The sequence below is a fragment of the Gordonia sp. 852002-50395_SCH5434458 genome, assembly GCF_001665905.1.
Classification (GTDB): domain Bacteria; phylum Actinomycetota; class Actinomycetes; order Mycobacteriales; family Mycobacteriaceae; genus Gordonia; species Gordonia jacobaea.
In genome coordinates this window covers 57,672-115,342 of record NZ_LZTC01000023.1, presented here as the reverse complement: position 1 = coordinate 115,342, position 57,671 = coordinate 57,672, and the positions used below count along the sequence as shown (strand labels likewise).

57 protein-coding genes (2 of these 57 cut by a window edge) are annotated in these 57,671 nt (G+C 66.0%); 8 read left to right on the top strand and 49 right to left on the bottom strand.

Annotated elements, in window-relative coordinates:
- From A5785_RS05475 to A5785_RS05465, 3 genes are all read right to left on the bottom strand, one after another.
- Nucleotides 1-345: the 5' end (the start) of a flavin-containing monooxygenase gene (locus A5785_RS05475; RefSeq protein ID WP_064864855.1), read on the bottom strand. 1,146 nt of this gene lie to the left of the window's left edge; the window shows 345 of its 1,491 coding nt (coding positions 1-345); it begins with the start codon at nucleotides 343-345; its stop codon lies off the left edge, out of view.
- A gap of 118 nt (nucleotides 346-463) precedes the next feature.
- Nucleotides 464-1,555, bottom strand: a complete 1,092-nt coding sequence (locus A5785_RS05470; RefSeq protein WP_064862233.1) for a PDR/VanB family oxidoreductase — start codon at nucleotides 1,553-1,555, stop codon at nucleotides 464-466.
- Nucleotides 1,552-2,478, bottom strand: coding sequence for a metal-dependent hydrolase (locus A5785_RS05465; protein WP_064864851.1), 927 nt, complete (start codon nucleotides 2,476-2,478; stop codon nucleotides 1,552-1,554). The genes A5785_RS05470 and A5785_RS05465 overlap by 4 nt, the downstream gene beginning before the upstream one ends.
- A gap of 124 nt (nucleotides 2,479-2,602) precedes the next feature.
- Here A5785_RS05465 and A5785_RS05460 point away from each other — a divergent pair, with 124 nt between their 5' ends.
- Nucleotides 2,603-3,205: a helix-turn-helix domain-containing protein gene (locus A5785_RS05460; RefSeq protein WP_064862231.1), complete on the top strand. Its 603-nt coding sequence runs from the start codon at nucleotides 2,603-2,605 to the stop codon at nucleotides 3,203-3,205.
- Between the two features lie 43 nt (nucleotides 3,206-3,248).
- Here A5785_RS05460 and A5785_RS05455 read toward each other — a convergent pair whose 3' ends face one another.
- From A5785_RS05455 to A5785_RS05435, 5 genes are all read right to left on the bottom strand, one after another.
- Nucleotides 3,249-4,151, bottom strand: a complete 903-nt coding sequence (locus A5785_RS05455; RefSeq protein WP_064864913.1) for a phosphatidate cytidylyltransferase — start codon at nucleotides 4,149-4,151, stop codon at nucleotides 3,249-3,251.
- A 20-nt stretch (nucleotides 4,152-4,171) separates the two neighbouring features.
- Nucleotides 4,172-4,729 (bottom strand): ribosome recycling factor, encoded by a 558-nt coding sequence (frr, locus tag A5785_RS05450; protein ID WP_005204967.1) that lies wholly within the window; start codon nucleotides 4,727-4,729, stop codon nucleotides 4,172-4,174.
- Nucleotides 4,730-4,807: 78 nt separating this feature from the next.
- A complete protein-coding gene (gene pyrH / locus A5785_RS05445) occupies nucleotides 4,808-5,548 on the bottom strand; it encodes a UMP kinase (RefSeq protein WP_064864910.1) in 741 nt (246 codons plus the stop codon).
- Nucleotides 5,549-5,708: 160 nt separating this feature from the next.
- Nucleotides 5,709-6,656, bottom strand: a complete 948-nt coding sequence (locus A5785_RS05440) for a glucosyl-3-phosphoglycerate synthase (RefSeq protein ID WP_064864901.1) — start codon at nucleotides 6,654-6,656, stop codon at nucleotides 5,709-5,711.
- Nucleotides 6,657-6,706: 50 nt separating this feature from the next.
- Entirely contained in the window at nucleotides 6,707-7,765 is a 1,059-nt protein-coding gene (locus A5785_RS05435; protein WP_231894535.1) for an alpha/beta hydrolase, read from the bottom strand.
- Nucleotides 7,766-8,238: 473 nt separating this feature from the next.
- On the opposite strand from A5785_RS05435, the gene A5785_RS05430 reads away from it, so the two are divergent.
- Together A5785_RS05430 and A5785_RS05425 are read left to right on the top strand one after the other, a co-directional pair.
- A complete protein-coding gene (locus tag A5785_RS05430) occupies nucleotides 8,239-9,660 on the top strand; it encodes a condensation domain-containing protein (protein ID WP_064864849.1) in 1,422 nt (473 codons plus the stop codon).
- Nucleotides 9,661-9,674: 14 nt separating this feature from the next.
- Nucleotides 9,675-11,381: a DHA2 family efflux MFS transporter permease subunit gene (locus tag A5785_RS05425; RefSeq protein ID WP_064864846.1), complete on the top strand. Its 1,707-nt coding sequence runs from the start codon at nucleotides 9,675-9,677 to the stop codon at nucleotides 11,379-11,381.
- A 133-nt stretch (nucleotides 11,382-11,514) separates the two neighbouring features.
- On the opposite strand, the gene tsf is transcribed toward A5785_RS05425, so the two are convergent.
- Together tsf and rpsB are read right to left on the bottom strand one after the other, a co-directional pair.
- Nucleotides 11,515-12,339 carry a translation elongation factor Ts gene (tsf, locus tag A5785_RS05420; RefSeq protein ID WP_005204975.1) on the bottom strand — a complete coding sequence of 275 codons (825 nt, stop codon included), beginning with the start codon at nucleotides 12,337-12,339 and terminating at the stop codon, nucleotides 11,515-11,517.
- Nucleotides 12,340-12,437: 98 nt separating this feature from the next.
- Nucleotides 12,438-13,274 carry a 30S ribosomal protein S2 gene (gene rpsB, locus A5785_RS05415; protein ID WP_005204976.1) on the bottom strand — a complete coding sequence of 279 codons (837 nt, stop codon included), beginning with the start codon at nucleotides 13,272-13,274 and terminating at the stop codon, nucleotides 12,438-12,440.
- Nucleotides 13,275-13,599: 325 nt separating this feature from the next.
- Here rpsB and A5785_RS05410 point away from each other — a divergent pair, with 325 nt between their 5' ends.
- A complete protein-coding gene (locus A5785_RS05410) occupies nucleotides 13,600-14,175 on the top strand; it encodes a M23 family metallopeptidase (protein ID WP_064864843.1) in 576 nt (191 codons plus the stop codon).
- 30 nt (nucleotides 14,176-14,205) lie between these two features.
- Here the strand turns inward: A5785_RS05410 and A5785_RS05405 are convergent, their stop codons facing one another.
- The 31 genes from A5785_RS05405 to rsmD form a co-directional block, all read right to left on the bottom strand.
- Nucleotides 14,206-15,153 carry a tyrosine recombinase XerC gene (locus tag A5785_RS05405; protein WP_064864840.1) on the bottom strand — a complete coding sequence of 316 codons (948 nt, stop codon included), beginning with the start codon at nucleotides 15,151-15,153 and terminating at the stop codon, nucleotides 14,206-14,208.
- Between the two features lie 127 nt (nucleotides 15,154-15,280).
- Nucleotides 15,281-16,144, bottom strand: a complete 864-nt coding sequence (locus tag A5785_RS05400) for a siderophore-interacting protein (RefSeq protein ID WP_064864837.1) — start codon at nucleotides 16,142-16,144, stop codon at nucleotides 15,281-15,283.
- A 47-nt stretch (nucleotides 16,145-16,191) separates the two neighbouring features.
- A complete protein-coding gene (gene dprA / locus A5785_RS05395; RefSeq protein ID WP_064864835.1) occupies nucleotides 16,192-17,340 on the bottom strand; it encodes a DNA-processing protein DprA in 1,149 nt (382 codons plus the stop codon).
- Nucleotides 17,337-18,848 (bottom strand): YifB family Mg chelatase-like AAA ATPase, encoded by a 1,512-nt coding sequence (locus A5785_RS05390; protein WP_064864831.1) that lies wholly within the window; start codon nucleotides 18,846-18,848, stop codon nucleotides 17,337-17,339. Before A5785_RS05390 ends, dprA begins: the two co-directional genes overlap by 4 nt.
- A 9-nt stretch (nucleotides 18,849-18,857) precedes the next feature.
- Nucleotides 18,858-19,271, bottom strand: a complete 414-nt coding sequence (locus A5785_RS05385) for a YraN family protein (RefSeq protein WP_064864828.1) — start codon at nucleotides 19,269-19,271, stop codon at nucleotides 18,858-18,860.
- A 101-nt stretch (nucleotides 19,272-19,372) separates the two neighbouring features.
- On the bottom strand, nucleotides 19,373-19,684 hold the full coding sequence (locus A5785_RS05380) for a DUF2469 domain-containing protein (protein ID WP_005176689.1): 312 nt from the start codon (nucleotides 19,682-19,684) through the stop codon (nucleotides 19,373-19,375).
- A 47-nt stretch (nucleotides 19,685-19,731) separates the two neighbouring features.
- On the bottom strand, nucleotides 19,732-20,382 hold the full coding sequence (locus tag A5785_RS05375) for a ribonuclease HII (RefSeq protein ID WP_064864897.1): 651 nt from the start codon (nucleotides 20,380-20,382) through the stop codon (nucleotides 19,732-19,734).
- A 14-nt stretch (nucleotides 20,383-20,396) separates the two neighbouring features.
- Nucleotides 20,397-21,263, bottom strand: a complete 867-nt coding sequence (gene lepB, locus A5785_RS05370) for a signal peptidase I (RefSeq protein ID WP_064864825.1) — start codon at nucleotides 21,261-21,263, stop codon at nucleotides 20,397-20,399.
- 18 nt (nucleotides 21,264-21,281) lie between these two features.
- A complete protein-coding gene (gene rplS / locus A5785_RS05365; protein ID WP_005204995.1) occupies nucleotides 21,282-21,623 on the bottom strand; it encodes a 50S ribosomal protein L19 in 342 nt (113 codons plus the stop codon).
- A gap of 231 nt (nucleotides 21,624-21,854) precedes the next feature.
- Nucleotides 21,855-22,895, bottom strand: a complete 1,041-nt coding sequence (locus A5785_RS05360) for a hypothetical protein (RefSeq protein ID WP_064864894.1) — start codon at nucleotides 22,893-22,895, stop codon at nucleotides 21,855-21,857.
- A complete protein-coding gene (locus tag A5785_RS05355; protein ID WP_064864822.1) occupies nucleotides 22,892-23,266 on the bottom strand; it encodes a hypothetical protein in 375 nt (124 codons plus the stop codon). Before A5785_RS05355 ends, A5785_RS05360 begins: the two co-directional genes overlap by 4 nt.
- A complete protein-coding gene (locus A5785_RS05350; RefSeq protein ID WP_082946534.1) occupies nucleotides 23,263-23,625 on the bottom strand; it encodes a YbaB/EbfC family nucleoid-associated protein in 363 nt (120 codons plus the stop codon). Before A5785_RS05350 ends, A5785_RS05355 begins: the two co-directional genes overlap by 4 nt.
- Nucleotides 23,626-23,787: 162 nt before the next feature.
- Nucleotides 23,788-24,468, bottom strand: coding sequence for a tRNA (guanosine(37)-N1)-methyltransferase TrmD (gene trmD / locus A5785_RS05345; protein ID WP_064864890.1), 681 nt, complete (start codon nucleotides 24,466-24,468; stop codon nucleotides 23,788-23,790).
- Between the two features lie 53 nt (nucleotides 24,469-24,521).
- Complete coding sequence (rimM, locus tag A5785_RS05340) at nucleotides 24,522-25,043, bottom strand: ribosome maturation factor RimM (protein WP_064864815.1); 522 nt, start codon at nucleotides 25,041-25,043, stop codon at nucleotides 24,522-24,524.
- 14 nt (nucleotides 25,044-25,057) lie between these two features.
- The gene (locus A5785_RS05335; protein WP_005176668.1) at nucleotides 25,058-25,300 is read right to left on the bottom strand and encodes an RNA-binding protein; all 243 of its coding nucleotides are present in this window, start codon (nucleotides 25,298-25,300) and stop codon (nucleotides 25,058-25,060) included.
- Entirely contained in the window at nucleotides 25,297-25,761 is a 465-nt protein-coding gene (gene rpsP, locus A5785_RS05330; RefSeq protein WP_005205007.1) for a 30S ribosomal protein S16, read from the bottom strand. The genes A5785_RS05335 and rpsP overlap by 4 nt, the downstream gene beginning before the upstream one ends.
- Nucleotides 25,762-26,195: 434 nt before the next feature.
- The gene (locus A5785_RS05325) at nucleotides 26,196-27,284 is read right to left on the bottom strand and encodes an amidohydrolase family protein (protein ID WP_064864812.1); all 1,089 of its coding nucleotides are present in this window, start codon (nucleotides 27,282-27,284) and stop codon (nucleotides 26,196-26,198) included.
- A gap of 5 nt (nucleotides 27,285-27,289) precedes the next feature.
- The gene (gene ffh, locus A5785_RS05320; protein WP_064864809.1) at nucleotides 27,290-28,846 is read right to left on the bottom strand and encodes a signal recognition particle protein; all 1,557 of its coding nucleotides are present in this window, start codon (nucleotides 28,844-28,846) and stop codon (nucleotides 27,290-27,292) included.
- A gap of 90 nt (nucleotides 28,847-28,936) precedes the next feature.
- Complete coding sequence (locus A5785_RS05315; protein WP_064864806.1) at nucleotides 28,937-31,570, bottom strand: [protein-PII] uridylyltransferase; 2,634 nt, start codon at nucleotides 31,568-31,570, stop codon at nucleotides 28,937-28,939.
- Nucleotides 31,571-31,575: 5 nt separating this feature from the next.
- The gene (locus A5785_RS05310) at nucleotides 31,576-31,914 is read right to left on the bottom strand and encodes a P-II family nitrogen regulator (protein WP_005176661.1); all 339 of its coding nucleotides are present in this window, start codon (nucleotides 31,912-31,914) and stop codon (nucleotides 31,576-31,578) included.
- A gap of 49 nt (nucleotides 31,915-31,963) precedes the next feature.
- A complete protein-coding gene (locus A5785_RS05305) occupies nucleotides 31,964-33,307 on the bottom strand; it encodes an ammonium transporter (protein WP_064864803.1) in 1,344 nt (447 codons plus the stop codon).
- A 175-nt stretch (nucleotides 33,308-33,482) separates the two neighbouring features.
- A complete protein-coding gene (gene ftsY / locus A5785_RS05300) occupies nucleotides 33,483-35,084 on the bottom strand; it encodes a signal recognition particle-docking protein FtsY (RefSeq protein ID WP_064864800.1) in 1,602 nt (533 codons plus the stop codon).
- Between the two features lie 119 nt (nucleotides 35,085-35,203).
- A complete protein-coding gene (smc, locus tag A5785_RS05295) occupies nucleotides 35,204-38,908 on the bottom strand; it encodes a chromosome segregation protein SMC (RefSeq protein WP_064862210.1) in 3,705 nt (1,234 codons plus the stop codon).
- A 65-nt stretch (nucleotides 38,909-38,973) separates the two neighbouring features.
- Nucleotides 38,974-39,234 carry an acylphosphatase gene (locus A5785_RS05290; RefSeq protein ID WP_064862225.1) on the bottom strand — a complete coding sequence of 87 codons (261 nt, stop codon included), beginning with the start codon at nucleotides 39,232-39,234 and terminating at the stop codon, nucleotides 38,974-38,976.
- Nucleotides 39,235-39,268: 34 nt separating this feature from the next.
- Nucleotides 39,269-39,739: an OsmC family protein gene (locus A5785_RS05285; RefSeq protein WP_064862209.1), complete on the bottom strand. Its 471-nt coding sequence runs from the start codon at nucleotides 39,737-39,739 to the stop codon at nucleotides 39,269-39,271.
- Nucleotides 39,740-39,859: 120 nt separating this feature from the next.
- Nucleotides 39,860-40,762, bottom strand: coding sequence for a bifunctional DNA-formamidopyrimidine glycosylase/DNA-(apurinic or apyrimidinic site) lyase (gene mutM, locus A5785_RS05280; RefSeq protein WP_064862208.1), 903 nt, complete (start codon nucleotides 40,760-40,762; stop codon nucleotides 39,860-39,862).
- Nucleotides 40,755-41,474, bottom strand: coding sequence for a ribonuclease III (rnc, locus tag A5785_RS05275; RefSeq protein ID WP_064864887.1), 720 nt, complete (start codon nucleotides 41,472-41,474; stop codon nucleotides 40,755-40,757). The genes mutM and rnc overlap by 8 nt, the downstream gene beginning before the upstream one ends.
- A gap of 62 nt (nucleotides 41,475-41,536) precedes the next feature.
- Nucleotides 41,537-42,151 (bottom strand): YceD family protein, encoded by a 615-nt coding sequence (locus A5785_RS05270; RefSeq protein WP_005205036.1) that lies wholly within the window; start codon nucleotides 42,149-42,151, stop codon nucleotides 41,537-41,539.
- 52 nt (nucleotides 42,152-42,203) lie between these two features.
- Nucleotides 42,204-43,040: a DivIVA domain-containing protein gene (locus A5785_RS05265; RefSeq protein WP_372495407.1), complete on the bottom strand. Its 837-nt coding sequence runs from the start codon at nucleotides 43,038-43,040 to the stop codon at nucleotides 42,204-42,206.
- A gap of 174 nt (nucleotides 43,041-43,214) precedes the next feature.
- Entirely contained in the window at nucleotides 43,215-43,703 is a 489-nt protein-coding gene (gene coaD / locus A5785_RS05260) for a pantetheine-phosphate adenylyltransferase (RefSeq protein WP_005205039.1), read from the bottom strand.
- A complete protein-coding gene (rsmD, locus tag A5785_RS05255) occupies nucleotides 43,700-44,263 on the bottom strand; it encodes a 16S rRNA (guanine(966)-N(2))-methyltransferase RsmD (RefSeq protein ID WP_064864798.1) in 564 nt (187 codons plus the stop codon). The genes coaD and rsmD overlap by 4 nt, the downstream gene beginning before the upstream one ends.
- A 187-nt stretch (nucleotides 44,264-44,450) precedes the next feature.
- Between rsmD and ectA the strand changes: the two genes are divergently transcribed.
- The 4 genes from ectA to A5785_RS05235 all read left to right on the top strand — a co-directional run bounded on the left by ectA (nucleotide 44,451) and on the right by A5785_RS05235 (nucleotide 47,966).
- A complete protein-coding gene (gene ectA / locus A5785_RS05250; protein WP_039855190.1) occupies nucleotides 44,451-44,978 on the top strand; it encodes a diaminobutyrate acetyltransferase in 528 nt (175 codons plus the stop codon).
- Between the two features lie 267 nt (nucleotides 44,979-45,245).
- Nucleotides 45,246-46,517, top strand: coding sequence for a diaminobutyrate--2-oxoglutarate transaminase (gene ectB / locus A5785_RS05245; RefSeq protein WP_005205046.1), 1,272 nt, complete (start codon nucleotides 45,246-45,248; stop codon nucleotides 46,515-46,517).
- Nucleotides 46,514-46,939 (top strand): ectoine synthase, encoded by a 426-nt coding sequence (locus tag A5785_RS05240; RefSeq protein ID WP_005205047.1) that lies wholly within the window; start codon nucleotides 46,514-46,516, stop codon nucleotides 46,937-46,939. Before ectB ends, A5785_RS05240 begins: the two co-directional genes overlap by 4 nt.
- A gap of 139 nt (nucleotides 46,940-47,078) precedes the next feature.
- Nucleotides 47,079-47,966: a Sir2 family NAD-dependent protein deacetylase gene (locus A5785_RS05235; protein ID WP_005205049.1), complete on the top strand. Its 888-nt coding sequence runs from the start codon at nucleotides 47,079-47,081 to the stop codon at nucleotides 47,964-47,966.
- 97 nt (nucleotides 47,967-48,063) lie between these two features.
- Here the strand turns inward: A5785_RS05235 and proB are convergent, their stop codons facing one another.
- The 8 genes from proB to A5785_RS05195 form a co-directional block, all read right to left on the bottom strand.
- Nucleotides 48,064-49,179 carry a glutamate 5-kinase gene (gene proB, locus A5785_RS05230; protein ID WP_005205051.1) on the bottom strand — a complete coding sequence of 372 codons (1,116 nt, stop codon included), beginning with the start codon at nucleotides 49,177-49,179 and terminating at the stop codon, nucleotides 48,064-48,066.
- A complete protein-coding gene (obgE, locus tag A5785_RS05225; RefSeq protein WP_005205052.1) occupies nucleotides 49,172-50,629 on the bottom strand; it encodes a GTPase ObgE in 1,458 nt (485 codons plus the stop codon). The genes proB and obgE overlap by 8 nt, the downstream gene beginning before the upstream one ends.
- A 171-nt stretch (nucleotides 50,630-50,800) precedes the next feature.
- Nucleotides 50,801-51,064, bottom strand: coding sequence for a 50S ribosomal protein L27 (gene rpmA, locus A5785_RS05220; protein WP_005205054.1), 264 nt, complete (start codon nucleotides 51,062-51,064; stop codon nucleotides 50,801-50,803).
- A gap of 63 nt (nucleotides 51,065-51,127) precedes the next feature.
- Complete coding sequence (rplU, locus tag A5785_RS05215; RefSeq protein WP_005176586.1) at nucleotides 51,128-51,439, bottom strand: 50S ribosomal protein L21; 312 nt, start codon at nucleotides 51,437-51,439, stop codon at nucleotides 51,128-51,130.
- A 279-nt stretch (nucleotides 51,440-51,718) separates the two neighbouring features.
- Complete coding sequence (locus A5785_RS05210; protein ID WP_039855195.1) at nucleotides 51,719-55,141, bottom strand: translation initiation factor IF-2 N-terminal domain-containing protein; 3,423 nt, start codon at nucleotides 55,139-55,141, stop codon at nucleotides 51,719-51,721.
- Between the two features lie 452 nt (nucleotides 55,142-55,593).
- A complete protein-coding gene (gene ndk / locus A5785_RS05205; RefSeq protein WP_039855220.1) occupies nucleotides 55,594-56,010 on the bottom strand; it encodes a nucleoside-diphosphate kinase in 417 nt (138 codons plus the stop codon).
- A 113-nt stretch (nucleotides 56,011-56,123) separates the two neighbouring features.
- On the bottom strand, nucleotides 56,124-56,636 hold the full coding sequence (locus A5785_RS05200; RefSeq protein ID WP_064864795.1) for a hypothetical protein: 513 nt from the start codon (nucleotides 56,634-56,636) through the stop codon (nucleotides 56,124-56,126).
- Between the two features lie 370 nt (nucleotides 56,637-57,006).
- A protein-coding gene (locus A5785_RS05195) for an undecaprenyl-diphosphate phosphatase (RefSeq protein WP_005205060.1) crosses the window boundary here: on the bottom strand, nucleotides 57,007-57,671 show its 3' portion. The gene runs 229 nt beyond the window's last position; only the last 665 of its 894 coding nucleotides appear in the window; the start codon falls outside the window, past its right edge; its stop codon occupies nucleotides 57,007-57,009.

The following is a 57,671-nucleotide window of genomic DNA, read 5'->3' as shown; positions in this document are numbered from 1 at the left end:
GTTGACCGTCAGGCGCCAGACCTGCGCGAGGTCGTCCCACGACGCATCGGTGACGTCGTGACCGCACCGGATGTGGGGTGTGACGCCGAAATCCGCAGCGCACCGGGCGATGTACGCCTGGATCTCACGCTGCAACGGATACAGGCGCGTCCAGTCCGGGTTGGGTGCGAACGAAAACGAGTACAGAGCCGACGGGATGTCGCACTGCGCACCGGGATACGTGTTGACCTCCCACGTTCCGCCAACAGCTGCGGCGCGCTCGAACACCACGAGGTCGTCGAATCCGTTCTGCAAGCATCGAATCGCGGCGCCGATGCCGCCGAATCCCGCGCCGATGATCGCCACGTGAAAGTGCCGCCTGGCCGGGTCGTGTCGGGTTGGGGCTTGCTGGACTGAATCGTGCTGGACTGAATCGTGTTTGGCAGGGTGTTGTTGGGCTGAATCGTGCACTGTGTGGTTCCTCCTAGAGGTCGACGACAACGTGGTCGTCTGCTGCGCGCGAGACGCAGATCATCATCGAATCGTCGCGTTCGTCACCGATCAGTACGCGGTCGTGGTGCTCGACGGCGCCGGCGAGCACCCGCACGCGACACGCCCCGCAGAAGCCCTGCTGGCACGAGTAGCGCACGTCGGGTCGCACGCGGCGGATCGCCGCGAGGGCGCTCTCGTCTGCGGCCACATCGACCGAGCCGCCCGAGGCGAAGTCGATCCGGAACGGCCCGCCGTCGACAACCGGTGGCGGACTGAACCTTTCGCTGTGTAGTTCGCGCCCGGGATCGTGCTGCACCACGAGGCGTCGCGTCGCGGCGAGCATGCTCGACGGTCCGCACAGGTAGATCGGCGCGGTGTCGCTGGCACTGCCACTCCCGATGCCCACGCCGAGGAGGTCGGCCATGTCGGGCGGGCCGTCGACGTCGTCGGCGTGAATACGCACCCGGTCGCGATCGAGCGCGAGCAGTTCGTCGAGGAAGGGCATCGTCGCCCGCGACCTGCCGGTGTAGACGAGCTGCCAGTCGAGACCGCGCGCGTGTGCTTCGCGGACCATCGGGAGGATCGGGGTGATGCCGATCCCGCCCGCAACGAAGAGACATCGTGCGGTGGCGGCGAAGTTGAATGCGTTGCGCGGTCCCCGGATCCGCAACTGATCGTCAGCTCGCAGCACATGCATCTCCGCCGAACCGAGCCCGTCGGGTATGCGCCGCACCGCGATTCGATAGGTGGTGGTGTCGGCGGGATCGCCGGTGAGCGAGTAGTGGCGCTGCCGGTCGGACGGGGTGAACACGTCGATGTGTGCGCCGGGACTCCACACGGGCAGGGCTGATCGGTCAGGTCGGGCGAGGGTGACCAGGCGCACCCCGTCGACCGCCTCGACACTCTCGACCACGTCGAGTCGCATGTCGAATCCGACCCGCCGCACCGGATTCGGCCGCGAGAGTCGGTCGGCGAGACGCGCCTGCGCGAACACGCGAGAATAGCCCCGCGCCAACCGGTGGATCTCACGCAGGACCGGCGTCGGATTGTCGACGTCTGTGGTGGGTGGTGGAAGATAGTTCACTGCTCCGCCGCCCGCGCCGCCGGTGAGATCGCCAGGTAGCGAACGGCTTTGTCGATATCGCCCATGCTCGACGGATGGAACCCCGGGCGGAGGTACAGGTAGATCTGCTCGAACAGGAACGAGATTCCGGGAATCATGTGCCGACGTGCCGCAAGCGCGAACGCCACCGGCCACGGGCGGCGTCGAGCGATGGTCGCGTCGTTGCGATAGAGGTACGCCGCAGTCGAAAACCACAGTGCGGCAAGCCCTGTCGAGGCGATCAGTGCGGTGCGCGCACGACGAAAGTAGCCGCCGTCGACGTACTGGAATGCATCGAACGCGACGTTTCGATGCTCGAGTTCTTCCGCACCGTGCCACCGGAGCAAATCGAGCATGGTGGGATCGACGCCGACGTCGTCGAAGGCCTTGTTGTCGAGCAGCCACTCACCCACCACCGCGGTGAAATGCTCTGCTGCCGCGTAGATTCCGAGGCGCTCCGACAGCCACGCCCTGCTCGCGCGGCCGTCGGTGATGCCGTGATCGCCGAAGATCTTCTCGACCGCGAATTCGATGCGTGCCATGACGGGCCCGATCTCGACCCCGTTGGCGATCAGGTACTTTCGGAACCCCTCATGCGACGACGCGTGCGTGGCCTCCTGACCGACGAATCCGACGACCTCCTCCCGTAGTCGAGGGTCGTCGATCAGCACAAGCGCCTGCGCGAACACGTCGGCCATGGCTCGCTCCCCCTCGGGCAGGACGAGGTGCATGACGTTCCAGAAGTGCGTCGCGTACGGCTCGCCGGGGATGTACTCCAGCGGCACTCCGCTCCAGTCGAATCGAACGGGACGAGCGTTGATCGCCAACGCCTCCTCGTCGTACTCGCGTGTGCGCGCCCGGTATGCCTGCTCGTGCGCCTGCTCCTGTGGCTGTGCGTGCGTCACGGACCCTCCTCCTCGTGCCAACTCGGGGCGACGACTACGTGAGTCACGTCACCTCCCTGACGCGAACAGTGAAACACATCTTGCTTCAGTGTTTCAATAGCCGGACGTCGTTTACGCTGACACCATGTCCGTACCCGGTCTGTTCACCGCAGGGGCGGGCGTCGACGCCGCATCCGACCCGATTCTCGACGCCGCGCTCGACGTCTTCGCCGATATCGGGATCCGTCGTGCCACGGTCGACGACATCGCCAAGCGAGCGGGCGTCGGACGTGTCACCGTCTACCGCCGGATCGGCGGGCGCAACGAGGTGCTGACCGCGGTCCTGATCCGCGAGGCAACGCGCCTGTTCGCCGACGTACGCGCCGCAGCCGACGCCGCGGATACCTACGCCGACAGAGTGGTCACCGCATTCGCGACCACGGTGACGACCGTACGAGGCAACCCGGTGTGGAATCGGCTCCTCGAGCTCGAGCCCGCGTCGGTGCTCGAACAGTTGACGCTCAACGGATCGTTCATCCTCGCCGCCGCCGTGGAGGCAACCGCCGACATCCTGCGCACCCCTGACGTCGCGCTCGACGACGACGAGTTGGCGTCACGCGCGGAGATTCTGGTGCGCATCACACATTCCATCCTGCTGACACCCGAGGTGCGCGTGCCGCTGGCGAACTACGACGACGTCGAGAAATTCGCGCGCGACCACCTACTCGCGATCGCCGGCCCGGGCTGAAAGGCCCCCGTGGACCACTGACACGACGTTGCGGCGGAGGCGGTCAGAGCAGTGCGGTGAGCACGCACCACACGATGAATGCCGAGGGAAGCAGCGAGTCGAGGCGATCCATGATCCCGCCGTGTCCCGGCAACAGCGTGCCCATGTCCTTGATGCCGAGGTCGCGTTTGATCTGGGACTCGACCAGATCGCCGAGCGTCGCGCAGACCACGAGAACAGGCCCGAGGATCAGTCCGATCCACCACTGGCTGTCGAGCAGCCCCACCACACAGCCGATCGCACCCGCGGTGCCGACAACCAGCGAACCCCCGAGGCCCTCCCACGACTTCTTCGGACTGATTGCCGGTGCCATCGGATGCTTGCCGAAGAGCACCCCGGCCGCGTAACCGCCGACATCGGAGCAGACCACGACAACCATCAGGGTGGCGACGCGAGCGGCGCCGTGGTCCTGGACGACCATCATCGCGCCGAACGACGCCAGCAGAGGCAGCCAGGCGAGCACCAGCACGCTCACCGAGAGGTTCTTCAGATAGTTCACCGGCGCGTGGTTGATGCCCTGCGCCAACAACATCCACACCATCAGCACCAGGAGCGTGCCCACGAACGCCACCAGGACGCCGGTCGTCCCCCACGGCCAGCTCGACCAGATGATCGCCTGCCCGCCGACGAGCAGCGGCGGCAACGCAACGTCGTAACCGCCGTCACGCAGGCGTTTGGCCACCTCCCACGTCGCGATCGCGAAGGCCACCGCGACGACGACATACCAGAGTTTCGGTGCGAACAGCAGGATCAGAATGATCCCGATGCCCAGGGAGAACCCGACCCCGAGGGCTGCCGGGAGATCACGCCCCGCGCGCGACTTCTTCGGCTCCGCCTCGGTGGTCGTCTTATCCGCCTCGGCTGTACTGCCGTCGTCGTCGTGATTCGTCGCTGAATCGTCGGACATGGGATGTGTCGGCTCCTCGGTCACACCTCGAGCAATTCGGATTCCTTGTGCTTGACCAGCTCGTCAACCTGGTGCACATAGCCTGCGGTCGTCTTGTCGAGCTCCTTCTCGGCGCGCGACACCTCGTCCTCGCCCGCCTCGCCGTCCTTCTGGATGCGCTTGAGCTCGTCGACGGTTTTGCGGCGGATGTTGCGGATCGCGACCTTGGCGTCCTCGCCCTTGCCCTTCGCCTGCTTCACGAGCTCCTTGCGGCGATCCTCGGTCAGCTGCGGAATGGCGACGCGGATCAGGTTTCCGTCGTTGGTCGGGTTCACGCCGAGGTCGGAATTGCGGATCGCGGTCTCGATGTCACGCAGACTCGACGGCTCGTACGGCTTGATGACGACCAGTCGGGCTTCCGGAGTCGTGATCGACGCGACCTGGGTGACGGGGGTCAGAGCGCCGTAGTACTCGATGTGGATCTTGTTGAACATCGAGGGATTCGCGCGACCGGTCCGGATGGACCCCATGTCCTCGCGCGCCACGCCGACAGCCTTCTCCATCTTCTCCTCGGCGTCGAACAATGCGTCGTCAATCATGTCGGTTCCTGGTCCTCGTCGTTGTTGCCGGTTCTCGTCCGTACCGCGCTCGCCGCGTCGGGGGTTGGCCCCGTCGGCCTATGTGCTGACCAGTGTGCCAATACGCTCGCCGGCCACCGCACGCGCGATGTTTCCCTTCTCCAAGAGATTGAACACGAGCATCGGCATCTTGTTGTCCATACAGAGACTGAACGCGGTCGCGTCGGCGACCTTGAGCTCCTTGTCGAGTACCTCGCGGTGGGTGACCTCGCGATACAGCGTCGCGTCGGGGTTGGTCCGCGGGTCGTCGCTGTACACAGCGTCGACAGCCTTCGCCATGAGCACGACCTCTGCCTTGATCTCCAGCGCACGCTGAGCAGCGGTCGTGTCCGTCGAGAAGTACGGCATGCCCATGCCGGCACCGAAGATCACAACGCGACCCTTTTCGAGGTGGCGCTGGGCACGCAGCGGGAGGTAGGGCTCAGCGACCTGGCCCATCGTGATCGCCGTCTGCACGCGGGTGCTGATCCCGCGCTTCTCCAGGAAGTCCTGAAGGGCGAGGCAGTTCATCACCGTGCCCAACATGCCCATGTAGTCGGATCGGGCACGGTCGAGGCCGCGTTGCTGGAGTTCGGCACCTCGGAAGAAGTTGCCTCCACCGATGACGACCGCGACCTGGACGCCCGAATTGACCACCTCGGCGATCTGATCTGCGACGGTGCTCAGCACGTCGGGATCGAGACCGACCTGACCACCCCCGAACATCTCGCCGCCGAGCTTCAGCAGTACGCGGTGGTAGCCCGGTCGTGCGGATTCCTGGGACTCGGGGGTTTCGCTCATCAACATCCTCAACTCGTCGGTTCGCCTCGTCCATCTTATGGGGACGTCGCGGTCTTCGTGATCGCGGTCGCCGATCGACACTCCGGTAGGGCGCGACTCGGCCCCTGCCGACGCGGGCACGACAGGTCAACACAGAGTGACGTGGAGGCGAAGGAGCAGCTCAGCGGCGATGAGCGGCCGCGAACAGGCTCCGTAGCGCAGGCCTGTCGTCGAGGACCGGATACGACCGACGTGGACTGTGCACGCCGTCGCCCTCCATCACGAACGCGACGAGGGGGCTCCCGGAATCCGCGATACCCACTCGCGACAGGAATGCTGCGACGATCTGACGCGACATCGGCCCCAGTTCGTGAAGGGGACGATTGCGATGTATCCGCAGCCCGAGGTTGACCTGACCGATGGCATCGATGCCGTGGCGGGCAAGGGTGTCGAGCACGATTCCGATCTCGACGCCGTAGCCGGGGGCGAAAGGAATGGAGGTCAGCAGTTCCCGTGTCGCGGCGTACTCACCCGCGAGCGGCTGTATCAACCCGCACAGTTGCGGACACAATGCCGCGATCAGCGGCCGTACGGTGAGCTCGGTGACCCGTCCCCCGCCTGACGGATCGACCCCGTCGACGCCCATGAGAGGACGCCGGTAGTAGCCCTTCACCAGCTGCAGGTCGGGCGTGGTGAGTAGTGGTCCGACCAGCTTGGGCACATACGTCGGATCCGGGTCGACGAGGTCGCTGTCGACGAACGCGACGAGGTCGCCGGTCGTCGTCGCCAACGAACGCCACAGCACCTCACCCTTCCCGTCGGCAACCGGGATGCCCTCGAGTGCGGACTCCCGCGTCTCCACCCTTGCTCCGGCCGCACGCGCGACCTCGATCGTCGAATCGGTGGACCCGGAGTCGACCACGACGAGCTCATCGACCAGCGTGCCGACCAACGGCAGGATGGCTTCGACGACGCTGCCGACCGTCCGTTCTTCGTTGAGTGCGGGCAGGACGACGGAGATCGTCCGCCCGGCTTTCGCTTCGACGAGCTCCTCGACCGAGAAACCAGGACGTTCCCACGTGTTGGACTCCAGCCAGGTGGCCGACCCCTCCGACGTCGAAATCGTCATCGACGACGCAGCGTCGGCATCCGACGCCGCGTTGACCGCGTGATGCCCGCTCATCGCGTCAGCGCCGCCTTGAACTGCGGCCATGCCCGGTGCAGCTCGTCCTGCCAGTACGGCCAGGCGTGTGTACCGCCCTCATAGAAATGGAACGTCGCGGGCACGCCCAACTCGCGCATCCGCCGCTCCAGGTTCCGCGAACACTGGTCGGTTGCCGTCTCGATGACCGCACCGACAGCGACCTGCTCGGCGAGCTTCTGCCCGTTGCCGTCGATGCCGGGACCGTTGATCGTGTCGTAGCGACCGGGCACCCCCGAACCGTTGGAGACGTAGACAGACTTGCCCCGGAACTGCTCGACGTGCAGGTAGGGATCGTTGTCGCGCCACGCCGGAGCCGTCGGCGGACCCCACATATTCACCGTGTTGCCCCCACCGCGGCCTTCCACGACCAACCGAACCGCCGCCTGGCCTGCCGGATCGCTGGTCTGGGCACAACCGCTGAACGACCCGAGTGCGCGATACAGCGTCGGCGCGTGCAGCGACAGCTGGAACACCGATGTACCGGCCATGGATATCCCGGCGATGGCATTGCGGCCGTTGCCGTTGAACCGCTTGTCGACGACCGAGGGAAGCTCTTCGGTGAGGAAGGTGGCCCATTTCTGCACACCCAGCTTGGGATCGGTGCGCTGCCAATCGGTGAAGTAGCTCGCCGCACCGCCCATCGGCACGACCACGTTCACATCCTCGTGCGCAAAGAAAGTTCGGATATCGGTCTGGTCGAACCAGCTACTGCCACCGTCGCCGCCCGCGGCGCCGTTGAGTAGGTAGAGCGTGGGAGCTGCCGCGCCGCTACGTGCGGGAATGACTTTCACCGGAACCGAACGTCGCATCGCAGGCGAAGCCACCTCGACGTCGATCTCCGTCGGGGCAACGACGTTCTCCGACACGATGCGGGCTCCGCCCGGCTCGGCCGCCGCCTCCGGCCCCGCGACAACGGCGCCACTGAGCGCACACGCCGCGGACGCGATCGCGACGACACATGTGCGCAGGGCGCGTCTGCTGCGCGCCCTGCCACGACACGCCGCCACGTCGACGTTCAGCCTTGCTGACTTCACTCGAATCTCCCCACATTCACCATCTGACACGTACCGCGACCATCGCCGCCGACCACGCGCACGCTCGCGAGTCAAATCGACCCGACCCGACTTTCACCTCGCCCCGCGCGTGACACCCGCTTCGCAGTCGGAACATCTGTGATCACGAAATAAGCGGCGAAGGACCCCCGATGCGGGCAGTGTGCCGTACGCGATAACCGGTTGTCCACCGGTTGAAGAAAGACCGGGAAGTTGGTCTTTTGACCCAATACCCACGGTCGCGAAAATGGCCTTGTTGGTCTTTTGACCCACTTCAGTTCACTTGACTAACAACGGTTTTCACTGCTCGCGTGAGGCCACCCCGCCAATTGCGGCAATTAGCCAGTTACGGTACCGTCGCTGCAATATTGCATGACGTGTCATTTTCCGTCGTGAGGTGAGGGGAAATCGGGGTCCACACTCATCCACCGCCAGAGTGAATTGAGGTATTACCGATGGTCAAGTTCGGCCTGATCGATGAGTGGCAGCCCCGCGTAGGAACGGTGACCAGCTGGACGCTCTCCCCCGAGGCGATTGCCACAGGAGCACAGGCACCAGTTCATCCGGTACCCGCGTCACATCAGCAGGAGGAATACCTCAACGCCGCACTGCGCAACGAGTCCGCCGGATTCCGATTCTCGCGACTTTGCTTGGAAGCCTTCGACTTTCAGACACCCCTTGATCGAGGCGCACTCGAGCGTGCGGTCACGACGTTCCTGCGCAGACACGACACCTACCTCTCCTGGTTCTCGGCGGAGGATGACGGATCGATCGCCCGGCACGTCGTCGATCCCGAGATCGTCGAGCTGTCGGCGACCGACCACGGCACCGTCGGGACGGCAGAAGAGATCCGAGCTCTCATTTCGGACATCACACCGGGTCCATTTCACTGGAACTGTTTCACATTCGGAACAATCGAATGGGATGGTGGCTTTACCCTCTACGCAGCCGTCGACCATCTCAATACCGACGGTATTTCCCAGGCGCTGACGTGCGTCGAACTGATCACCCTGTATTCCAATGAGGCATTCGGACTCAAGAACCCGGTTCCCGAGATAGGTAGCTATCTCCGTTATTGCGAGCATGAGCGCAGCGTGTCTCGCGACCTGACCGCGCAGTCACCCGAGGTGCGCCGGTGGATCGAGTTGATCCGGAACAATGATGGTGAACTACCACACTTCCCACTGCCGCTGGGCACGGAGGCCGAGGGCTATACACGCAGTGCGCATCTGACGGAGGGCGTCTTCGACGAGTCCGCCGCTCAACGATTCGAGAAGATCTGCAAAGAGAACGGCGCCAACATGACCGCGGGACTCCTCGCGGTGGCCGCCATTGCGTACTGCGAATTCACCGGTGCCGCAGAGTATCTCGCGATGACACCGAAGAGCACCCGTGCCGTCGGTCCCGAGCTGAACTCCGTCGGATGGTTCACCAGCCTCATTCCCGTGCCGATCGCGGTCGCGCCCGGTGCCAACTTCACCGACATCGCAGCCCTGGCAGGACAGAGCTACACGGCGGGCAAGGATCTGACCGACGTGTCGCTGCACCGCGTGGCGCAGTTGGTCTCCGACGACGACGCCGTCGACATCCCCGTGGGATGGACGGTGCCGATGTTCTCCTACATCGACGTCCGCAAGCTTCCCGGAGTCGACCTCTTCGATGCCATCAACGGCTGCCTCTATGGCAATCGCGGCAGTAGCGAAGAGGTCTTCATGTGGGTCAACAGGTTCAACGATCAGACGTCGATGACCTTCCTGTTCCCCGACACCGACGAGGGCCGCGACTCGCTCGCGCTCTACACCGAGAAGGTCAAGAAGATCATGCGGGCAGTGGCCGACCAGGGCGATTACCGGTCCGAACCAGCCGCCGCGAACTGATCGGTCGTAGCCGCGTGGCTGCCAACACCACCCCCGTGGTGTCGTCGAATGCGGCACCCGACACACCGACGCGGGCCGCGTGGCTCGCGCTGGCGGGGTGCCTGCTCGGCGTGTTCATGCAGATGCTGGACACGACGATCGTCAACATCGCGCTCCCCGACCTCACCGTCGACCTCGGCGCGTCGACGTCGGAGCAGTTGTTCGTCCTGAGCGTCTACACGCTGGCCTTCGCGTGCACGCTCCTGACTGCTGCGACGCTGGGTGGTCGCCTCGGTCGACGTCGCATGTTCATCGTCGCGATGGTCGCATTCACGGTCACGTCCGTGCTGTGCGGCCTGGCCCGCAGCCCACTCGAGCTGATCATCTGCCGCGGCGCCCAGGGCATGAGCGCAGCGCTGATGTCGGCACAGACGTTGGCGCTGATCGCTGCGTTGTTCCCCAAGTCGCGCCACGGCGCGGTCTTCGGCATCTACGGCGCGGTCGCGGGACTGGCGGCCATGTTGGGACCGGTCCTCGGCGGACTCCTGGTGACCGGGGATCTGTTCGGTTGGGGATGGCGCGCGATCTTCTTCGTCAATGTTCCGATCGGCATCGTGGCATGCGCGCTCGCGGGCCGTCGACTTCCGCAGATGCGCGACGCCGACCCGCCGCGGCTCGATCTGGTCGGCGTGGCGCTGTCGACCGCGGGCCTGTTCCTGCTGCTCTACCCGTTGGCGGTGGGCCGCGAGCAGAACTGGCCACCGCGTCTGTGGGCCATGATGGGTGCGGCAGTGGTCCTGTTGGCCCTGTTCGTCGTCGTCGAACGACGTCTGCTCCGCAGCGGAGGCGCTCCCCTGCTCCGACTCGATCTCTTCGCGTCTCGACGATTCTCCGTGGGGCTGCTTCTCTCGCTGCTGTTCTTCAGCGTCTTCGCGGGGTTCTTCTTCACGGTGTCGGTCGCGACCCAGTTCGGCCTCGGCTACTCGGCGTTGCGCACCGGCCTGCTCGCACTTCCGTTCGCGATCGGGGCGGCCGCGGGTTCCGTCGGTTCGCCGCTTGTGGTTCGTCGGCTCGGGCCGGCACGCACACTGTGCCTCGGTGTCCTGATCTTGTCGGCGGGACTCGCCTGGCTCGCAGCAGAATTGGAGCCACAGACCGCGTCGTTGTCGGTGGTGGCCGTCATCACGCCGCTGGTCGTCGGCGGTATCGGCACGGGATTCTTCATCGCTCCACTGCAGACGGCAATTCTCTCCGACACGAACGACCAGAACATCGGCTCCGCGTCGGGCTGTGTACCGACGGTGCAGCAAATCGGCGCGTCGATCGGACTGGCCGTGGTCACGATCTTCTTCTTCGGTCAGGTCTCGGCCCAGTCGGTCGAGGCGGTTCCCGCCGCGCGCGCCGGATTGTCGGCAGCGCTCGAGAACACCGACGTCGACCCGATGTTCCGCAGTGCGGTGGCCGACCGTTTCGCCGACTGCGCATCGGCTCAACTGAGCTCGGCGCATCCCGAAACTCCGGCACCGGGTTGCTCGACGTCGGGGTCTGCCCAGCAGGGCGTGGCCGCCACTGTCGCACGGCAGGCGGCGCCGGAACTCAAAGTCGCGGGCAGGCATGTCGCGGCACAGAGCTTCATGGGCGCATTCCGCGCGACCCTCTGGGTGCTCGCGATCCTCGGCTGTGTGATCGCCGTGCTGTCGCTCGCGCTCGGCCGTCGCAGTGGCGACCAGCAGCCGCACTAGCAACCAACAGTCGGTAACAACCCACAGACTGTCGCAACCAACAACAGGCCGGCTCACGACCACCAACGCCCGCATCCGATCTCGGATGCGGGCGTTGGTGGTCGTGCCTGCGCCTGTAGTCGGCGCTAATGCTTTAGGACTGGCCGACCTCGAAGCGGGTGAACGCCTTGACGGTGGCGCCCGCCTCGTCGAGAACGTTCTTGACGGTCTTCTTGGAGTCCTTCACGAACGGCTGGTCGATGAGGACCGAGTCCTTGAAGAATCCGGTCAGACGGCCTTCGACGATCTTCGGGAGAGCCTTCTCCGGCTTGCCTTCTGCCTTGGCGGTCTCCTCGGCGATGCGACGCTCGTTCTCGACGACGTCAGCGGGGACCTCGTCGCGAGTGGCGTAACGCGCCTTGAGAGCGGCAACCTGCTGTGCGGCATTGCGCGCGGCCTCGGCAGCGGCATCGCCGTCGCCGTCGTAGGACACGAGAACGCCGACGGCGGGAGGCAGGTCGGATGCACGCTTGTGCAGATACACGGCGACGGGTCCGTCGTAGTAGACGACGCGGCGCAGTTCGAGCTTCTCGCCGATCTTGGCCGAGAGTGCCTGCACGGCATCGGCGACGGTGCCGTCACCGAGCTTGGCTGCCTTGAGCTCCTCGATGTCGCTGGTCTTTGCGACCAGTGCGGAATCGAGAACCTGGTCGGCGAGCGCCTGGAACTCGGCGTTTTTGGCGACGAAGTCGGTCTCCGAGTTGAGCTCGATCATCGCGCCGCCCTTGGCGGCGACGAGGCCTTCGGCGGTGGAGCGCTCTGCGCGCTTGCCCACGTCCTTGGCGCCCTTGATACGGAGCTCCTCGACAGCCTTGTCGAAGTCGCCGTCGTTGTTCTCGAGGGCCTTCTTGCAGTCCAACATGCCTGAACCGGTGAGCTCACGGAGACGCTTCACATCGGCTGCGGTGTAGTTCGCCATCGTTGGCGAGCCTCCTTCAAGTGGGTTAAACGGTGCGGGTGCCCGCAGAATCCGGAGGGATCCTGCGAGCACCCGCCGGTGGCTATCGGCTACGCGCGTCAGGCGGTAGCGGGCGGCTCCGTCGCGGCGGGAGCCTCGGCAGCAACCTCTGCTGCCGGTGCGGCAGCCTGGGTCAGCAGTTCCTGCTCCCACTCGGCGAGCGGCTCGCCTGCGGCGGCGTCGGGCTTGGCGTCCGAGGATGCCTGGCCAGCGCGAGCCTGAACACCCTCGGCGACGGCCGAAGCCACGACGCGGGTGAGCAGAGCAGCACTGCGGATCGCGTCGTCGTTACCCGGGATCGGGTAGTCGACGAGGTCGGGATCGCAGTTGGTGTCGAGGATCGCGATGACCGGGATGTTGAGCTTGCGTGCCTCACCGACAGCAATGTGCTCCTTGTTGGTGTCCACCACCCAAATGGCAGAAGGCACCTTGGCCATATCCCGGATACCGCCGAGTGTCCGCTCGAGCTTGTTCTTCTCGCGGGTCAGCATCAGGATTTCTTTCTTGGTGCGACCCTCGAAACCGCCGGTCTGCTCCATGGTCTCGAGTTCCTTGAGACGCTGCAGACGCTTGTGGACGGTCTGGAAGTTGGTGAGCATGCCGCCGAGCCAGCGCTGGTTCACGTAGGGCATGCCGACGCGGGTGGCCTCAGCGGCGATCGACTCCTGAGCCTGCTTCTTGGTGCCGACGAACAGGATGGTGCCGCCGTGGGCGACGGTCTCCTTGACGAACTCGTAGGCCTTGTCGATGTAGGTCAGCGTCTGCTGCAGGTCGATGATGTAGATGCCGTTGCGGTCGGTGAAGATGAATCGCTTCATCTTCGGGTTCCAACGGCGGGTCTGATGCCCGAAGTGTGCGCCGCTGTCGAGCAGCTGCTTCATGGTTACGACAGCCATGAGTCTTCTATCCTTTGTGTGCAGTTGACATCGCCATCGGGTGATGACGATCCTGGCGCCTGCGTCGCGCGGACCCGGGTGTCCGGGACCGCCCACGCGAGTTTGTCGGCTCTCACACGCGACCGTGGTCGCCGTGGTGCATTGCCTGATGCAGGCGCGCGAAGTCACCTCATCCGCAGATGAGATGCCCCATCAGCTTACGCCGCCGCAGTTCAGAACCCAAAACGCCCCCTGCACAGCCCACCCTTGAAGAATTCTTTCGCGCCGATGGACCTTTTGGCACCGCGCCTGCGTCAGAGTCGGCATGGACACCCGCAGAGTCGACATGACCACCGACGTCACGCCGACCAACTCACACTCCGGCGACCCAACCGGGCGCCTCCCGATTGTCCGACGACTGGTCGTCGTACTCACCGACATCGCCCTGACCAGCGCACTTCTGCTTGGCGTTCCGTCACTTGCCTCCGCCCGTCCGCCCACCTACACCGCGCCGCTCGCTCCCAAGCCGACGGTGGTCACCGGATTCGACGAGCCTGATCAGCGGTGGCACGCGGGCCACCGTGGCGTCGACCTCGCCGTCGTCGAGGGCACGCAGGTTCTCGCGGCAGGCGACGGGGTGGTCCGGTTCGCGGGCGTGGTCGGCGGCAAGTCGACGGTGTCGATCCAGCATCCCGACGGCCTGATCACCACCTACGAGCCGGTCCGCCCAACGGTTCGGCGCGGAGATCGTGTGAGTCGCGGGGCATCCATTGGGACAGCGCTGGGCGGACACCCCGGATGTCCGGCGACCGCCTGCGTGCACTGGGGCGCACGACGCGGCGCGGGGCGGAGCGCCGACTACGTCGACCCGCTCGGACTACTCGGCGCCGTACGGGTGCGCCTCAAACCGCTCGACGGCTGACGCGCCGCGGCATGTCGGCTTCCTCCCGGATCACGCCCGCGGGTGCGCCTGACGGTGGGCCGCACGCAGACGTTCGACGCTGACGTGCGTGTAGAGCTGCGTCGTCGCCAACGACGCGTGGCCGAGGAGTTCCTGCACCACACGGAGATCGGCCCCGCCCTCGAGCAGATGGGTCGCGGCGGAATGTCGGAGACCGTGGGGTCCCATTGACGGCCCGCCGGCGGCCTCGACGGCCCGGTGCACGACGCTGCGAGCCATGCGCTGATCGAGGCGTCCACCGCGCGCACCGAGCAACAGGGCTTCTCCCGACCGTTGCCCCACCAACGACGGTCGACCGTCGCGGAGCCAGCGGGCCACGGCTTTCGCCGCGGGCGCGCCATAGGGCACCGTTCGCTCTTTGTTGCCCTTCCCGATCACGCGCACCACCCGGCGGTGGGCATCGATGTCCGCGATGTTCAGCCCGCACAACTCGCCGACGCGAATCCCCGTGGCGTACAACAACTCCAGAATCGCGATGTCTCGAAGTGCGATGGGATCGTCGCTCTCGCGGAGCGACACTGGTTCTCTGCCGCCGTCGACGTCGCTGTCCGACGCGGGGCTCTGCCGCCCCGCAGCGGCGATCGCGGCGACGGCCTCGTCGGGCGCGAGGATCGGCGGCAGTATGCGATGCGCCTTGGGAGCCTGCAGCCGTGTGGACGGATCGTCGCCGAGGATCTGTTCTCTGGAGGCCCAGGCGCAGAAGGTCTTTGCCGACGAGACCTGACGCGCGACGGTGGTGCGGGCCGCGCCCCGTCGAGTGTGTTCGGCCAGCCAGGACCTCAGCAATGCCAGATCGATGTCGCCGACAGGGACTCCCCTGGCGCCCGCGAACGCGATCAGGCCTCGCACATCCGACAGGTATGCACGGATGGTGTGCTCACTGCGGCCGCGCTCGTGTCGCAGATGGTCGGCGAAGTCGTCGAGCACGGACATGGTCATCGATCGATGACAACCAACGACGCGCGTGTACGCAACCGCACACGCGCGTCGTTGTCAGATTGTCACTGGGTCAGCGGGTGCCACGCACTCGGGACAGCCGTCCGGCCACCCGACCGGCCGTCGCTCTTCAACCGGTGACGCCCGCGCCCTCCTCCTCGGCACGCAGATCGGACTTCCATTGCCGGAAGCCCTCTTCCGTACGGCCCCGTCGCCAGTAGCCGGAAATCGATGCCTTCGCTGCGCTCACGCCACGCTCCTTGCGCACATAGCCGCGCAGGTTGTGCATGACGGCCTGCGCCTCGCCGTGGATGAAGACGTGCGGTTCGCCGTCGAGCCACTCGGTCTCGCGCACCGCCGCGATCAGCGGGGCGTTGTCGCCCGCGCGGTCGTCGGGCACCTCGCCCGCAGGACCGCCGCGATGGACCCAGGTGATCTGAACGCCGGACGGCACGTCGAGCGGGACTTCGTCGTCGGGGCCTGCGACCTCGATGAACGCTTTCGCGATCGCACCCTCGGGCAACGACTCGATGGCTGCGGCCAGCGCGGGAAGGCCTGCTTCGTCCGCGGCCAGCAGGTGCCATGCGGCATCGTTGTCGGGGCGGTAGCCACTACCCGGACCGAGGAAATGCACGGTGGAACCGGGAGCAACCGTCGCAGCCCAGGGACCGGCAATGCCCTCGTCGCCGTGCACCACGAAGTCGATCGCGATCTCGCGCGCATCCTCATCGACGGCGCGGATGGTGTACGTGCGCAACACGGGCTGCTGTTCCGGCGGTAGCGACCGCGACGCCCTCGGATCGAAGTCGTCGGGGAAGTCGACACCGTCGGGCATGAAGATCAACTTCACGTACATGTCGGTGTCGCGTTCGTCCCGTGGCGGTAGTGCCGCCGCGAAATCGCCGAAGCCGTCACCACCCAGATAAAGCCTCACCATGTGGGGTGTGATCTGCTCTCGCCGGAGCACCGTCATCGAATTCACGCGCTTTGCCATGAAACCTCCTAATGCATTCCAGCTTACGCCACTCGAATTAGGGTTACCTAAATCGCGAGTCTCCATCCCGCTCCGTCGCCGGCGATCAGACCTGCGATCTCCAGCCCCGCGAGCGCAGCTCGCACGATACCGACGTCGAGGCCCGCGGCGAACGAGATCTCGGTGATCGTTGCACTCCCCTCACCCGGAATCGCGTCGTGGACCCGCTTTTCGTCGTCGGTCAGCGTGTCGGTCGGGCGTTCGCGACCACGACCAGGGTCGCCGCCTCCGTCGGGTACCGCCAGTGTGATGACCGACGCCGCGTCGGTCACGAGTACGCCGAGCCCGTCGGCGATCAGGCGATGGCAGCCCACCGACGTCGCCGACGTGACCGGCCCGGGAACGGCGCCGACCGGGCGGTCGATCGTGCGTGCCCATGCCGCCGTGTTCGCAGCGCCCGACCTCTTACCTGCCTCGACGACGACCGTTGCCGACGACAGCGCCGCGACCAACCGGTTTCTCGTGAGGAACCGGTGCCGTGCGGCCGTGGTGCCCGGCGCGTACTCGGAGACCACGGCTCCGCTGCCCGCGATCTCGGCGAGCAGCCGGGCATGTCCCGCCGGATAGTCACGGTCGATCCCGCAGGCAAGGACCGCCACGGTGATGCCTGCCGACGCGAGCGCGGCACGATGCGCGGCGCCGTCGACGCCATAGGCACCACCCGAGACAACAGCCCAGCCCTGCGCGCACAGCTCGCTCGAAAGCTTCCCGGTGACGTGCTCGCCGTACGACGACGCCGCGCGCGATCCGACGAGCGCGATCGAAGCGGCCGCGACGTCGTCGAGGCGCGCTGGGCCGCGCACCCAGAGTGCGATGGGTTCGTCGCCGTGCGCATTCGGCTCGAGTCGCGTCAACGGGAGCAACGACCAGGCGGGCCATTCGGAGTCGTCGGACGTGATCAAGCGAGCATCCACCGCGTGTGCGGTGTCGAGATCCTCGGCGGGAGTGCAACTCTCGGCTCGAGCGCTTGTCGGACCCAGAACCGCCTCGTGACCGCTCGGTACCCGTCGACGACGAATGGCGTCGGCCGCGGCCTCTGCTCCGATGTCGTCGACGAGGCGTCGAATCGAAGAACACGGAGGTTCGGCTACAGCACTCAGATAGGCCCACGCGCGCAGCAACTCATCGTTGTGGTGGGTGTCGGCGTACACGGTCATCGAAATCCCCCTCGGTCTCGGTACAGAAGTGCTTGCGCCACATCGGTTTCGGTCGGTACGTCGCCACCGCGCAAGTCGTTCAACGTCCACGCGACTCGCAAAGCCCGATCGACGCCCCGCGTGGTCACGCGCCCCTCCCGAACACAGACGTCGACGGGTCGAAGAGCTTTCGGTGACAGCCGAAACTGTTGTCGCAGTGCCGAACCGGGCACTTCGGAGTTGGTTCGCCAGCCGTGCTCACGCCAGCGTTCGATTGCCGCGGAACGCGCGGCGGTCACCCTTGCCCGGATGTCGGCGCTCGACTCCTCGGCTGCCATCATCAGCGCGGCGTTTCCCGGCGGCTCCATCTGCACCCGCAGATCGACACGGTCCATCAGCGGTCCGGACAGCTTGCCCAGATAGCGCCGCCGCACGACCGCGCTGCAGACACAGTCGACGTCGTGCACCGGCGCGCACGCGCACGGATTGGCGGCGAGAAGCAGCTGGAAGCGCGCCGGATAGGTGGCAACCCCGTCGCGACGACTGATCCGTACCTCTCCCTCTTCGAGTGGTTGTCGCAGGGAGTCAAGCACTTTGGGCCCCATCTCGGCACACTCATCGAGGAAGAGGATTCCCCGATGTGCGAGCGATACCGCTCCGGGCCGCGCGATGCCGGTACCGCCACCAACCAGGGCGGTGGTCGAGGTACTGTGGTGCGGGGCCACGAACGGTGGCGACGTGATCAACGGCTGGCCCGGACGCAACCGTCCCGCGATCGAGTGAAGTGCGGTGACCTCCAGCGATTCCTCCTCCTCGAGGGGCGGCAGAATGCCCGGAAGTCGTCGGGCCAGCATCGTCTTCCCGATACCCGGTGGGCCGGTCATCATGACGTGATGTGCTCCGGCAGCGGCGATTTCGAGTACGTGGCGCGCCTCGCTCTGACCGATCACATCGGCCATGTCGGCGATCGGATCCGCGGGGAGCGCCTTGATCTCACACACCGTGTCCAGTACGCACTCGCCGCGCAGCCACGAGGCCACCTCCGACAGTGAATGAGCGCCGCCGACCTCGATATCGCGCACGAGGGTCGCCTCACCCACCGACTCGATCGGCACGACTGCACGAGCGAAACCCGCGTTGCGCGCCTCGATCACCGCCGGAAGCACGCCGCGCACCGGACGGAGACGTCCGTCGAGTGCCAGCTCGCCCAGGAAGATCGTCCCGCCCAACCTCGACGTGGGAACAGCGTCCGTCGCGGCAAGTATCGAAACGGCAAGGGCCAGATCGTGTCCCGACCCACTCTTAGGCATCTCCGCGGGAGCCAGGTTGACCGTCACCTTCTTCTCGGGGAACTTGACCCCCGAGTTCGAGATGGCGGCCCGCACCCGGTCGCGCGCCTCTCGCAACGACGAATCGACATTGCCCGACAACGAAAAGCCCGGCAACCCCTGACTCAGAGATGCCTGCACCTCGATCACGCCTGCCTCAAAAGCATTCAGACCAACCGAATGACAACGCCCCAACGACATCGCACGTCCCTACTCGAACACGCCGGTGTGGTGGCGCAACGCAGCGAACTCTGTGCGATCGGGATAGCGCGAATCGAGCTGCACCGAGATGACGTCGAATCGGATGGTCGGCCAGAACATCTCCTGCTCGGTGAGCCAGATCCGAGTCAATCGGCGCAGGCGCGACAACTTGTCGGCGGTCACCGCCTGCGCGGGATCGCCAAACACCCGACTGGCCCTCGTCTTGACCTCGACGACGACCAGCGTCGGGTCGAAGTCAACGTTGTCGTTGGCGATCAGATCAATCTCGCCATACCGGCAACGCCAATTCCGTTCCAGGACAGACCAACCCAGACCGATGACATATCTGGCTGCCAGATCTTCACCCAACTGCCCGATGAAGGCCCGCCGATCCGGACGCCGCTGCGACGACTCGCTTCTCATGCCACAACAGTCGCCGACGGCGACGACGAAACAGCGAGAGAACCGGGATCAGTGCGTAGGTTGTGGAGCGACCGCCACCTGTGGACAGACGGTCATGACCCTCACGGCTCGTCGGGCAGCCGCAGCTCGGGCTTCTCGAGCTCTTCGATATTGACGTCCTTGAAGGTGATCACACGGACTTGCTTGACGAATCGGGCAGGACGGTACATGTCCCAGACCCAGGCGTCGCTCATGCGGAGCTCGAAGTACACTTCGCCATCGGTATTGCGCGGGACCATCTCCACGGCATTGGCAAGGTAGAAGCGCCGCTCGGTCTCCACCACGTAGGTGAACTGGCCGACGATGTCCTTGTACTCCCGATACAGGGACAACTCCATCTCGGTTTCGTACTTCTCGAGATCCTCAGCGCTCATCGTGCAAGCCTATCGCGATCGGGTTCTGACGGGAGGTCTGGTCGGGGTCAGCGACGTCGGGCCGCGACGTTGCGATACGACATCCGGTGCTGGTGGGAGGGGCCATGCGCGTCGAGGCAGGCCATGTGATGCGCGGTGCTGTAGCCCTTGTGGATCGCGAAGTCGTAGCCGGGAACCTCGTCGTCCATCGCGACCATGATCCGGTCGCGTGTGACCTTCGCGAGGATGCTGGCGGCAGCGATGCACGCCGCCGCGCCATCGCCGCCGATCACCGGGAGCGACGGGGCGGTCAGGCCCGGAACCGCGAAGCCGTCGGAAAGGACGTATCCCGGTGTCACGTCGAGTTGTGCCACTGCTCGACGCATGCCCTCGATATTGGCGACGTGGATACCGATCCGGTCGATCTCGTCGGCGTCGATGACGACAACCGACCAGCTCGCGGCATACCGCGTGACAGCACGATAGAGGGTTTCGCGCGTGGCCTCGGAGAGGCGTTTGGAATCGTCGAGATCAGCCAGCGACGTCAGTTGAGTCGGCTTGAGGACGCATGCCGCGACCACCAGAGGGCCTGCGCACGCACCCCGACCTGCTTCGTCGACGCCTGCGACCGGACCCAGACCACCGCGATGCAGCGCGAACTCGAACGTGCGCAGCCCCGCGGCTCGCCGAACAGGTGACCTCGGCGGCCACGAACCCACGACGCTGCGACTGGTCACTGCTGCGGGTTGATCGAGCCGACACCACCGATCCGCGACACGGGGTAGATAATGAAGCGCACCTTGCCGCGGACGTCGGACACCGGAACGGTGCCCTGCAGCTCGTCGGTGACGTGATAACGCGAGTCCGCCGAGTACTCGCGGTTGTCGCCCATGACCCAGAGGTTGCCGTCGGGCACCTTGATGGGGCCGAAGTCGGGACCGTAGCAACTGGTCACCTGGTTGTCGGGCTCACCGGACTGGCCCGACGCCACGTCGCGCGACTGAAGACTCTTGTCGATGTACGGCTCGTTCAACGGCTTGCCGTTGACCTTCACGCCGACACCCTCGGCGTTGCGACATTCGACGGTCTGACCGCCGGTGGCGATCACGCGCTTGACCAGATCGTTCTCGTCGGGCGGCGCGAATCCGAACCACGACAGACCGTTCTGCAGACCGTGGACGACGGGATTATTCGACCGTGGCGACTCCCAGTCGCCATCCCACGACGATGTCGGGGCACGAAAAACGACCACATCGCCGGGCTCCGGATCGCCGAAGCGATACGCGAGCTTGTCGATGACGATGCGGTCGTTGGTGCAGCCCTGACATCCGATGAGCGTCGACTCCATCGACTCCGACGGGATCACATACTGCCGACCGATGAAGGTCTGCAGAATCCACGTCACCAGCAGAACGCACGCGACGATGATGATCGTCTCGCGCAGCCATGAACCACGTTTCCGTTTCGGTTCGTCGTCGTCATCCTTGGTGCGCCAGGGGCGCTCCTCGGAGTCCTCGGACCGGCCATCGACAGGATCTGCCGGGCTCGAATGGGCGTCGTCTGCGTCGGAGTGATTCGCCGCGCTGTGTTCGGATGCCACGTCGTCAGGGTAGACGCGTCAGCGCTTTTCCTTGATCTTGGCTGCCTTGCCGCGCAGATCGCGCAGGTAGTAGAGCTTCGCGCGACGCACGTCGCCGCGAGTCAGGACGTCGATCTTCGCGATGTTGGGGCTGTGCACCGGGAAGGTACGCTCCACGCCAACACCGAACGACACCTTGCGGACGGTGAAGGTCTCGCGGACACCGCCACCCTGGCGACGGATGACGACACCCTTGAAGACCTGGACGCGCTCCTTGGAGCCTTCGATGACCTTGACGTGAACGTCGAGGGTGTCACCGGGGCCGAACGCGGGGATGTCGTCGCGCAGCGACTGCTTGTCGAGGAAGTCGAGGGTGTTCATAATGTCGTTGTTCCTTAATGTGGCTACTGATGAACAGAGGAACCTGGCGACCCCCGCCATTGGCGTCGACGTTCCGACGGTACGGCGTGAAGGGGTTCGAACCGGTTCGTGCTCCGAGTCATGCCCGAGACGTCGGTCGACGGCCTCAGGCAACCCGTCCATTGTGCCAGAGCACCAGGGTGGAAGTGAAATCGCGCGTCCGCGGCACGAGCCGAGACTCCCATCGTCGACTCACGTTCGCGGCGACGGCGGCGATGCCACCGCAACACCCTCTGCCACCAGCACCGATGCGATTCCCTGCGGTATCGTCATGGCCGACGCCACGATGACCGGTGTCAGCCGCGCGCGTGCCATCTCGGCGACGATCGCGTATTCGGGCGGGCCTCCATCGCCCGCGAGCAACTCGCTGGGTGCGATCGCGAAACCCGGACGCTGATACGGCTGCGGGTCGCTGGTGGCAACAACCCTGACCTGGGCGCCGTCCGCGTCGGTTCCGACGCCGATCGCAACACGCATCCACTCGGAGAAGGGCGACGGCAGCGACGTCTGCAGTATCGCCGCACGCTCGATCAGCCATGTCGGGTCGATGTCGGGGGCGCCGGCTTGGCCTCCCACGGCACGGGCACCCTGCAACGCACCACCCGCCGACGCCCCCAGCGCACCGAGAGCCCCGAAGCCTCCCGCGGTCATCATGCCGCTGGTCGCTGCGGGCGGAGTCGATTCGGTTCGCTGTTCCGAATCGGCCACCTGTGCTGCGGAATCGCCCGCATCGCCGGCGCGCCCGGTGTACTCGTCACCCGCGGCGGACAGCGCGTAACGACCTGCACTCGCCGCCGACACCCGAGCCGAGTCGTCGCCGAGTGCGTCGGCCACGGAACCCGCCAACCGGTCGCGGTCGGCGATGGACGCGAGCAGTGTCATTTCCGCACGCGCGTCGACAGTCGCCAGCGCGAGGGTGTCGAGCGACGTGGCGAACGCGGCGAATCTGTCGGCAACGCCGCGTATGCCGGTGACGTCCGACGTCACCTGTGTGAGTGCGTCGATCAGCCCGTCGCGGAAGCGTCCCGACCCGTCGTGGTCGCGTCGCAGGGCGTCGATGACGTCGGCGAGGTCGCGCAGTTCGTCACCGATTCCGCGGAGGCGGCGGCCACAGTCGACGAGCGCGGTCTCGTCGGCGCTGGGCCAGCACCCGGGCGCGAGCGACTCGGCAAGACGTCGAAGCTCCTCCGTCGCACTGGCCGCGGAGTACGCGGTGTTCACGGGCCCGTTCATGGCGCGCACCTGTCTGCTCCGGCGATCTGACCGGATGTGCGGAACTGAGCGTCGAGTTCGCGGTCGACGTCGACCACCTGCGTCGCCCCGCTGACGGCGTTGTCGGCGATGACCGTGAGCACCTGCGACAGCCCCTCGACTCCACGCAAGCACCCCTGTTCCGCACGCAGCGCCCCCGGACGAAACGCCGCGGCGGGCGCGCCCTGACCCATCGCGTCGCCGACGACGAGTCCGACGGCCGTCACTTCGTCGCGCATCGCGTCGACGCGTCGGGCGATCTCGGACAATCGGCGCCCAAGATCAGCGCTCGCCGTGCCGTCGACACGCATCGTCGACGCGTCGTCGTGAGGTGTGCGCAACGGCTCGTTCATCGGGCTACCTCGTCTCCACGCGTCGGCACCTCGTCGTGGCTTCGCCGGACGTCGGAGTAGGTGGGTCCGAGCTCGGACACAGTGCGCAGCAGGCGCTCTCGCTGGTCGTGGAGCTCCGAGTCTGCGCGCGTGGCTAGTTCGACAATGGTCGCGGAGAGCTGATCAGCACGGTAGTGGCGCAATGCGGCTGGGCGAATGTCGACGTCGCGCACGAGTCCCCGCGATCCGACAGTCACGCTCACCAATCGATCGGGAGTCGACGCCTGCGCGGTCAGCCGATCGAGTTCGCCTGCGACTCTTGCCAATTCGACGCGCTGATGGTCGACCTCGTCGAGCATGCGTGTCCATCGATCCCGCACAGCACTCCCCTCCCCACCCCGGCCAACTGCGTCGCTGTCACTGCCCGGTTTGCGGAGAATCATAACCGGACGCCGACAGGCACACGCCGTCTCGACGCACACCTGTGGATATCGCGGACCGCCGAGGAGGCCCCGGAGAGCCCGCCAAGGAGCCGCGAAGAGTCAGTCGTCGAGCAGGTCGGGTCTGCGCTCGTGGGTTCGTTGCAGCGACTGCTCGTGACGCCAGGCGGCGACTTTGGCGTGGTCGCCACTGAGCAAGACCGGCGGAACGTCGAGTCCGCGCCACTGCACGGGGCGCGTGTAGCTCGGACCTTCGAGCAGCCCGTCGGAGAACGAATCCTCCTCGTGCGAGCGCGGATTGCCGAGGACACCGTCGATGAGCCGCACTGTCGCCTCGATCATCGCCATCGCGGCCACTTCGCCACCGATCAGCACGAAATCGCCGAGCGAGACCTCTTCGACGCGGACGCGCCGGGCGGCGTCGTCGAAGACTCGCTGGTCGATTCCCTCGTACCTGCCGCACGCGAACACGAGATGCTTTTCGCGGCTGTAGCGCTGCGCGGTTTCTTGTCGGAATGGAACGCCCGCGGGCGTCGGGACCACGAGGAGGGCGTCGTCCGGGCACACCTCGTCGAGACACGGTCCCCAGACGTCGGGTTTCATCACCATGCCCGGCCCGCCACCGTATGGCGAATCGTCGACGGCGCGGTGCACATCGTGGGTCCAGTCACGCAGATCGTGAACCCCGACCTCGATCGCCCCCTTGTCGATCGCCTTGCCCAGCAACGCAATTCGCAGGGGATCGAGATACTCGGGAAAAATGGAAACGATATCGATGCGCATGGGACCGGTGCGCAAAGGGTCCGCGCGCACCGAATCCGTACGCGGTGATTCGCTCATGACTCGCCGACGTCGAGCAGCCCGTCGGGCGGGTCGATCACGATGCCGTCGAGTCCGACGGTCGGCACGATCTCGCGCACGAACGGCACCAGAACCTCGCGCCCATCGGCTGTCTTCACGGCCAGCAGATCGTTGGCGGGCAGATGCAGCACCGAGCCGACAACGCCAACCCGTTCACCCTCGACGGTGGTGACCTCGACGCCCTCGAGTTCGTGGTCGTAGAACTCGTCCGGGTCGTCGCCGGAGTCGACGTCGGCGCTGTCGATGAGGAAGAGTGTGCCGCGCAATGCGTCGGCAGCGGTGCGGTCGGACACCTCGGCCAACGACAGCAACAGCCGCCCGGCATGCTGCCGGGCGGCTGTCACCGTGTAATTCTTTTCGTCTCCCCCACGACCGGGTCGGCCACGGACGACCGAGCCGACCGCGAAGCGATCCTCCGGAACGTCGGTACGCACGTCGACAACGACTTCACCACGAATACCGTGTGACTTCGCGACACGTCCGACGACGAGATCCATCGTGGAGCGTCTACTCAGCGATCGGTGTCGACGATGTCGACGCGCACACCACGGCCACCGATTCCGGAGACCAGGGTGCGCAACGCGGTTGCCGTGCGACCGTTACGACCGATGACTTTTCCGAGATCCTCGGGGTTGACGTGCACCTCGACGAGGCGGCCTCGCCGACCGGTGATCAGCTCGACGCGCACGTCGTCGGGGTTGGCAACGATTCCGCGGACGAGATGTTCGACCGCGTCGGCGACGACAGCGCTCACGCCTGGTCCTTGGCGTCGCCGGCAGCAGCCTCAGCGGGAGCCTCGTCTGCGGCAGGCGCATCGTCGGCCTTCTTGGCGGCCTTCTTCTTGGGGGTGGTCGCCTCGGCGACGGGCTCGCTGTCGGCGGCGGCGAGTGCCGCGTTGAACAGGTCGAGCTTGGAGGTCTTGGGCTCGGCGACCTTCAGCGTGCCCTCGGCGCCCGGAAGACCCTTGTACTTCTGCCAATCACCGGTGATCTTGAGGATCGCGGCGACGGGCTCGGTCGGCTGTGCACCGACACCCAGCCAGTACTGCGCGCGCTCGGAATCGACCTCGATGAGGCTCGGCTCTTCCTTCGGGTGGTACTTGCCGATGGTCTCGATCACCCGGCCGTTGCGGCGGGTCCGAGAATCTGCGACGACGATGCGGTACTGCGGGTTGCGGATCTTGCCGAGCCGCGTGAGCTTGATCTTGACAGACATGTGTTGTTTCTCCAGTGGTCACTGCGCAATTCAGCGGCCAGCCGGAAGTGGCGGACCCGGTTTTGCGATCTATTCAGGTGTGACCGTCGGGCGGTGCGTAACCGGTCCGACGAACCGAGGATCCATTGTGCCAGACGGCACCGGGGAGGAGAAATCGCCGCGAGTGCGGCGCTGTCAACGCGTATGGAGCATGCGGATGCCCACCCCGCGACAAGGCAACCGCATGCTCCATACGACAGAAACGGACCCGCAGGCCACACAACCGCGCTCGGCCCCCCAGCGCGAGCGTTGCGCGTGGCCCTACCGAAGTCGGGACCGCCGACGCGCCTCAATGCAACGTGAGTGCCACCCTACTAGGCGGTAATAAGGGAAACCACGGCATGAAAGGTGGCGTACCTCACACCAGATTCGTCGCCGGCCCAGCGTCGTGACCGTCAGACGACGTGACCGCCCGCGCACACAACGGCGCGGGGGCGCCGGAGCGTCGAGAGATCCGCCCGAGGATCGTCATCGAGGACGAGGAAGTCGGCGCGGTCACCGTGCTCGAGAGTTCCCGCTCCGAGCCAGCCTCGGGGTTCGGTGGTCGCCGATGCGAGAGCGCCTGCGGCACCGAGGCCGATACCCGCGAGCCGCTCGATCTCGTCGACGATGCGCCCGTGTCCGATGAATCCACCGGCATCGGTACCCGCGTATATCGCAACGCCCGCCTCGCGCGCCGCGGCGAAGGTCTCGGGCGCATCGGCATGTAACTTGCGCATGTGCGCGGCATATGTCGGATATTTGTCTGCGCCCGCTGCGATCTCGGGGAAGTTGTCGACCTGAATCATGGTGGGCACCAAGGCAATCGAGTTCTCGACCAGCAGGTCGATCTGATCGGCGTGTAGGCCGGTGCCGTGCTCGATGCAGTCGACGCCCGCCGCGATGAGGTCGTCGAGCCCGTCGCTGCCGAACACATGCGCCGTGATGCGAGCACCCGCGTCATGCGCCGCAGCAACGGCGCCGTCGAGTTGGGATCGGGTCCACAGCGGGGCGAGGTCGCCTACTTCGCGGTCGATCCAGTCACCGACGAGCTTGACCCAGCCGTCGCCTGCAGCAGCCTGTCTGGCCACCTCAAGGGGTAGGTCGTCGGGGTCGTCGAGTTCGATGCCGTATCCGCGCAGGTACCGCTTCGTGCGCGCGATGTGCTTGCCGGACCGGACGAACAGGGGCCCGGCGTCGGCGTCGAGGGGGTGGGTGTCGAGTGGTGAACCGACCTCGCGGATCAGTAGTGCACCGGCTTCGGCGTCGGCGCGCGCGAACGCGCGGGCCTGCTCGATGGTCACGCCGAGTCCTGGCGCGATCCCCACATGATTGTGGGCATCGACGAGTCCCGGAACGATCCAGCCGTCGGTGGCGACGGTCGTGGCGTCGGGCACCGGCTCGCGTGAGATGGTGTCGCCAACCACCCACAGCTCGACGAGCTCATCGGTCAACGGATCGTGACCGCGATAGTGACGTGCCGTCGACGATCCGCGACCGCTCACGGCTGCTACTTCTTCTTCGGCTGCTGGAACTGCGAGATGTCGATGCCTTCGAGGCCCGGCGGCAGTTCGTCGAGACCAGCAGGCATGCCCGAGAGATCGGGGAAACCACCGGGCATACCGGGGAAACCGCCGCGGACCTTCGGTGGTGTCGGTCCGCGTCCCTTGGCTTTGCCCTTCTTGCCCTTGCCCTTTTTCCGGTTGGTCTTGCGAGAGCCGCCACCCAAGCCCATGCGGCCGGACATCTGGGCCATCATCTTGCGAGCCTCGAAGAACCGGTCGACAAGCTGATTGACCTCGCTGACCGTGACACCCGAGCCGTTCGCGATGCGAAGTCGGCGTGAGGCGTTGATGATCTTCGGGTTGTCGCGCTCGGCGGGAGTCATGCCCCGGATGATCGCTTGCACGCGGTCGAGTTGCTTGTCGTCGACCTGCGAGAGAGCGTCTTTCATCTGGTTGGCGCCCGGCAGCATCCCGAGGATGTTGCCGATCGGTCCCATGCGACGCAGCATCTGCATTTGCTCGAGGAAGTCCTCGAGTGTCAGCTCGCCCTGGCTGATCTTCTGTGCGGCGGCCTCTGCCTGCTCGGCATCCCAGTGCTGTTCGGCCTGTTCGATGAGGCTGAGCACGTCGCCCATACCGAGGATGCGGCTCGCCATACGGTCGGGGTGGAAGACGTCGAAGTCCTCGAGCTTCTCACCGGACGACGCGAACATGATCGGCTGGCCGGTCACCTCGCGGACCGAGAGAGCCGCACCGCCGCGAGCGTCACCGTCGAGCTTGGTGAGCACGACACCCGTGAATCCGACGCCGCTCTGGAAGGCTTCCGCGGTGGCCACCGCGTCCTGACCGATCATCGCGTCGACGACGAAGAGCACTTCGTCGGGCTGGGTTGCCTCACGGATGTCGGAGGCCTGGCCCATCAGCTCCTCGTCGATACCGAGGCGACCGGCGGTGTCGATGACCACGACGTCGTAGTGGTGATCGCGGGCCTCGGCGACGCCTGCACGCGCGACGGCGACGGGATCGCCGTGGCTGACCGTGCCCAGGTCGCCCGCCTGGCCGATGCTGGTCCCGGGATCGGGCGCGAACACCGGGACACCCGCGCGCTCGCCGACGATCTGCAGCTGGGAAACGGCACCCGGCCGCTGGAGGTCGCAGGCGACGAGCAGCGGAGTGTGGCCCTGTTGCTTGAGCCAGTGGCCGAGCTTGCCCGCAAGGGTGGTCTTACCCGCGCCCTGCAGGCCCGCGAGCATGATGACGGTCGGCGGGTTCTTGGCGAACTGCACGCGCCGCGTCTCGCCACCGAGGATGCCGATGAGCTCCTCGTTGACGATCTTGACGACCTGCTGGGCAGGGTTGAGCGCCTGCGAGACCTCGGCGCCCTTGGCGCGCTCCTTGATCCGGGCGATGAAAGCGCGCACCACGGGAAGAGAGACGTCGGCCTCGAGCAGGGCAAGACGGATCTCACGTGCGGTGCGGTCGATGTCGGCGTCGGACAGGCGTCCCTTGCCGCGCAAATCCTTCAGCGCACCGGTCAAGCGATCGGAGAGGGAGTCGAACATTGGTCCAGTGTCCCATGAGCCGACGTGTGCTCGCCGCAGCGGTGCGTCTCGCGTTCACCCTGCCGACCGTCGACAGGGTGAACGCGATCGTCAACTGATCGGGACGCCCGAGCGTCCGGAGCCGGTCGTGCCCGCGGCGCCGCCGTCGTTGTCGTCCTCCGAACGCGGCTGAGGCGGTGGACATGCCGCGATCACGGCATCGGCCAAGGCGGTACGCGCCTGCGGGGTGTCGTCGGCCAGACGTAGACAGAAGTTGTCGACGACGGTCGGCCCGAGCGTCGTCACCTTCGCCCACCGGACGTCGGCTCCCTGCTGCTCGATGACCTTGCTGACGCGACTGAGCAGGCCCAGGCGGTCGTCGGTGCGCAACTCCATCAGCACCTCGTCGTCGGACGGCGCGGAGGCCCAGAGGACCCGCGGCGGAGCGATGGCGAACAGCGCGGGCACCGCGTTCTTGGGATGCCCGGCACCATCGACGGCGGGATCGGTGCTTCCCGCCGCGGCACCGGCTCCGATCCCCGGTGCGGCATTGACCGAGCCGATCGTCGGGATCGGCGAACTGCTTTCGCGCGCATCGAGACGCTCGATGACGTCGATCTTGCCCTCCACGGCTGCGATCAACTGCTGGCGAAGCAGACCGGCCTCCGGCGGCGAGCCGAATGTCGGGACCACGACAAACGTGTTGACCGCGCGGCGTTGCCCGTCCGACGTCTCGATTCCCTGAACCGTCGCGGAGTGCGACCGCAACCCGTTCAACGCGACGACTCCCGCCATCTTCGACAGCAGACCCGGCGTGTCGGGTGCGACCATCACCACGGTGAACGTGTGCGGTCCCTCCCCCGGCGTGATGCTGACCGCATACTCACCGGACTCTGCGAGTGCACGCGTCTGCGCACTGAGCGGTTCGGGCTCCTCGGGGGTCTCGCCGTCGATCAACCGCATCGTGCGTCGGACGAGATCGTTGATCAGCGACGCTTTCCACTCACCCCACACACCGGGACCCGTGGCCCGTGAATCCGCTTCGGCAAGTGCCGCAAGTAGTTCCAGCAGCACTCTGTCATATCCGAGAGTCTCTGCGACCTCTGTCGCGGTCGCCGGATCGTCGAGGTCGCGTCGCGTCGCGATCGACGGCAGCAACAGATGATGACGCACCAACTCCGACAGCACGTCGACATCCTGCGGCCAGAGTCCGAACCTGTTGCCCACCTGTACCGCCAGTTCGGCTCCGACGATGCTGTGGTCGGCACCGCGTCCCTTGCCGAGGTCGTGGATCAGCGCCCCGAGCACCAGCAGGTCGGGTCGCGAGACGCGGGTGGTCATCGAGCTCGCGTAGGCGGCGGTCTCGACGAGGTGACGGTCGACGGTCCAGGTGTGCACCGCGTCTCGTGGCGGAAGGTCACGGACCGCACCCCACTCCGGCAGGAGTCTGCCCCACAGTCCGGTGCGGTCGAGCGCCTCGATGGGATCGATCATGTGGTGCCCGGAACCGAGCAGCACCAGCAGGTCGCTCAGCGCTTCTGCCGGCCACGGCTCGCGCAGTTCCGGTGCGTAGTCGGCGAGCCGAGAAAGCGTCGAGGCACTGATCGGCAGTCCGGTACGCGCCGACGCCGACGCCACCCGAAGGATCAGTCCTGGATCTTTGCTCGGAATCGCGTTGCGCGCCAACACGATCTCGCCGTTGTGCTCCACCACGCCCTCGTCGAGCGGACGTCGGATGGGCGATCGCCGCAGCTTGGACAGACCGCGGCGCGGTAACGCATTACCCGCAGTCCGCAGGCCGACGTCGATCGAGTAGCTGATCGTGCGGGCGGAGTCGCTGATCACGCGCGCGAGGTCGAAGCGGTCGCCGATCCGCAACGATGCACCCATCTCGTCGGCGTCCTGTGCGCGCACCTGCTCCCGGGGCCGTCCGGCGATCCGGTGCAGTTCGGTACGGATGTCCAACAATCGGTGATAGGCCATCTGCGGCCCCGCATTCGGCGAGTCGGGGCGCAGGCCTCCCATGCCGTCGGTGAGTTGCGCGATCGCCAGCGCGCCGAGGAGTTGCACGTCGCGTAGGCCGCCGCGACCGTTCTTCAGGTCGGGTTCCGCGCGATGCGCGATATCTCCCGCGCGACGCCATCGATCCTGTGCGTGCTCGACCACTTCAGGGAAGCGGTGCCTGATCTCGGTGCGCCACTGCTGGCGCACTCCCCCGATCAGCAGCGACGACAGATCCTCGTCGCCCACGATGTGGCGCGCTTCGAGCAATCCCAGCGCGGCCGTGGTGTCCTCGGCGGCGACCTGCAGGGCCTGAGGGACCGTGCGCACGCTGTGATCGAGCGGAATGTTGGCGTCCCACAATGGATACCAGAGTCCGTCGGCAACTTCTGAAAGCCGTTCGACGGCGAGGTCGTCGTGCAGCAGGATCAGGTCGAGGTCGGAATGCGGAAGCATCTCCCCGCGCCCGAGTCCGCCGACGGCGACGATCGCGAGTCCGCTGTGCGGCCCGATCCCGAGCTCGGCCGCCTTGCTTGTCAGCCAGAATTCGTGCAGGTCGACCAGAACCTGCCGCAACCCGGGGGCGTCGAGCCTCCCGGCACCGGTGGCCTCGGTGAGTTGCTTACGGGTACGTGCCAGGTCGGTCGCTGCGAGTGGGCCACCGCCTGGTCCCATTCCGGGCCGTGGCCCCGCATCCGACGAATCGTCGGACGCAGGGCCACGGTCGGAGTTGACGAAAGGCAACGGGCCTACAGAGCGTCTGCGCCGCGCTCGCCGGTTCGGACGCGAACGACCGACTCGACCGGGGAGACCCACACCTTTCCGTCACCGATCTTGCCGGTTCGCGCGGCCTCCACGATGACATCGACGACCTTGTCGACAGCCGCGTCGTCGACGACGACCTCGACTCGTACCTTGGGAACGAAGTCGACCGAGTATTCAGCGCCGCGGTACACCTCGGTATGGCCCTTCTGGCGACCGTAACCCTGCACCTCGCTGACGGTCATTCCCAGAATCCCGGCCTGCTCCAGGCCGGCTTTGACGTCCTCAAGCGTGAACGGTTTCACGATTGCGGTGATGAGCTTCATTGGTTATCCCTCTCCACAGGATTCAGCGTAGTAGTCAACGACCGGGGATTCATGCCAGTTCGTACGCGGTCTCGGCATGTTCTGCCTCATCGATGCCACTCTTCTCCTCATCGGGCTTGATGCGCCAGCCGAGCGGCTTGAGCACCAGAGCGATGATCGTGGTGAGAACACCGGTGAACGCGAGTGCGAATGCGGCGATCACGATCTGCACGACGAGCTGCTTGTAGTCGCCGCCCCAGAACAGGCCGGTGTCCTTGGCCAGGAAGCCGATGCCGATGGTGCCCCAGAGTCCTGCGACCAGGTGAACACCGACGACGTCGAGCGAATCGTCGTATCCGAACTTGTTCTTGAGCCCGATGGCAACCGCTGCGAGAGCACCCGCGATCACGCCGAGGATGAGCGAACCAACCGGCGTCAACGCGCCACAGGCAGGGGTGATGGCGACGAGACCGGCAACGATGCCCGACGCCGCGCCAACGCTGGTGGCGTGCTTGTCACGAACCCATTCAACCCCGAGCCAGCCGATCATCGCCGCCGCAGTTGCGGCAGTCGTGTTGACCCAGACCTTGCCTGCTGTCATGTCCGCGGCGAGCTCGGAGCCCGCATTGAAGCCGAACCAACCGAACCACAGCAGTGCGGCACCGAGCATCACGAACGGGATGTTGTGCGGCCGGTAGGCGGTCTTGCCGAAGCCGACACGGGCACCGACGATGATGGCCAACACCAGACCGGCCATACCGGCGTTGATGTGGACGACCGTGCCACCGGCGAAGTCGATCGGCGCCACGTTCGCGGTTCCGTCCGAGTTCGTGCCGAACATCCATGACGCGAAACCCTTTTCGGCGTTCGACATCAGACCGCCGCCCCACACCATGTGGGAGAGCGGGAAGTAGACGATGGTGGACCACAGCACCGAGAACACCAGCCAGGTGGAGAACTTCACGCGCTCTGCAACAGCACCCGAGATCAGGGCGACGGTGATGACGGCGAAGGTGAGCTGGAAGGCCAGGAAGACAATTGCGGGAAGGTGGGTATCGACGCCGGTCCACAACACATATGTCGGCTTGTCTTCGGTACCCGCCGTGTTCATCAGCTGATCGGATCCGAACAGCGAGAACGGATTCGAGAAGATGCCCCAGATGTCGGAGTCACCGGTGACGGTATTTCCGAATGACTCCGAAAACCCCCACAGGACGTAGACGATGCTGACGGTCGCAACCGAGCCGAACGACATCATCATCATGTTCAGAACTGCTTTACCCCGAGACAAACCCCCGTAGAAGAAGGCCAGCGCTGGAGTCATCAGAAGAACCATCGACGCACTGGCCAGCATCCATGCTGTATTGCCGGCGTCAGGCTCTCCGAAAACACTATCCGGTAGTGCAGAGACCACTGTAGAAAACCTCCTCAGAGCGCGCCGACGGCTCGGCGCCTGCAAAGACTCTGTCGGGAAGTGGTTTCAGCTGTGGTGCTCCCGTGTTTCGAGCGTGTGAACCAAAGCCCGATTCACATTTCGCGAAGGTAAATCGCCAGGTGAATCGGACATGGTCTCAAAGGTTTTTCGCAGCTTACAGAAGCGCGTCGATGAACGCTTCCGGGTCGAACGGCGCGAGATCGTCGGCTCCCTCGCCGAGTCCGACGAGCTTCACCGGGACGCCGAGCACCTCTTGGACGTTGAACACGATGCCGCCCTTGGCGGTTCCGTCGAGCTTGGTCAATGCGACGCCGGTGATGTCGACGACGTCGGCGAAGACCTTCGCCTGAGTCAGTCCGTTCTGGCCGACGGTGGCATCGAGGACCAGGATCACCTCATCGACCGGAGCCTTCTTCTCGACGACTCGCTTGACCTTTCCGAGCTCGTCCATCAGACCGGTCTTGGTATGCAGACGTCCCGCTGTGTCGATGAGCACCACGTCGACGCCCTCGTCGATCCCCTTCGCGACGGCATCGAATGCCACTGCCGCCGGGTCGGCCTGTTCCTTGCCGCGCACGATATCTGCACCGACGCGCTCGCCCCACGTCTGTAGCTGATCTGCCGCCGCGGCGCGGAATGTGTCTGCCGCGCCGAGCAATACGCGCCTACCGTCGGCGACGAGCACGCGCGCGAGCTTGCCCGTCGTCGTGGTCTTGCCGGTGCCGTTGACGCCGACGACGAGTACCACCGCCGGTGTGTCGGCATGAGGCAGCGCGCGGATCGAACGGTCGAATTCGGGGTGTAGTTGTTCGACGAGCACCCGGCGCAACAGTGCGCGGGCGTCGTCGGCGTTGCGTACCGGATTGGTGGCCAGCTCGGTGCGGAGCCGTTCGATGACCGCTTCGGTCGCGGCCGAGCCGAGGTCGGCCATGACCAGTGTGTCCTCGATCTCCTCCCAGCTCTCCTCGTCGAGGTCGCCTGCACCGAGCAGCCCGAGCATGCTCTTGCCGATCGCGCCCTGCGACCGCGACAGACGCCCGCGGAGCCGCCCGAGTCGGCCTGCCGGCGGCTCGATCTCCTCACGCGGCGGAGCTGTGGCCGCGGCTTCCTCATCCTCGATCTCGTCGATCTCTTCGATGATCTCGTCGGGACTCTCACCGACCGACTCGACGATCTCCTCGAACAGCGGGGTGGTGACCGACGAATCGATGTCCTCGTCGAGCGGCACCGATTCGCTGGTCAGCGCCGACTCTTCGGTGGTCGCAGCGGTATCGGTGGTGTCTGCGGTCGGTGCCGTGGTGGCAGTCGCAGCGGTGTCGGTTGTCGCGGTGTCTGTTGTCTCGGTGTCGGTCGCAGCGGCGTCGGTCGTGGCAGTGTCTGCTGTCTCGACGTCGGCGGTATCGGGCAGCGTGACGTTGGTGATGCCGCGACGTTCCGAGTCGCGCGGGACCGATGCGTCGTCGCCGACGCCGGGCTGACCGTCGACCTCGGTCCGCTCGGTGGGCGCGATGGTCGGCTCGGGTGGTTGCGCGACAGCGGTTCCCGACGCCGCACCACCCTGGCTGAAGCTGAAGCCCGACGACGCCTTGTACCCGCCTGAGCGATCGACCTGCGGTTTCGAGCCGTCGACCACTTGTGTCTGCTCGTCGTCGTGGAGGGAGATGCGTCGTCGACGCGCGAGGACGAGACCCGCGACGATCAACGCGAGGATGACGACGACCGCGATGACGATTCCGATGATGATTCCGGTGTTCACTGCTTCTCCAGTTCTTCCCGCATATCTCGGGCTGCGTTGTCCATCGTGCTCCTCCGCCGACCAGCGGAAGGGGCGTTCTCTATGTTGGCGCCCTGTTTGTCATGTTGGCGCCCTGTTTGTCATGTTGGCGCACTGTTCGTCGTCGCTGTGGTCGCATCCGGCACGTCGGTTTCCTGCCCGCCGACGCCGTCTCCCCCGTCGGTGCTGTCTCCACCCACTGCCGGCTGAGCGGTTGCCGTGACCGCGACGTTCTGGCCGCGCAGACGCTGTGAGATCACCGTCGTGATGCCGTCACCACGCATGCTGACGCCGTAGAGCGCATCCGCGACCTCCATCGTCGGCTTCTGGTGGGTGATCACAATGAGCTGCGACCGTTCACGCAACTGCTCGAAGAGGGTGATCAAGCGGCGCAGGTTGGTGTCGTCGAGCGCTGCTTCGACCTCGTCCATCACGTAGAACGGTGAGGGTCGCGCGCGGAAGATCGCCACGAGCATCGCCACGGCGGTCAGCGACTTCTCGCCACCCGAGAGCAACGACAGCCGCTTGACCTTCTTGCCGGGTGGCCGCGCCTCGACCTCGACTCCCGTGGTCAGCATGTCTCCGGGTTCGGTGAGGATGAGTCGACCTTCGCCGCCGGGGAACAGCGTCGAAAAGACTTGGGAGAACTCGCGTTCGACGTCGGCGTAGGCCTCGGTGAACACCTGCAGGATGCGCGCGTCGACGTCCTCGACCACGTCGAGCAGATCCTTCCGCGCGGCCTTGACGTCCTCGAGTTGCGCAGACAGGAAGCTGTAGCGCTCTTCGAGGGCGGCGAACTCCTCCAGCGCGAGGGGATTCACCTTGCCGAGGGTATTGAGGTCTTTCTGCGCTTTCTTCGCGCGCGCTTCCTGCGTCGCGCGGTCGTACGGCAGCGGCGCGGGCGCGACGACGCTCTCGCCGCGCTCCTTGGCCTGCTCGTACTCGGACATCTCCAACGCCGAGGGCGGCATCGGGACGTCCGGGCCGTACTCGGCGATCAGATCATCGGGCGACATCGCGAAGTTCTCCAGTACCTGCTCCTCGAGCTGCTGGATGCGCAACGCGGACTGCGCGCGGGCGACCTCGTCGCGGTGCACGGAATCACGCAGGGCGTTGAGCTGATCGGTGAGTGCCGCCGCTCGACTCTTCAGCGCCTCGAGGGTTTCGGTGCGCGCGGCCTTGACCTGCTCGAGCTCGTCGCGACCCGCCTGTGCTGTTGCGACAGCGCCGACGAGACGTTCGGAGACCGCGGTGGCAGCCTGGGCGACCTCGGCCGCCACCTGCGCCGCGACCCGACGAGCCTCGTCCTGGCGTCGGGCACGTTCACGGGCGTCCCGTTCACGTTGGGCGGCACGACGAAGCGAATCGGCACGGCCACGCACCGACGCGAGGCGCTCCTCAGCGGTACGCAACGCCAGACGCGCTTCCATCTCACTCGAACGCGCACCGGCGACGGCAGCGGCAGCCGCCGAGCGTTCGCCCCCGTCTCCCCCGACCTCGTCGGGTTCGGACGTCGACTCGTCACGCGCCAGGCGTAGGCGTTCCCGCAGCTCGGCGAGGGTGGTGAGCATGTCGCCGCGACCGTCTTCCGCGCGGTCGCGCTGCCGCGTGAGCCGGTCGGCCTCCGACTGTGCCGCGCGGACTTCCTGACCCAGTCGGGCGAGTTGCTCGTAGGCTCCGCCGACGGCCGCATCCGACTCGTGCAGCGCGGCCAACGCCTCTTCGGCGGCCTCGCGGCGGGCGCGCTGTTCGGTCAGTGCACCTTCGAGTGCCGCCTGCGTCTCCTCGGTGGTTCGATGCGCTGCGGCGAGATCTGCGGTTGCGGTGTCGATCGCCGAAGTGACCTCCAACGTCGACGGACGACGCGACGATCCGCCCTCCACCGACGCAGGGCCGATGCGGTCGCCCTCCCGCGTGACGCACCGGAGGCCGTGCCGTACCGCGAGGTCGACGCCTTGCTCGGCGTCGTCGACCACGACGACGTCGGCTAGTAGATGATCGACGGCACCCTTGATCTGCGACGGCGCGGTGACCACGGAGCTCGCCCAGACCGCGCCGTCGGGCAGCGCGACCTCGCGACGCGGTGCGGCGTCGTCGAGTCCGCCGAGGAGCAACGACGCCCGGCCGCCATCTCCGGTCTTCAACGCCTGCAGCGCGCGGACGGCAGCGAGCGCGTCGACCGTCGCAATCGCGTCGGCGGCGGGCCCAAGCGCTCCGGCGATGGCCGTCTCGAAACCCGAGTCGACAGCCAGCAGGTCCGAAACGGAGCCCGCCAAACCCTCCGGCGCATTCTCGAGCAGCCACGCACCGCCGTCGTTGCGTTCGAGGCCCACCGAGAGCGCCTCGATCCGCGCGGCCAGCGACGCGATCCGCTGCTCCGCCTCACGTTCGGCGGCCTGCAGCGACGCAACCCGCTCATTCGACAGATTCAGCGCCGCGACGCACCGCTCGTGGTGTTCGTCGAGGCCCTGCTCCGAGGCCTCCATCTGGCTCAGTGATTCGGCTGCCGAATCCTGTTGCTGCGCAGCAGTTTCGGCGCGTTCGACGGCGGCTGCGATCGCAGCGGTGAGGCGCGACGCCTCGGCGTCGACGCCGTCGGCCTTGGTCTGCAGACTCTCGACCTGTCCCTCGAGCCGCGCGAGTCCCTCGCGTCGGTCGGCCACCGCACGCACCGCGGCCATGTGAGCCTGCTCCGCCTCCGCGGCGACGCGCTCGTACTCCTCGAGTTCGAGCTTGGACACCTCCAGCGACTCGGCGGCAAGCGAAACCGCCTCGGCCATTTCGGCCTCGGTGAGCGCGGCCTCCTCAGCCTGGCGTTCGAGTTGTTCCGGATCGGGACCGCCGGAGCTGGCCGTCGGCTCCGCGAGGTAGCGGCTGCGTTCGGTTGCGACCCGATTGGTCGCGTCGACACGCTCGGCGAGCGCCGACAACCGGAACCACGCCTGGCCTGCCGCCGCGGCAGCGGGAGTGACCTGGGCGAGATGGTCGGTGTGCTCGGCGACCTCGGCATTGACGGTGTCGAGTTCTGCGGTGACCTCGTCGGAGCGTCGTCGAATCTCTTCTTCGACAGCGGTGTGCTCGGCCATCTCCGTGCGTCGGGTCACCAGGTCGTCTGCGGCCAACCGCAGTCGTGCGTCGCGGAGATCGGCCTGCACCGTCTGAGCTCGGCGGGCAACCTCGGCCTGCCGTCCGAGCGGTTTGAGCTGTCGCCGCAGTTCGGCGGTGAGGTCGCTCAGACGCGCGAGATTTGCCTGCATCGAGTCGAGCTTGCGAACGGCCTTCTCTTTGCGCTTGCGGTGCTTGAGGACTCCTGCCGCCTCTTCGATGAAGGCACGACGGTCCTCCGGCCGCGATTCCAGAATTGCCGCGAGACGGCCCTGCCCGACGATGACGTGCATCTCGCGCCCGATACCCGAGTCGGACAGCAACTCCTGCACGTCCATCAACCGGCACGAACTCCCGTTGATCTCGTACTCGCCCGCACCGTCGCGGAACATCCGTCGCGTGATGGAGACCTCGGAGTATTCGATCGGCAGAGCGCCGTCGGAGTTGTCGATCGTCAGCGTCACCTCGGCCCGACCGAGAGGCGGCCGACCCGACGTCCCGGCGAAGATGACGTCTTCCATCTTGCCGCCACGCAGCGCTTTCGCACCCTGCTCGCCCATCACCCACGTCAGTGCGTCGACCACGTTCGACTTACCCGAGCCGTTGGGGCCCACCACGCAGGTGATGCCGGGCTCGAATCGCAGAGTCGTGGCCGACGCGAAGGACTTGAAGCCCTTCAGGGTCAGGCTTTTCAGGTGCACGACCGTTAAGCCTACCCATCACCCGATGCAGGCAGGCGCAACCGGGCAGGCGGTTGAGCGGCGGATCAGCGTTCGACGAATCCTTGCAGGTCATCCCGTGGCGCATCGAAACGTTCGACGACGAGGTCGACCCGACCGGGAGTGTCGCCCGAACGCAGCAGGTCGAGTAGCGCGTGCGCCTGCGGCTCGGCCCCCTCCGCGACGACGAGCACCCGCCCATCGGCGAGATTCGTCGCAGAACCGACCAGGCCGAGCTCCAGGGCGCGCGAGCGCGTCCACCAGCGGAACCCGACGCCCTGAACCTGTCCGTGAACATGCGCGGTCATCCGAACGACCTGGTCGGAACCACTCATCGGGGCGTCAGTCGCTCTCGATGACGAGTTCGACCTCAGTGCCCGCCTTGAGCGTGCGGCCCACCGTGCACACCGAGTCGATCGCGCGCTCGACGACCACCAGCAGTCGCTCCGCAGCGGCGGGATCGAGTTCGGACAGGTCGACGTCGAGCACCTCACGCAGGCGCGGGTACACCTCGTTCTCGCGGTCGGCGTCGCCCGAGACGCGGATCGTCGCGTCGTAGTCGTCACCGAGGCGACGTGCGAGCGGGCGGTCCGACGACATCCCGGTGCATGCGGCAAGCGCGATCTTCAGCAGCTCACCCGGTGTGAACACGCCGTCGACGTCCTGCGAGCCGATCAAAACTTCCGCACCACGTGAACTCTTGCCGGTGTAGCGACGCGTACCGGTCCGCTGCACCCACAACTCGGTGTGTGCCGAGCCGGCATCCGATACCTGCGGCGCCGCTGTGGTCGCGGACGAATTCTCGCTGGTCATCTGCGCGATGACTCCCTTCGCAATCGACGACGGCGCACCCGAGGCGCCGCTCGCAATAGTAGAACTGCTTCCGATGCCGTCTTATGCCGCGACATCTCTCACGCTGGGAGCGATGAACCGCTACTGCCGAGGCCTGGGCTGACACTTCGGGCAGAAGAAGGAGCCCCGGTTCATGAACTCCTCACGCCGCATCAGCGTCCCGCATCGTCGGCACGGCTGACCCGCCCGACCGTAGGCATTCAGCGAACGCTCGAAGTAGCCCGACTGCCCGTTGACGTTCACGTACAGCGCGTCGAACGACGTGCCGCCCACCGCCAACGCGTCGCTCATCACCGCGGTCGCGGCGTCGAGTAACTCGGCGAGCTTGCGTCGAGAGATGCCGTCGGTCACGCGGGTGCCGTTCAGCCGCGCTCGCCAGAGGGCCTCGTCGGCGTAGATGTTTCCGACGCCGGAGATCAGCGACTGATCGAGCAGTGCGCGCTTGACCTCCGTGTGCTTGCCGCGCATTCGACGCACCACCTCGTCCCTGTCGAACCCGGAGTCGAAGGGGTCGGGCGCGATATGGGCAATCGAGCGCGGCAGCGACGCCGGGTCGCCGGGCAGTTCGGTGTCGGCGTCGGCGGATTCGGCGTCGACATAGTCGTCGAGGTGCCACCCGCCGAAGGTCCGTTGGTCGACGAACCTCAACTCGTTGCCGTCGTCGAGCGTCGCGCGCACCCGCAGATGCGTGTGGTCGGGTGCGCCGACACGGGCGACCAGCATCTGCCCACTCATACCGAGGTGGACGACGAGCGCGAACCGGTCGACGCCGTCGGGCGCCTCGACGTCGAGCCACAGGTACTTTCCGCGTCGACGAGCAGCGAGAATCGTTGCGCCCCTGAGCCTTCCGACCAGATCGGGCGCATCGCCGACGTGCCTGCGGACGGCTCGCGGGTGGAGGACCTCTACGTCGGTGATCGTGCGCCCGACAACATGCTTCTCGAGACCGGCACGGACGGTCTCGACTTCGGGAAGTTCAGGCATCGCTCACGGCGTCACGCTCGGTGAGCGCCTGCCATGCCAGGGATGCGGCCTTCTGCTCGGCTTCCTTCTTGGTGCGTCCCACACCTTCGCCGAGTGCTTCGCCTGCGATCACCGCACGCGCGGTGAACTCCTTGCTGTGATCGGGGCCGGTCGAGCTGATCTGGTACTGCGGGGGCCCGTAGCCACGCTCGGCGGCCAACTCCTGCAACGAGGTCTTCCAGTCGAGTCCCGCGCCGAGTTGGCCTGCGCGGTCGAGGATCTCGTCGAAGAGGTCAAGGATGATGCGTTGCGAGGTCTCCAGGCCGTGGTCGAGATACATTGCGCCGAAAAGCGATTCGAGGCCGTCGGCCAGAATCGAATCCTTGTCGCGACCACCGGTCATCTCCTCGCCGCGACCGAGGAAGAGGTGGCGCCCGAGACCGCCCTCGCCGAGTCCACGCGCGACGTCGGCGAGTGCATGCATGTTGACGACGCTTGCCCTGATCTTGGCCAGCTCGCCCTCGGGACGTTCGGGGTATCGCTTGTACAGCCGTTCGGTGATCACCACGCCGAGCACCGAGTCGCCGAGGAATTCCAGCCGCTCGTTGGTCGGCAGACCACCGTTCTCGTAGGCATACGAGCGGTGGGTCAGTGCGAGTGTGAGCAGTTCATCCGCGATCGGTGTGCCGAGCGCTTCCAGCAACGACGCGACACCCCCGGAGTCAGCTCCCAGAGAGGCGACAGCGTCACGGTTGTCTGGTTGGGGTGCAGGCGACGTCGCGTCGTCGACACCGGTCACGCCGAGCCCCGTTCGCCGCTGTCGGAGTCCTGCGACCCCTTCTGCTCCAGCGAACCGAATTTGTCGGCGAGCTTGGCCCAGCGGGGATCGATGATCTCGTGGGAGTGGCCGGGTTCCGCGACGGCAAGCCGGACACCGCACTCAGCGCACAAGCCCGCGCAGTCCTCACTGCACAGCGGTGACATCGGGAGTTCGAGCGCGACGGCGTCGATGACGGCCTGCTCGAGGTCGATCCTGTCGTCGACGATCCGGTGGATGTCCTCGGAGTCGGTCGTCTGCTCGGTCTCACTGTCGGGGTAGGCGTACAGCTCGGTCAGGAACACCGTCACCGTGCCGTCGACGGGTTCGAGACAACGCACACATTGGCCCTCGGTCTCGCCGGAGACGGTGCCCGTGACCAGGACGCCCTCAGACACAGACTCCAGCCGTAAGTCGAGGTCGACGTCGGAATCCGCGGGTATCGCGATCATCTCCACGCCGATCCGATGGGGAGCGACGACCGTGCGATGGATCTCTTCCATCGTCCCCGGACGCCTGCCCAACGATCGGATGTCGAGGACGAAGGGATCGCGCTGCGCCTGCGCACCTTGAGTCACTGCATTCTCGGCCACATGTGCACCATACGCCCGACCAGGTCATTCATCGAACGACCCGACGCGCCACTCAGACCGCGAGCGGCGAGCTGTGGTCGTGCAGGTCTGCCGAACCGGGTCGTGCCTGTTCAGCACTCGTCCGACGAGCACCTGCATCGTCGACGCTGCGCGGGTATTCGACGTAGTCGTGCATGCCCGCGCCGGTACGCAACTGGTGGCGTCCACGGTTGACCGAGCGCAGGGTCCCGGTGAGGATCTCCTCGAACTCGGCGAGCTTCTCGTCGACATACACATCGCAGTCGCCGCGGAGTCGATCGGCCTCGGCGTGCGCGGCATCGATGATCCGCTCCGCCTCCGACTTCGCAGCCGCGACGACCTCGGTCTCGGAGACCAGGCGCTGCTGCTCGGCGATGCCGTCCGCGACGGACTTGTCGTAGGTGTTGTTTGCCGAGTCGATGGTCCGCTGCGCCTCGGCACGTGCACGCCCGGTGACGGCGTCGAACTCGCGTGCTGCGCTCGTCGACAGCCGGTGGGCTTCCGCGCTGGCCTCGTCGACCAGGTTCTTTCCGTGCGCGCTCGCCTCGTCGACCATGCGGTCGGCCTGCGCCTTGGCGTCGGCAAGGAGGCGGTCGGCCTCGGCACGAGCGTGCGCGAGCATGGCGTCGGACTCCGACTCCGCGGTGGTCACGACCTTGTCGGCGTGATCGGCGGCGTCGCCGAGCATGTTCTCGCGCTGGTCGAGCACGTCCTGGGCGTCGTCGAGCTCGCCCGGAATCGAGTCCTTGATGTCGTCGAGCAGTTCGAGGACATCGCCACGCGGCACGACACAGCCGGCCGTCATGGGAACACTTCGTGCCTCTTCGACGATGGCCACGAGTTCGTCGAGAGCTTCAAATACCCGGTACACAGCTACCCCAATCCGGCTCATGCCATTACTTGTCAGTGAGACCTGTGTCGTCGTGACGCGGGTCCGCCTGAGACTGATGTGACTATTGTGCCGAATGTGATCGCTGGGATTACGGAGCCGGATGATATGGGCGTGTCGCCTGTGGCGATTGTGACTACGGGTCAGCAGTGAACGTCAGACTGTCCGCTCCCCCGCAAGGACCGCCTCGAGACGTCGGTGGATGTGCGGTGCGAGGTACGGCGACGCGTCGCCACCGAGCTTCGCCACCTCTTTGACCAGCGAACTCGAGACATGAGCGAAGCGCGGATCGGTGAGCATGAAGACCGTCTCGACATCTGCGAGCTCGCGATTCATCTGCGCCATCGGGAGTTCGTAGTCGAAGTCGACGCCAGAGCGCAGCCCCTTCACCAGGACTCCGATGTTCTTCTCGGCCAGATAGTCGACGAGCAGACCGGTCCATCGGTCGACGCGGACGTTGGGCAGATCGGCACAGTCCTCCTCGATCAACGCGATGCGTTCGTCGATGCTGAACAGGCCATGTTTGTTGGGATTGACCACGACGAGAACCACGATCTCGTCGAAGGCCGACGCCGCACGTTCGACGATGTACCGATGTCCCCTGGTGAACGGATCGAAGGAACCTGGAATCACTGCGCTGCTCATGGCGTAAACCTACCGATCTCCACGCGGGTCTCCCCGTAGACCTTCTCCACGATGAGATCGAACTCCTCGGGCCATCTCGGCGCCGACGACCGCGCGTCTCGTTCGACGACGACGAGCGCGTCGTCCGCGAGCCACCCGTCGGAGCTCAAGCGCTCGAGATCGGCCTCGACGTCCGCGGTGTCCAGCGCGTACGGAGGGTCGGAGAAAACCAGGTCGAACGGCCGGCCTGCTCTCGCTGTCGCGAGGTACGACCCGACCGAGGACGTCACCACCTTCGAGCGACCGGACAGCTCGAGGGACCGCACATTCGCGCTGATGACCGAGGTGGCCCGCTTTCGGCTGTCCACCAATACAGCCGACGCCGCACCGCGCGAGAGGGCTTCGATCGCGAGCGCCCCCGAGCCCGCATAGAGGTCGAGGACTCGCGAGTCGTCGAAGTCGATGCGCGCGGCGAGCGCACTGAACAGAGCCTCGCGCACCCTGTCGGAGGTCGGGCGGGTGCCGTCGTCGGGCACGGTCAGCCGTCGCCCACCGAGAGCGCCTGCGATGATCCTCGTCATCGTTCGTATTCTGCTCGCCATACTTACCCGATGAGAACGCCGGGTCTCAGCCGTCCGACACCGACAAATCGCACAAACGTGACCCCTATCACAACCGGCGTTGAACAGTGCCGACGGCGGGGTTTCGGTGTCCGATTCCGGCAGCAGCATGACTTCGCCGACACACATTGTTAACGTCAGGAACGTTATGAGCCCCTCCACAACGAGAACGGCCCCATCAACTGTCCTGACGATCGACTACCGGACGCCGACGGTGTCCGACGGAACCAGACTCTGGGAAATCGCCTCGGATTCACAGGTTCTCGACGTCAACTCGAGTTATGCCTATGTGCTGTGGTGTCACGACTTCGCCGACACCTCGATTGTCGCCGAAGTCGATGGTCGTGCAGTCGGTTTCGTCACCGGTTATCGACGCCCCGCTGACCCGTCGACCCTCATGGTCTGGCAGGTCGCCGTCGACGATGACTTCCGCGGACACGGAATCGCAGCAAAGATGCTGCACCAGTTGTTCGATCGCGTCCGGCGCAGTTCGGTGGTGGCCATGCACACCACCATCAGCCCCGACAACGTTGCGTCCCAACGTCTTTTCGCGTCGGTCGCACGAGATCGCGGCCTGGACTTCGTTCGACGCGACCTGTTCGCCGTCGACGATTTCCCAGATGCACACCAGCCGGAGGATCTCTACATGCTCGAACCGAAGGTCGGCGAGCCCTAGTACTTCTGGCGCGGGTTTTCTCACCGGCGGACGTGTTTCCCACCGGTACGTTCTCGCTGGTAGCGGCTAACGCGGTCTTACTGACGAACAGTCTTCGGCGAGACGATCCGCGACGGAGAGCCGTTGCGCCCGAACACAATCCGCACGCGTCGAACAGTGGCGCGCCGCTTTAGTAAACGCGTATATGCGCGTCCCCACAGCACTTCTCGAGAGCTCCGCTCCGAAGTGGACTGTGGCCCAGATATTTCCCACATTGGAGGATGCACGATGCAACTTCTCGACACCACCATCGACGACTCGGTCTTCACCCAGAACGAGTCCGAAGTCCGCAGCTACTGCCGCAACTGGCCGACCGTGTTCGGTCGCGCGCGTGGCTCGTGGATCACCGACACCGAGGGCCGCGAATATCTCGACTTCTTCGCGGGCGCAGGCGCCCTGAATTACGGGCACAACCATCCGGTCCTGAAAGAGGCTCTCCTCGAGTACATCTCGGCGGACGGCATCACCCACGGGCTCGACATGGCGACCGTCGCCAAAGGGCAGTTTCTGGAGACGTTCCACGACAAGATCCTGGCGCCCCGTGACCTCGACTACAAGGTCCAGTTTCCCGGACCGACAGGCACCAACGCCGTCGAGTCGGCGCTGAAGCTGGCTCGCAAGGTGACCGGCCGCGAGTCGATCGTGAGCTTCACCAATGCTTTTCACGGCATGACGCTGGGATCGCTCTCGGTGACCGGCAACTCCATGAAGCGCGCGGGCGCGGGCATCCCACTCGTGCACGCCACGCCGATGCCCTTCGACAATTACCTTGACGGCACCGTCGAGGACTTCAGCTGGTTCGAGCGCGTGCTCGAGGACTCCGGCAGCGGCCTCAACACCCCGGCCGCGGTCATCGTCGAGACGGTGCAGGGCGAGGGCGGCGTCAACGTCGCACGTGCCGAGTGGCTGCGTGGGCTTGCCGACCTGTGCAAGCGTCGCGACATCCTGCTGATCGTCGACGACGTCCAGATGGGCTGCGGTCGCACGGGCGAGTTCTTCTCCTTCGAGGAGGCGGGCATCGAGCCCGACATCGTCACCATGTCGAAGTCGATCAGCGGTTACGGACTGCCGATGGCACTCGTGTTGATTCGTCGAGACCTCGACGTCTGGGCACCCGGCGAGCACAACGGCACATTCCGCGGCAACAACCCCGCATTCATCACGGCCACCAAGGCCATCAACGAGTTCTGGTCCGACGACCAGCTCACCCGCGACGTTCACCGCAAGGGACGCCAGATCGACGAAGTCTTCTCGGCGCTGTCGGAACGCCACGAAGGCTTGTCGACGCGAGGACGCGGGATGGTGCGCGGCCTCGTCTTCGACGAGCCGACGCTCGCGGCCAAGGCATGTGCGCGGGCCTTCGGGTCCGGACTGCTCGCCGAGACGTCGGGACCGTCGGATGAGGTTGTGAAACTTCTTCCGCCACTGAATATTTCCACTGAAGAACTTGACCGCGGGCTCGGCATTCTCGTCGATTCCGTGGAGGAGGTGATCGCATGATCGTCCGTACCACCAATGAAATCACCGGCACCGAGCGCGAGGTCGCCGACCCCAAGGGCAACTGGGTCTCCAAGCGCATCGTCCTTGGCGGCGACGGCGTCGGATTCTCGTTCCACGAGACCACCATCAAGGCCGGCAGCGTCAACGAGTTCCACTACGCCAACCACATCGAAGCGGTGTGGCTGGTGGAGGGCGAGGGAACTCTCCTCGATCGCGAGACCGGGCAGACCTATCCCCTGGCCGCTGGATCGATGTACCTGCTCAACGGACACGAGCGCCACACGGTGACGGCTGAGACGCAGATGCGCATGCTCTGTGTGTTCAACCCGCCGGTCGTCGGCACCGAGGTACATGACGAGAACGGCATCTACCCGCTCGTCACCGTCCCGGAGCAACCGAACGGCAAGCACGCGAACGCCTGACCGCGCGAGCACTAATCCGCCTGCGGGCCCCGCACTCCCCTCGGGAGTCCGGGGCCCGCAGGCGTCTGTTCCACCCCATCTGCGCCGTCTGAAGCCTCGGCCGCGCCTGAGGGCTGCGACGCGGCGCTAACCTGGATGTATGCGCACGCGGTTACAGATCGGCTGGACGCCGGCCGAACCGACCCCACTCGACGACGATCTTGATGCCCGCATCGAGCAGATGCACAACCTCCTCGACGGCCGACGCGTCGTTGCGCTCACCGGCGCAGGAATCTCCACCGACTCGGGCATCCCCGATTACCGCAGCCCAGGCGCGCCGGTTCGGACGCCGATGACGCTGGAGATGTTCCTGTCGTCACCCGACTTCCGCCGCCACTACTGGGCACGCAATCACCTCGGCTGGCGCCACATGGACGCTGCGCGGCCCAACGCGTCGCACCACACGCTCACCCAACTGCAGCGTCGCGGCGCACTGACGACGGTCATCACGCAGAACGTCGACATGCTGCACACCAAGGCCGCTACACGCGGGGTGATCGAACTGCACGGCTGCTATGGACGTGTGCGGTGCCTCGACTGCGGCGACACCATCTCTCGACGAGGCCTCGCGCAGACCCTGGAAGCCCTCAATCCGGGATTCGCCGAACGCGTGGCCGGCCGCGGCGCGATCGAGGTGGCGCCGGACGCAGACGTGACACTCGACGACACAAGTGACTTCGTCGTCGCCGACTGCTCGATGTGCGGCGGAACCCTCAAACCCGACATCGTCTACTTCGGCGAGAATGCGTCGAAGACCACCGTGCAGCAGGCATTCTCGGCAGTCGACGACGCCGACGCGATGATCGTCGTCGGCTCGTCGCTCACCGTCATGTCAGGCTTGCGGTTCGCCCGGCACGCGCACCGCACCGGCAAACCTCTCGTAGTGATCAACCGGGGCATCACGCGCGCCGACGACATCGCCGATCTCAAGATCGACCACTATTGCGGCAGTGTGCTCGCCGCGCTGACCCCACACGCTGCCGCCTGAGCGGTCCCGCGGCGCAGATCGTTACAGCTTTCAGACCGCCAACCTGTACCGGTACATATCGACACGCCACGGCGCGTGGTTTTCTGTGCGGAGCAGACTAGACGGCGACCAGGTCGTCGGCGTGAATCACGGGGCGGTGCAACTCGTTCGGTAGTTCCGACGTCGACCGCCCGACCATGCGGGCGACGTCGTCGGAGTCGTAGCTACTGACGCCTCGCGCGCGCACGGTGCCGTCGTTGTCGACCAACTCGACGACGTCACCGTCGTAGAAACGCCCACGCACCCCGACGACCCCCGCACCGAGCAGCGAGCGCCGCCTGCGTGCGACAGCCGCGACGGCGCCGTCGTCGAGCACGATCTGTCCCCGCGCGTCGGCGGCATGCCTGACCCAGAAACGCCTGGCGGACAAGCGTTCCGGCCTCGCTGCGAACACCGTGCCGACCGATCCGTCGCCGAGCGCGCGATCGGCGTCTGCGGCGGCGGCCAGCAGGACCGGAACGCCCGCGTCGGCCGACAGTCGCGCTGCGGCGAGCTTCGACGCCATGCCGCCGGTGCCCAGCGTGCCGCCCGAGCCCGCGATCACGCCGTCGAGATCTTCGGGCCCGTTGACCTCGTCGATGAAACGTGCGCGCTGACCGTCGGGGCCCACCTTGCGCGGATCACCGTCGTAGAGGCCGTCGACGTCGGAGAGCAGCATCAGAGCGTCGGCGCCCGCGAGATGCGCGACCAACGCGGCGAGACGGTCGTTGTCACCGAAGCGAATCTCGTTGGTGGCCACCGTGTCGTTCTCGTTGACCACCGGGACGGCGTGCAATGCCACGAGTCGGTTGAGCGTGCGCTGTGCATTGGCATGGTGCGCGCGGTTGGAGATGTCGTCCGCGGTCAGCAGTACCTGCCCGACCGTGCGCCCGTACCGGTGAAAGGACGTGCCCCAGGCGTGCGCGAGAGCCAACTGCCCGACGCTCGCGGCAGCCTGTTTGGTGGCAAGATCTGTCGGTCGCTTCTTCAGGCCGAGCGGCGCGATACCCGCGCCGATGGCACCCGACGACACCACGATGACGTCCGAGCCCGCTCGCATGCGCGCTTCGAGTGCATCGGTGAGCCGATCGAGCCGGTCACGGTCGAGTCCGCTGTCGAGGTCGGTGATCGCCGACGACCCGATCTTTACGACGATGCTGCGAGCTGCAGCGATCGATTCGCGAACGTCACTCACCGTCGGTCTCGTCCTGCAGTCCACGACGCAGACGTCGCGCTTCCTTACGCTCGGCGGCACCCACACGCTCCGACCGATCAAGCCGAATGTCGGTGCCGCGCCCGGTGATCGGCACATCGTCGCCCATCGGGGTCGTCGGCTCCCAGTCGAAGCTGACGTCGCCGATGGTCACCGGCGCGCCCGGCTCCGCACCGAGGCGGACCAACTCGTCCTCGACGCCGAGACGGTTGAGACGGTCGGCGAGATAGCCGACGGCCTCGTCGTTGTCGAACTGCGTTTGCGCGATCCAGCGCTCAGGCCGCGTACCGCGCACGATGAAGCCGCCAGGCGTGGCGGGATCGGCAACGACCGTGAAACCACTGTCGTCGATGGCCTTCGGACGGATCACTGGACGACGAGCGACGGGCTTCGGATGTGCCTCGCGGTACTCGTCTACCATTCTGGCGAGCGCGTCTGTCAGTTCCTTGAGCCCCTGATGTGCGACGGCGGAGATCCGGTATACGGGCCAACCACGTTCTGCGAGTTCGGGTTCGACGAGATCGGCCAGTTCGTTGGCCTCGGGCACGTCCGTCTTGTTCAGGATCACCACGCGCGGGCGCTCGGCGAGGTCGCCGAGACCGTGATCGGTGTGCAGAGCGGGTTCGTACGCGGCGAGTTCGGCTTCGAGCGCGTCGATATCGGAGATCGGATCACGACCCGGTTCCAGCGTGGCGAGGTCGACGACGTGGGCGAGAACCGCACACCGCTCCAGGTGCCGCAGGAATTCCAGCCCGAGTCCTCGGCCACTCGATGCGCCCGGAATGAGGCCCGGCACGTCGGCGATGGTGAACACACCACCGGCGGTCTGCACGACGCCGAGGTTGGGCTGCAGTGTGGTGAACGGATAGTCGGCGATCTTCGGCTTGGCCGCAGAGAGCACCGACACCAGCGACGACTTGCCCGCCGACGGGAAGCCAACGAGTCCGACGTCGGCGACGGACTTCAGTTCGAGAACGAGATCGCGGTGCTGCCCCTCCTCACCGAGGAGCGCGAAGCCCGGCGCCTTGCGCGCCTTGGACGCCAGCGCCGCGTTGCCGAGTCCGCCACGTCCGCCCGAGGCGGCGTCGAACGTCGTACCCTCCCCGACCAGGTCGGCAAGGATCGTTCCGTTCTCGTCGAGCACGACGGTGCCGTCCGGCACGTGGAGGACCAGATCGTCGCCATTGGCGCCGCTGCGGTGATCGCCCATGCCGGGCGTCCCGTTACCCGCCTTGGCATGCGGCCGGAAGTGAAAATCGAGCAGTGTGTGCACCTGAGGGTCGACGACGAGCGTCACGGACCCACCGTTGCCACCGTTACCACCGTCGGGTCCGCCGAGCGGCTTGAACTTCTCCCGATGCACCGACGAACAGCCGTGGCCACCATTGCCCGCAGCGACGTGAATCGTCACCCGGTCGACGAACCGCGACATGACGTCCTTTCTCGTTCGTAGGCCGTGAGCGCGGATCGCGCTGTCGGACCATCGAACCTGATCTTCTCGTTGTGGAAATACAACCTCGTTGTAGAAATACAACAGGGCGGGCCGGGTGCATATGCCCCTGGCCCGCCCTGTCGTTGAGAGCTGTGCTCGAAAACCGCTAGGTCAGGCCTGTGCGGTCTCCGGAACGATGTTCACGGTCTTGCGGCCACGCTTGGTGCCGAACTGCACCGCGCCCGACTCGAGAGCGAACAGGGTGTCGTCGCCACCGCGACCGACGTTGACGCCCGGGTGGAACTTGGTGCCGCGCTGGCGGATCAGAATCTCGCCTGCGCTGACCTGCTGGCCACCGAAGCGCTTCACGCCGAGGCGCTGCGCGTTGGAATCGCGACCGTTGCGCGAACTGGACGCGCCCTTCTTGTGTGCCATTTTCTCGTCCTCCTGGCTACCTGAGTGTGTTGCAGTTGGGGATCAGGGGCTGGGCCCCGGAAATTACTTGATACCGGTGACCTTGAGGACCGTCAGCTTCTGACGGTGACCCTGGCGCTTGTGGTAGCCGGTCTTGTTCTTGAACTTGTGGATACGGATCTTGGGGCCCTTGACGTGCTCGACCACCTCGCCGGTGACCGAGATCTTGGCGAGCTTGTCCGCATCGGTGGTCAGGGTCGAGCCATCGACGACAAGCGCCACGGGCAGGCTCACGCTGCTGCCGGGCTCGCTGTCGATCTTCTCGACCTTCACAATGTCGCCCTCAGCGACCTTGTACTGCTTACCGCCGGTCTTGACGATCGCGTACGTTGCCATCGAAGCTGTCCTCTTACTCATCATCGGGCTCGCTGCGCGTACGTCGCGCACGAGCGTTGTGGGTGTGTGCGTCCCGGTGCGGTCCGCACGGCATCGGGCATTGCTGCCCGGGATGCTCACGGATCACACCAGAGGGCCTGTCCGCGGGTCTCGTCAGCAGTGCTCATCGCATGATCGGCACAGCTCGAACCCTCCGCGGAAGGCGACCAATCAAGATTACGGGACCGGTCGCCGCTGGGTCAAACTCGCCATATCATGCCGGGCCTGCCGACGTGGTGGTCAGTCCTCCACAGGTGGTCCAGCGGGACGTCCGGCCGTGCGCCTACGTGGTCGGCGTCGCACCGCAACGGTGGTCGGCGACGACGAGACCGGGCCGAACGTGGTCAACGGGGCACGCGTGGGCGCATCGTCTGCGAGAACCACCGGCTCGGCCGCTCCGGTCGGCGACGCCGCCCGACGGACCGCACGGCGTCGACGCTTCGGCGCCTCTGCCCCGTTGGTCGACTGTGCGTCCTGTCCTGCCGGCTGTGCACTCTCTCCGGTCGACTGTGCGTCCTGTCCGGTCGTCTGTGCGTCCTGTCCGGTCGACTGGGCGTCCTGACCCGCCGACTGTGCGTCCTGACCCGTCGACTGTGCGTCTGCCGAGCCATTCGACGACGACTCGTCATCGACAACGACTGCCTCGACGTCGATGACCTCGCCGTCCTCGTCGTGCGTGTGGGCCGCCATCGCGCGGAACATCGGGTGCTCCGCCGGGTTGTGAGCGGGCTTCTGCTCGGCCGGTTCCGCCTTCTTCTTGTTGCGTCGCGAGCGCTTCGAGCCGGTGTTCTCCGACTTTGCGCCGTCGTCGGACGTCACCTCGACAGGACTCGAATGCACGATGATCCCGCGGCCGCCGCACGTCGTGCAGGTCGTCGAGAAAGCTTCGAGCAGGCCGGTACCGAGGCGCTTACGTGTCATCTGCACGAGGCCGAGCGATGTCACCTCGGACACCTGATGGCGCGTGCGATCGCGCGACAACGCCTCCGTGAGTCGACGCAGCACCAGGTCGCGGTTGGATTCGAGCACCATGTCGATGAAGTCGACGATGATCATGCCGCCGATATCGCGCAGACGCATCTGCCGCACGATCTCTTCGGCCGCCTCGAGGTTGTTGCGGGTCACCGTCTCTTCGAGGTTGCCCCCGGAGCCGGTGAACTTGCCCGTATTGACGTCGACGACGGTCATCGCCTCGGTGTGCTCGATGATCAGCGTGCCGCCCGACGGCAGCCACACCTTGCGGTCGAGTGCCTTGGCGAGTTGCTCGTCGATGCGGTGCACGACGAAGGAGTCCGGTGCGTCGGCGCGCGGACGCTCGAAGCGCTCCACCCGATCCATGAGGTCGGGCGCAACCGAGCTCACGTAACCCTCGACGAGGTTCCACGCCTTATCGCCTTCGACGACGAGCTTCTTGAAGTCCTCGTTGAACAGGTCGCGGACCACGCGGACCAGCAGGTCGGGCTCCTCGTAGAGCGCGCGCGGCGACACCGATCCCTTGTTGGCCTTGCCGAACGCCTCATCGATCGACTTCCACTGCTTCTCGAGTCGCTCGATGTCGGCAGCGAGGTCGTCGGCGCTCACACCCTCCGACGCGGTACGGATGATGACACCCGCATCGTCGGGGACCAGCTTGGCGAGGATCTGCTTGAGCCGCTTGCGCTCGACGTCGGGAAGCTTGCGGCTGATACCGGTCGACGTTCCACCCGGCACGTAGACCAGGTAGCGACCGGCCAGCGAGATCTGCGTGGTCAGTCGAGCGCCCTTGTGCCCGACCGGGTCCTTGCTGACCTGCACGAGCACCGGATCGCCGGGCTTAAGGGCCTGTTCGATCTTGCGTGACCCACCGTCGAGTCCTGCAGCGTCCCAATTGACCTCGCCTGCATAGAGCACGCCGTTGCGACCGCGACCGATGTCGACGAACGCGGCCTCCATGCCGGGCAGCACGTTCTGCACGCGCCCGATGTAGATGTTGCCGACCATCGACGACGACGTCTCCGTGGTGACGAAGTGCTCGACGAGCACACCGTCTTCGAGCACGGCGACCTGCGTGTAGTCCTCGACGGGAGTGACGTGATCGTGCTCGTCGGACTGCGAGAGCCGAACATTGGCACTGCGCTCACGCACCACCATCACGCGGTCGACGGCCTCGCGGCGCGCGAGGAACTCCGACTCGCTCAGGATCGGTGGTCGACGACGCCCGGCGTCTCGACCGTCGCGACGTCGCTGGCGCTTGGCCTCGAGCCGCGTCGACCCCGAAATCCCCTGCACCTCGTCGCGGGCGCGCTTGCTGCGCGGCTCCCGCTCGTGGACGACAGTGTTCGGCGGATCGTCGGGCGACGACGCGTCGTCGGATTCGGCTCCACCCTTACGGCGACGACGGCGCCTGCGGCGCTTGCTCGACGTTCCGTCTCCGGAATCGGCATCGTCGGAGTCGTCGGCGTTATTGTCTGCGTCCTGACCATTGGACTTGTCGGCAGAATCGTCCGAGGAGTTGGAATCGTCGGACGAGCCCGGACCCTGTCCGCGCCCATCAGCCTGATTCTCGCCTTCAGCGTTTTTACCCTCTGCTGGCTTGCCCTTGCCGGACTTCTTCCGCTTCTTGCCAGCGGGTCGATCGCTGCCCGACTGATCGGAATTGGATTGATCGGCGTTGGACTGATCGGAGTCGGACTGGTCCGAATCGGACTGACCGGAAACCGACTGGTCGGAATCGTCAGACGCCGCGGAGTCGGTGTCGTCGTTCTGATCACGCTCGTTCTGGTCACCGCGACCACGACCGCGACCACGACGACCGCGGCGACGTCGACGATTGCGGCCGCCTTCATCGCCGGAGCTGTCGTTGTCGGCGCCTTCGTTGTCGGCGCCTTCGTTATCGGTCGGGTCTGCGGAGTCCTCGGCACTCTCGTCGGCCGCGTTCGGCGTCGAACGACCAGACGTCGAAGGCTCGGACGTGGGTCGACCGCTGTTGGCGCGACGCTGCGAGTCATCCGACGAAGAGTCGGCCGTGGCGTCCTCGCCGCTCTTGCGGTGACGACCGCTGGGCGCGTCAGACGCGGCGGCCGGCTGCGGGGGAAGGAAGAGCGGGCTGGCCGCGATCTCTTCGGCAGGTGACGCGACGTGCGGCTTCTCGGTCTCGATCGCGGAGAAGAGCGAATGCGTGTGCGACGCATGCGACTCTGCGCTCTGCTCGACGTCGGCGACCTCTGCGGGGGCGGACGGCTGCGACGCCGCCACTCCTGGCAACTCGGCTCCTGGCACCTCAGCTTCGGGTGCGTCGGATGCTGGTGCATCGGGTGCTGGTGCAGCGTCGACGGCCTCGGTCACGCCCGCAGGTTCACCCTGGTCAGACACTTCGGCAGGCTCTGTCGGTTGAGTTGCCTTGGCCTGCTCCTCGGTGGCGGGCGCCGCCTCGTCGACGGGTACGGCGGTGTCGTCGACCTCGACGTCGTTGCGTACACGGTCGGCGACGGCCTGAGCCATGCTGCGCTCGACGCTCGATTGAGCACTTCGGCTGGGCCAGCCCAGTTCCGCGAGGTGCGCGAGCACCTGCCTACTCGTGAGGCCGAGCGTGCGCGCCAGCGCGTGCACCCGAAGCTTGCTGGGAAAATCCTCCGCCGAGCCTGACGCAGCGTTCGCGTCGATCGGCGACCCGTTGTCGGTCACTGATGTCTCCTTGAACCCCCGGGCGCGACAATGTCGGCGGCCACGCGGGGGTCTCTCGTGTGTCCCGGTCCTGTGCGGACCGGTGTTATATGGTCTCCGCGCTCCTGGTGTTCCGTTGTCCGGAGTCCGCAGGTTGCGCTCTTGCTGGGTGATGAGGTCCGTCATGCCTTCCACGCCACGCGTGGCGGTCTGAACCGCCCCGTCGGGTCTGTTCCCGACGTCGATGGGGAAAGCGATCTGCCGAACGTGTGCTGTGCGGATCGCTGCCACTGGCAACAATCTCCACTGCGGTGTCCGACGCCGAACGCCATCGTCGTCATCACGAGCAGAGTGTGTTCGCGATAACCAAGCAAGTATCCCACACGGTGCGACGTATCCCGCAAACTATGCGATAAAGCGCGCGTCAGCGGCTTGACAACCGCCGACGCGCGCTGGAATACGCGGGGTCTTTCTCAGTCGGTCAGCGCGGGAAACCAGAGCGCGATCTCACGCTCGGCCGATTCCGGCGAGTCCGATCCGTGGACCAGGTTGTACTGAGTGCTCAGCGCGTAGTCGCCGCGAATCGTACCTGGCACGGCCTTCTCCACGGGGTCGGTTCCGCCCGCGATCTGGCGGAATGCGGCAACAGCTCGCGGCCCCTCCAGCACGGCGGCGACCAGCGGACCCGACGTGATGAACTCGACCAACGACGGGTAGAAGGGCTTGCCCTCATGCTCCGCGTAGTGCTTGGCCGCGAGGTCGTCGCTGACGTTTTTGAGCTCGAGTGCCGCGAAGGTCAGGCCTTTGCGCTCGATGCGGGCGAGGATGTCGCCGACGAGCGAACGCGAAACGCCGTCGGGCTTGATGAGTACCAGAGTCCGTTCAGTCACGAGCACACTGTAGCGACCCGACGCCCACACTCCACTCCGACCTCGTAATTCGAATCCCACCATATTCAATTCCGATGGGGCACTACTTGTCGCCCAGGGACAGTACTTGTCGGTCAGGGGCAGTATTTGGGCTCGATCGGGAAGAAGCCGTAGTCGAAGAGATTGCCCGCGCTGGTGTGCGAGTTGATGATCACCTGGACGCATCCTCCCGGCGAGGCGAGTGCTGCGGTCACCGCCCTGTCGAACTGGCCTGCGAAGGCAAGGTTCGCTGGCCGATAGGAATCCGGCACCGGCAGTGCTGCGACGGCCTGCGGCAGGTTCATCGAGTCCATGCGCTTGGTGAGGTCATGCGTCGCGATGTAGCCGAACGCCTCACCGGGAACAGGCATCGGCGGTCCCGGCGTCGGGAGCGCAAGGTCGGAGGGCGCCACCGACTGTGGTGTCCCCGATTGGGGAGCGACGGACTGGGGCGTCGTCTTTTCGGGAGCGGCCACTGCCTCCGGCGCGCTGATCACACCCAGGGGTACCAGCGCCATCGAGGCTGCTGTCGCCGCGGCGAGACGCAAGTTTCGCGAGGTCTTCGCTGCGGTGTGGTTGATACGGGTGGTCGGTGCGCTAAAGGTCACGCGACTCCTCTCGGTGTGATGACGTGTCCGACGTCGTGCGGGACTCCTCGTCGCCAGCGGCTAGGAGGCGTCGTTGGATAACCATGGTTGTTTCAGGGAACGTCGACTGCCCCCGGCGCTTGCGCCTCGTCATTGTCCCCGGCGCTTGCGCCTCGTCATTGTCCCCGGCGCTTGCGCCTCGTCATTGTCCCCGGCGCTTGCGCCTCGTCATTGTCCCCGGCGCTTGCGCCTCGTCATTGTCCCCGGCGCTTGCGCCTCGTCATTGTCCCCGGCGCTTGCGCCTCGTCATTGTCACAGAGCACACGCAGAATGCAAAGATGCATACATCACATTTCTGGCTGTATCGGTACCAGCACCGGGTCGACGCTGCTCAGGCGAAGTGCACGATGCTGATCGCGCCCGCCACGAGGCAGTAGACCACGAACGGATACAGCGTCCGCGTGTGGAAGTACTTCGCAAGAAACGCGACGGCCGCGAAGGCGGCGACGAACGCACATACCGATCCGACGAGTACCTGTCCCCCGATGCCCTGACCGTCGGGTCCGAAGAGTTCGGGGATCTTGAGCACCCCGGCGGCGAGGATGACGGGCGTGGCGAGCAGGAATGCGAAGTGCGCCGCGTCCTCATGATCGAGGCCCCGCAGGAGGCCGGCCGAAATCGTCGAGCCCGAGCGCGAGATCCCCGGGAACAGCGCGAGTATCTGAGCCGACCCGATCGCCGTGCCTTCCTTCATCGACAGCGAGGTGACCGACCGGGCAGGCGCCTGCCGGGCCACGGCGTGCCGCCCGATTCGATTGCGACGCCTGCGCAAAAGCTCGGTGGTGAGAAGCACGAGACCGTTGAGGAACAGCAGGATCGCCGCCGCCAGCGGGGTCGCGAACAACACGCGCAGCGGCTTCTCTGCGATCAATCCCACGACACCGACCGGAATCGTGCCCGCGATGAGCAACCAGGCGAGGCGGGCATCACTGTCGTCGTCGACGCTTCGGTGGCGGATCGATCGGATGAATCCAGCGACGATGCGCACCCAATCGC

Coding starts and splice junctions, on each gene's coding strand:
- tsf (WP_005204975.1), bottom strand. CDS start 12,339: ATGGCGAACTACACCGCAGCCGATGTGAAGCGTCTCCGTGAGCTCACC.
- mutM (WP_064862208.1), bottom strand. CDS start 40,762: ATGCCTGAACTTCCCGAAGTCGAGACCGTCCGTGCCGGTCTCGAGAAG.
- A5785_RS05380 (WP_005176689.1), bottom strand. CDS start 19,684: ATGAGCGCTGAGGATCTCGAGAAGTACGAAACCGAGATGGAGTTGTCC.
- A5785_RS05360 (WP_064864894.1), bottom strand. CDS start 22,895: ATGAACGGGCCCGTGAACACCGCGTACTCCGCGGCCAGTGCGACGGAG.
- A5785_RS05400 (WP_064864837.1), bottom strand. CDS start 16,144: ATGGCAAAGCGCGTGAATTCGATGACGGTGCTCCGGCGAGAGCAGATC.
- rpsP (WP_005205007.1), bottom strand. CDS start 25,761: ATGTCTGTCAAGATCAAGCTCACGCGGCTCGGCAAGATCCGCAACCCG.
- pyrH (WP_064864910.1), bottom strand. CDS start 5,548: ATGAGCGAAACCCCCGAGTCCCAGGAATCCGCACGACCGGGCTACCAC.
- A5785_RS05460 (WP_064862231.1), top strand. CDS start 2,603: ATGTCCGTACCCGGTCTGTTCACCGCAGGGGCGGGCGTCGACGCCGCA.
- rpmA (WP_005205054.1), bottom strand. CDS start 51,064: ATGGCACACAAGAAGGGCGCGTCCAGTTCGCGCAACGGTCGCGATTCC.
- A5785_RS05285 (WP_064862209.1), bottom strand. CDS start 39,739: ATGACCAGCGAGAATTCGTCCGCGACCACAGCGGCGCCGCAGGTATCG.
- A5785_RS05310 (WP_005176661.1), bottom strand. CDS start 31,914: ATGAAGCTCATCACCGCAATCGTGAAACCGTTCACGCTTGAGGACGTC.
- ectA (WP_039855190.1), top strand. CDS start 44,451: ATGAGCCCCTCCACAACGAGAACGGCCCCATCAACTGTCCTGACGATC.
- rplS (WP_005204995.1), bottom strand. CDS start 21,623: ATGAACACCCTCGACTTCCTCGACAAGCAGTCGCTGCGCGACGACATC.
- A5785_RS05390 (WP_064864831.1), bottom strand. CDS start 18,848: ATGTCGTTGGGGCGTTGTCATTCGGTTGGTCTGAATGCTTTTGAGGCA.
- A5785_RS05410 (WP_064864843.1), top strand. CDS start 13,600: ATGACCACCGACGTCACGCCGACCAACTCACACTCCGGCGACCCAACC.
- A5785_RS05240 (WP_005205047.1), top strand. CDS start 46,514: ATGATCGTCCGTACCACCAATGAAATCACCGGCACCGAGCGCGAGGTC.
- A5785_RS05455 (WP_064864913.1), bottom strand. CDS start 4,151: ATGTCCGACGATTCAGCGACGAATCACGACGACGACGGCAGTACAGCC.
- rsmD (WP_064864798.1), bottom strand. CDS start 44,263: ATGACGAGGATCATCGCAGGCGCTCTCGGTGGGCGACGGCTGACCGTG.
- rimM (WP_064864815.1), bottom strand. CDS start 25,043: ATGGATCTCGTCGTCGGACGTGTCGCGAAGTCACACGGTATTCGTGGT.
- A5785_RS05440 (WP_064864901.1), bottom strand. CDS start 6,656: ATGACGATTTCGACGTCGGAGGGGTCGGCCACCTGGCTGGAGTCCAAC.
- trmD (WP_064864890.1), bottom strand. CDS start 24,468: ATGCGCATCGATATCGTTTCCATTTTTCCCGAGTATCTCGATCCCCTG.
- A5785_RS05355 (WP_064864822.1), bottom strand. CDS start 23,266: ATGAACGAGCCGTTGCGCACACCTCACGACGACGCGTCGACGATGCGT.
- A5785_RS05405 (WP_064864840.1), bottom strand. CDS start 15,153: ATGACCATGTCCGTGCTCGACGACTTCGCCGACCATCTGCGACACGAG.
- A5785_RS05385 (WP_064864828.1), bottom strand. CDS start 19,271: ATGAGAAGCGAGTCGTCGCAGCGGCGTCCGGATCGGCGGGCCTTCATC.
- rpsB (WP_005204976.1), bottom strand. CDS start 13,274: ATGGCTGTCGTAACCATGAAGCAGCTGCTCGACAGCGGCGCACACTTC.
- A5785_RS05430 (WP_064864849.1), top strand. CDS start 8,239: ATGGTCAAGTTCGGCCTGATCGATGAGTGGCAGCCCCGCGTAGGAACG.
- ectB (WP_005205046.1), top strand. CDS start 45,246: ATGCAACTTCTCGACACCACCATCGACGACTCGGTCTTCACCCAGAAC.
- rplU (WP_005176586.1), bottom strand. CDS start 51,439: ATGGCAACGTACGCGATCGTCAAGACCGGCGGTAAGCAGTACAAGGTC.
- frr (WP_005204967.1), bottom strand. CDS start 4,729: ATGATTGACGACGCATTGTTCGACGCCGAGGAGAAGATGGAGAAGGCT.
- obgE (WP_005205052.1), bottom strand. CDS start 50,629: ATGTCGCGGTTCGTCGACCGGGTGACGATTCACGTCGCTGCGGGCAAT.
- dprA (WP_064864835.1), bottom strand. CDS start 17,340: ATGACCGTGTACGCCGACACCCACCACAACGATGAGTTGCTGCGCGCG.
- A5785_RS05235 (WP_005205049.1), top strand. CDS start 47,079: ATGCGCACGCGGTTACAGATCGGCTGGACGCCGGCCGAACCGACCCCA.
- coaD (WP_005205039.1), bottom strand. CDS start 43,703: ATGAGCAGCGCAGTGATTCCAGGTTCCTTCGATCCGTTCACCAGGGGA.
- ffh (WP_064864809.1), bottom strand. CDS start 28,846: ATGTTCGACTCCCTCTCCGATCGCTTGACCGGTGCGCTGAAGGATTTG.
- A5785_RS05290 (WP_064862225.1), bottom strand. CDS start 39,234: ATGACCGCGCATGTTCACGGACAGGTTCAGGGCGTCGGGTTCCGCTGG.